This is a genomic window from Limnohabitans sp. MMS-10A-178, from assembly GCF_003063375.1.
In the GTDB taxonomy this organism is placed as follows: Bacteria; Pseudomonadota; Gammaproteobacteria; order Burkholderiales; family Burkholderiaceae_C; genus Limnohabitans_A.
This window is the reverse complement of the sequence record NZ_NERY01000002.1, coordinates 114,192-171,862: the sequence shown is the minus strand read 5'-3', so window position 1 is coordinate 171,862 and position 57,671 is coordinate 114,192. Positions and strand designations below refer to the sequence as shown.

The 57,671-nt window shown below is 51.3% G+C and carries 48 protein-coding genes and 2 tRNA genes (1 of these 50 only partly in view); 32 read left to right on the top strand and 18 right to left on the bottom strand.

What is annotated here, in order from left to right:
• Positions 1 to 129: 129 nt before the first annotated feature.
• From zapE to B9Z32_RS09755, 6 genes are all read right to left on the bottom strand, one after another.
• Positions 130 to 1,227, bottom strand: a complete 1,098-nt coding sequence (gene zapE, locus B9Z32_RS09780; protein WP_108421240.1) for a cell division protein ZapE — start codon at positions 1,225 to 1,227, stop codon at positions 130 to 132.
• Between the two features lie 83 nt (positions 1,228 to 1,310).
• Entirely contained in the window at positions 1,311 to 2,738 is a 1,428-nt protein-coding gene (gene lpdA, locus B9Z32_RS09775; protein ID WP_108421239.1) for a dihydrolipoyl dehydrogenase, read from the bottom strand.
• A 12-nt stretch (positions 2,739 to 2,750) separates the two neighbouring features.
• On the bottom strand, positions 2,751 to 3,998 hold the full coding sequence (gene odhB / locus B9Z32_RS09770) for a 2-oxoglutarate dehydrogenase complex dihydrolipoyllysine-residue succinyltransferase (RefSeq protein WP_108421238.1): 1,248 nt from the start codon (positions 3,996 to 3,998) through the stop codon (positions 2,751 to 2,753).
• A gap of 44 nt (positions 3,999 to 4,042) precedes the next feature.
• Complete coding sequence (locus B9Z32_RS09765; protein WP_108421237.1) at positions 4,043 to 6,913, bottom strand: 2-oxoglutarate dehydrogenase E1 component; 2,871 nt, start codon at positions 6,911 to 6,913, stop codon at positions 4,043 to 4,045.
• Between the two features lie 146 nt (positions 6,914 to 7,059).
• Complete coding sequence (locus tag B9Z32_RS09760; protein ID WP_108421236.1) at positions 7,060 to 8,964, bottom strand: propionate--CoA ligase; 1,905 nt, start codon at positions 8,962 to 8,964, stop codon at positions 7,060 to 7,062.
• A gap of 176 nt (positions 8,965 to 9,140) precedes the next feature.
• The gene (locus B9Z32_RS09755) at positions 9,141 to 9,752 is read right to left on the bottom strand and encodes an isochorismatase family protein (RefSeq protein ID WP_108421235.1); all 612 of its coding nucleotides are present in this window, start codon (positions 9,750 to 9,752) and stop codon (positions 9,141 to 9,143) included.
• A 97-nt stretch (positions 9,753 to 9,849) separates the two neighbouring features.
• Here B9Z32_RS09755 and B9Z32_RS09750 point away from each other — a divergent pair, with 97 nt between their 5' ends.
• Positions 9,850 to 10,440, top strand: a complete 591-nt coding sequence (locus B9Z32_RS09750) for a C40 family peptidase (RefSeq protein WP_108421234.1) — start codon at positions 9,850 to 9,852, stop codon at positions 10,438 to 10,440.
• A gap of 58 nt (positions 10,441 to 10,498) precedes the next feature.
• Here the strand turns inward: B9Z32_RS09750 and lpdA (B9Z32_RS09745) are convergent, their stop codons facing one another.
• Genes lpdA (B9Z32_RS09745) through aceE form a run of 3 tightly spaced genes read right to left on the bottom strand, consistent with a single transcriptional unit; the run spans position 10,499 to position 16,738 of the window.
• Positions 10,499 to 12,346 (bottom strand): dihydrolipoyl dehydrogenase, encoded by a 1,848-nt coding sequence (gene lpdA / locus B9Z32_RS09745; RefSeq protein WP_108421233.1) that lies wholly within the window; start codon positions 12,344 to 12,346, stop codon positions 10,499 to 10,501.
• 11 nt (positions 12,347 to 12,357) lie between these two features.
• Positions 12,358 to 14,019, bottom strand: a complete 1,662-nt coding sequence (gene aceF / locus B9Z32_RS09740; RefSeq protein WP_108421232.1) for a dihydrolipoyllysine-residue acetyltransferase — start codon at positions 14,017 to 14,019, stop codon at positions 12,358 to 12,360.
• A gap of 22 nt (positions 14,020 to 14,041) precedes the next feature.
• On the bottom strand, positions 14,042 to 16,738 hold the full coding sequence (gene aceE / locus B9Z32_RS09735; RefSeq protein ID WP_108421231.1) for a pyruvate dehydrogenase (acetyl-transferring), homodimeric type: 2,697 nt from the start codon (positions 16,736 to 16,738) through the stop codon (positions 14,042 to 14,044).
• Positions 16,739 to 16,872: 134 nt separating this feature from the next.
• Between aceE and B9Z32_RS09730 the strand changes: the two genes are divergently transcribed.
• The 4 genes from B9Z32_RS09730 (at position 16,873) to B9Z32_RS09715 (ending at position 23,109) form a co-directional block, all read left to right on the top strand.
• Positions 16,873 to 19,419, top strand: a complete 2,547-nt coding sequence (locus B9Z32_RS09730) for a PAS domain-containing sensor histidine kinase (RefSeq protein WP_108421230.1) — start codon at positions 16,873 to 16,875, stop codon at positions 19,417 to 19,419.
• A 26-nt stretch (positions 19,420 to 19,445) separates the two neighbouring features.
• Complete coding sequence (locus B9Z32_RS09725) at positions 19,446 to 20,072, top strand: response regulator transcription factor (RefSeq protein ID WP_108421229.1); 627 nt, start codon at positions 19,446 to 19,448, stop codon at positions 20,070 to 20,072.
• Between the two features lie 102 nt (positions 20,073 to 20,174).
• Complete coding sequence (folD, locus tag B9Z32_RS09720; protein ID WP_108421228.1) at positions 20,175 to 21,020, top strand: bifunctional methylenetetrahydrofolate dehydrogenase/methenyltetrahydrofolate cyclohydrolase FolD; 846 nt, start codon at positions 20,175 to 20,177, stop codon at positions 21,018 to 21,020.
• A 40-nt stretch (positions 21,021 to 21,060) separates the two neighbouring features.
• Positions 21,061 to 23,109, top strand: a complete 2,049-nt coding sequence (locus B9Z32_RS09715; protein WP_233248226.1) for a M3 family metallopeptidase — start codon at positions 21,061 to 21,063, stop codon at positions 23,107 to 23,109.
• A 17-nt stretch (positions 23,110 to 23,126) separates the two neighbouring features.
• On the opposite strand, the gene rpiA is transcribed toward B9Z32_RS09715, so the two are convergent.
• Positions 23,127 to 23,798, bottom strand: a complete 672-nt coding sequence (rpiA, locus tag B9Z32_RS09710; RefSeq protein ID WP_108421226.1) for a ribose-5-phosphate isomerase RpiA — start codon at positions 23,796 to 23,798, stop codon at positions 23,127 to 23,129.
• A gap of 43 nt (positions 23,799 to 23,841) precedes the next feature.
• Between rpiA and B9Z32_RS09705 the strand changes: the two genes are divergently transcribed.
• On the top strand, positions 23,842 to 24,888 hold the full coding sequence (locus tag B9Z32_RS09705) for a quinone-dependent dihydroorotate dehydrogenase (RefSeq protein ID WP_108421225.1): 1,047 nt from the start codon (positions 23,842 to 23,844) through the stop codon (positions 24,886 to 24,888).
• A gap of 15 nt (positions 24,889 to 24,903) precedes the next feature.
• Here B9Z32_RS09705 and B9Z32_RS09700 read toward each other — a convergent pair whose 3' ends face one another.
• The gene (locus B9Z32_RS09700; protein WP_108421591.1) at positions 24,904 to 26,031 is read right to left on the bottom strand and encodes an NAD(P)/FAD-dependent oxidoreductase; all 1,128 of its coding nucleotides are present in this window, start codon (positions 26,029 to 26,031) and stop codon (positions 24,904 to 24,906) included.
• Positions 26,032 to 26,162: 131 nt separating this feature from the next.
• On the opposite strand from B9Z32_RS09700, the gene B9Z32_RS09695 reads away from it, so the two are divergent.
• The gene (locus B9Z32_RS09695) at positions 26,163 to 26,924 is read left to right on the top strand and encodes an SDR family NAD(P)-dependent oxidoreductase (RefSeq protein WP_108421224.1); all 762 of its coding nucleotides are present in this window, start codon (positions 26,163 to 26,165) and stop codon (positions 26,922 to 26,924) included.
• 92 nt (positions 26,925 to 27,016) lie between these two features.
• On the opposite strand, the gene B9Z32_RS09690 is transcribed toward B9Z32_RS09695, so the two are convergent.
• Positions 27,017 to 27,598 (bottom strand): superoxide dismutase, encoded by a 582-nt coding sequence (locus tag B9Z32_RS09690; RefSeq protein ID WP_108421223.1) that lies wholly within the window; start codon positions 27,596 to 27,598, stop codon positions 27,017 to 27,019.
• 137 nt (positions 27,599 to 27,735) lie between these two features.
• Positions 27,736 to 29,040, bottom strand: coding sequence for an exodeoxyribonuclease VII large subunit (xseA, locus tag B9Z32_RS09685; protein WP_108421222.1), 1,305 nt, complete (start codon positions 29,038 to 29,040; stop codon positions 27,736 to 27,738).
• A gap of 316 nt (positions 29,041 to 29,356) precedes the next feature.
• On the opposite strand from xseA, the gene B9Z32_RS09680 reads away from it, so the two are divergent.
• The 6 genes from B9Z32_RS09680 (at position 29,357) to adk (ending at position 33,208) form a co-directional block, all read left to right on the top strand.
• A complete protein-coding gene (locus tag B9Z32_RS09680) occupies positions 29,357 to 29,974 on the top strand; it encodes a MotA/TolQ/ExbB proton channel family protein (RefSeq protein WP_108421590.1) in 618 nt (205 codons plus the stop codon).
• A 23-nt stretch (positions 29,975 to 29,997) separates the two neighbouring features.
• Entirely contained in the window at positions 29,998 to 30,420 is a 423-nt protein-coding gene (locus B9Z32_RS09675; RefSeq protein ID WP_108421221.1) for a biopolymer transporter ExbD, read from the top strand.
• 10 nt (positions 30,421 to 30,430) lie between these two features.
• Positions 30,431 to 31,417: a tetraacyldisaccharide 4'-kinase gene (lpxK, locus tag B9Z32_RS09670; protein ID WP_108421220.1), complete on the top strand. Its 987-nt coding sequence runs from the start codon at positions 30,431 to 30,433 to the stop codon at positions 31,415 to 31,417.
• 3 nt (positions 31,418 to 31,420) lie between these two features.
• Positions 31,421 to 31,627: a Trm112 family protein gene (locus tag B9Z32_RS09665; RefSeq protein ID WP_108421219.1), complete on the top strand. Its 207-nt coding sequence runs from the start codon at positions 31,421 to 31,423 to the stop codon at positions 31,625 to 31,627.
• A gap of 52 nt (positions 31,628 to 31,679) precedes the next feature.
• Positions 31,680 to 32,441 (top strand): 3-deoxy-manno-octulosonate cytidylyltransferase, encoded by a 762-nt coding sequence (kdsB, locus tag B9Z32_RS09660; RefSeq protein ID WP_108421218.1) that lies wholly within the window; start codon positions 31,680 to 31,682, stop codon positions 32,439 to 32,441.
• 104 nt (positions 32,442 to 32,545) lie between these two features.
• Positions 32,546 to 33,208, top strand: a complete 663-nt coding sequence (gene adk, locus B9Z32_RS09655) for an adenylate kinase (RefSeq protein ID WP_108421217.1) — start codon at positions 32,546 to 32,548, stop codon at positions 33,206 to 33,208.
• A 37-nt stretch (positions 33,209 to 33,245) separates the two neighbouring features.
• Here the strand turns inward: adk and B9Z32_RS09650 are convergent, their stop codons facing one another.
• Positions 33,246 to 34,226, bottom strand: a complete 981-nt coding sequence (locus B9Z32_RS09650) for an asparaginase (protein ID WP_108421216.1) — start codon at positions 34,224 to 34,226, stop codon at positions 33,246 to 33,248.
• A 107-nt stretch (positions 34,227 to 34,333) separates the two neighbouring features.
• Here B9Z32_RS09650 and lexA point away from each other — a divergent pair, with 107 nt between their 5' ends.
• The 16 genes from lexA to B9Z32_RS09570 all read left to right on the top strand — a co-directional run bounded on the left by lexA (position 34,334) and on the right by B9Z32_RS09570 (position 47,920).
• Positions 34,334 to 35,005, top strand: coding sequence for a transcriptional repressor LexA (gene lexA / locus B9Z32_RS09645; RefSeq protein ID WP_108421215.1), 672 nt, complete (start codon positions 34,334 to 34,336; stop codon positions 35,003 to 35,005).
• A 24-nt stretch (positions 35,006 to 35,029) separates the two neighbouring features.
• Positions 35,030 to 35,326: a hypothetical protein gene (locus B9Z32_RS09640; protein ID WP_108421214.1), complete on the top strand. Its 297-nt coding sequence runs from the start codon at positions 35,030 to 35,032 to the stop codon at positions 35,324 to 35,326.
• Positions 35,327 to 35,414: 88 nt separating this feature from the next.
• Positions 35,415 to 36,422, top strand: a complete 1,008-nt coding sequence (locus B9Z32_RS09635) for a D-2-hydroxyacid dehydrogenase family protein (protein ID WP_108421589.1) — start codon at positions 35,415 to 35,417, stop codon at positions 36,420 to 36,422.
• 2 nt (positions 36,423 to 36,424) lie between these two features.
• The gene (locus B9Z32_RS09630) at positions 36,425 to 37,945 is read left to right on the top strand and encodes a 3-hydroxyacyl-CoA dehydrogenase (RefSeq protein WP_108421213.1); all 1,521 of its coding nucleotides are present in this window, start codon (positions 36,425 to 36,427) and stop codon (positions 37,943 to 37,945) included.
• Positions 37,946 to 37,948: 3 nt separating this feature from the next.
• The gene (locus B9Z32_RS09625) at positions 37,949 to 38,728 is read left to right on the top strand and encodes an oxepin-CoA hydrolase, alternative type (RefSeq protein WP_108421212.1); all 780 of its coding nucleotides are present in this window, start codon (positions 37,949 to 37,951) and stop codon (positions 38,726 to 38,728) included.
• A 54-nt stretch (positions 38,729 to 38,782) separates the two neighbouring features.
• A complete protein-coding gene (locus B9Z32_RS09620; RefSeq protein ID WP_108421211.1) occupies positions 38,783 to 39,502 on the top strand; it encodes a Crp/Fnr family transcriptional regulator in 720 nt (239 codons plus the stop codon).
• 49 nt (positions 39,503 to 39,551) lie between these two features.
• Positions 39,552 to 40,640, top strand: coding sequence for a phosphotransferase (locus B9Z32_RS09615; protein ID WP_108421210.1), 1,089 nt, complete (start codon positions 39,552 to 39,554; stop codon positions 40,638 to 40,640).
• Positions 40,641 to 40,709: 69 nt separating this feature from the next.
• Positions 40,710 to 41,969, top strand: coding sequence for an acyl-CoA dehydrogenase family protein (locus tag B9Z32_RS09610; protein WP_108421209.1), 1,260 nt, complete (start codon positions 40,710 to 40,712; stop codon positions 41,967 to 41,969).
• Between the two features lie 85 nt (positions 41,970 to 42,054).
• Positions 42,055 to 42,131: transfer RNA gene (locus B9Z32_RS09605), tRNA-Pro, on the top strand.
• A gap of 45 nt (positions 42,132 to 42,176) precedes the next feature.
• Positions 42,177 to 42,253, top strand: a tRNA-Arg gene (locus B9Z32_RS09600).
• A 113-nt stretch (positions 42,254 to 42,366) separates the two neighbouring features.
• Positions 42,367 to 43,563, top strand: a complete 1,197-nt coding sequence (locus B9Z32_RS09595) for an ABC transporter substrate-binding protein (RefSeq protein WP_108421208.1) — start codon at positions 42,367 to 42,369, stop codon at positions 43,561 to 43,563.
• A 97-nt stretch (positions 43,564 to 43,660) separates the two neighbouring features.
• Positions 43,661 to 44,524, top strand: a complete 864-nt coding sequence (locus B9Z32_RS09590) for a branched-chain amino acid ABC transporter permease (RefSeq protein WP_108421207.1) — start codon at positions 43,661 to 43,663, stop codon at positions 44,522 to 44,524.
• Positions 44,525 to 44,534: 10 nt separating this feature from the next.
• A complete protein-coding gene (locus B9Z32_RS09585) occupies positions 44,535 to 45,533 on the top strand; it encodes a branched-chain amino acid ABC transporter permease (RefSeq protein ID WP_108421206.1) in 999 nt (332 codons plus the stop codon).
• Positions 45,526 to 46,305 (top strand): ABC transporter ATP-binding protein, encoded by a 780-nt coding sequence (locus B9Z32_RS09580; RefSeq protein ID WP_108421205.1) that lies wholly within the window; start codon positions 45,526 to 45,528, stop codon positions 46,303 to 46,305. The genes B9Z32_RS09585 and B9Z32_RS09580 overlap by 8 nt, the downstream gene beginning before the upstream one ends.
• Position 46,306: 1 nt before the next feature.
• Complete coding sequence (locus tag B9Z32_RS09575) at positions 46,307 to 47,020, top strand: ABC transporter ATP-binding protein (RefSeq protein WP_108421204.1); 714 nt, start codon at positions 46,307 to 46,309, stop codon at positions 47,018 to 47,020.
• A gap of 27 nt (positions 47,021 to 47,047) precedes the next feature.
• On the top strand, positions 47,048 to 47,920 hold the full coding sequence (locus tag B9Z32_RS09570; protein ID WP_108421203.1) for a CoA transferase: 873 nt from the start codon (positions 47,048 to 47,050) through the stop codon (positions 47,918 to 47,920).
• 13 nt (positions 47,921 to 47,933) lie between these two features.
• Here the strand turns inward: B9Z32_RS09570 and hrpA are convergent, their stop codons facing one another.
• The gene (hrpA, locus tag B9Z32_RS09565) at positions 47,934 to 51,740 is read right to left on the bottom strand and encodes an ATP-dependent RNA helicase HrpA (RefSeq protein WP_233248277.1); all 3,807 of its coding nucleotides are present in this window, start codon (positions 51,738 to 51,740) and stop codon (positions 47,934 to 47,936) included.
• Between the two features lie 162 nt (positions 51,741 to 51,902).
• Here hrpA and argA point away from each other — a divergent pair, with 162 nt between their 5' ends.
• On the top strand, positions 51,903 to 53,252 hold the full coding sequence (argA, locus tag B9Z32_RS09560) for an amino-acid N-acetyltransferase (protein WP_108421202.1): 1,350 nt from the start codon (positions 51,903 to 51,905) through the stop codon (positions 53,250 to 53,252).
• Here the strand turns inward: argA and B9Z32_RS09555 are convergent.
• Together B9Z32_RS09555 and B9Z32_RS09550 are read right to left on the bottom strand one after the other, a co-directional pair.
• Positions 53,245 to 53,769 (bottom strand): disulfide bond formation protein B, encoded by a 525-nt coding sequence (locus B9Z32_RS09555; RefSeq protein WP_233248225.1) that lies wholly within the window; start codon positions 53,767 to 53,769, stop codon positions 53,245 to 53,247. The genes argA and B9Z32_RS09555 overlap by 8 nt on opposite strands.
• A gap of 3 nt (positions 53,770 to 53,772) precedes the next feature.
• Positions 53,773 to 54,549, bottom strand: coding sequence for a ferredoxin--NADP reductase (locus B9Z32_RS09550; protein WP_108421200.1), 777 nt, complete (start codon positions 54,547 to 54,549; stop codon positions 53,773 to 53,775).
• A gap of 116 nt (positions 54,550 to 54,665) precedes the next feature.
• Between B9Z32_RS09550 and B9Z32_RS09545 the strand changes: the two genes are divergently transcribed.
• Entirely contained in the window at positions 54,666 to 54,941 is a 276-nt protein-coding gene (locus B9Z32_RS09545; protein ID WP_108421199.1) for an oxidative damage protection protein, read from the top strand.
• A gap of 202 nt (positions 54,942 to 55,143) precedes the next feature.
• Positions 55,144 to 56,628 carry an FAD-dependent 5-carboxymethylaminomethyl-2-thiouridine(34) oxidoreductase MnmC gene (mnmC, locus tag B9Z32_RS09540; RefSeq protein ID WP_233248223.1) on the top strand — a complete coding sequence of 495 codons (1,485 nt, stop codon included), beginning with the start codon at positions 55,144 to 55,146 and terminating at the stop codon, positions 56,626 to 56,628.
• A 2-nt stretch (positions 56,629 to 56,630) separates the two neighbouring features.
• On the opposite strand, the gene B9Z32_RS09535 is transcribed toward mnmC, so the two are convergent.
• A protein-coding gene (locus tag B9Z32_RS09535) for an ABC transporter substrate-binding protein (protein WP_108421198.1) crosses the window boundary here: on the bottom strand, positions 56,631 to 57,671 show its 3' portion. It continues 168 nt past the right edge of the window; the window shows 1,041 of its 1,209 coding nt (coding positions 169-1,209); its start codon lies off the right edge, out of view; the stop codon is at positions 56,631 to 56,633.

The window sequence follows — 57,671 nt, the reverse complement described above, 5'->3', positions numbered from 1 at the left end:
GGGCTTCAATCAAATTTGATTCAGACTGAGAGGGCAAATTTGATGCATCAGCTTGAGCCATGCTGAGCAAGCTGGAACATCCAAAAAACCCCAACAGAAAAACTTTGAACCAAAAAATCATTTTTGAAATTAGGTGATCTGGGTGTCTACCGTACGATGTTCAAGCGCCAAAAATTCAGACGATTGCATTTCATGCAATCTGGATATGGTTCTGGGAAATTCATGTGACAGCGGACCTTCTGTGTAAAGTGCCTCGGGCGCAACTTCAGCTGAAAGAATCAATTTAACACGTCTGTCGTAGAGAACATCGATGAGCCAAGTAAATCGCCTTGCTTCTGATGCCAGCCGAGGAGGCATCATAGGTACATTGCTCAAAAGCACCGTGTGAAACTGTGTGGCAATTTCCAGGTAATCGTTTTGTGACCTAGGGCCACCACAGAGGGATCTGAAGTCGAACCAAACCACGCCGCCAGCTCGCCGTTTGGCTGTAATTTGGCGTGCTTCAATGTTCAAAATAGGATTTTCATCTTGGCCACTGGCCAGCCGATTGAATGCGTCTGTCATTTCAAGGTCAGCAGATTCACCCAATGGACAATGGTAAAGCTTGACCAGTTCAAGGGTGCGACGTCGGTAGTCGGTGCCGTTGTCGACGTTCAATACTTCCATGCGCTGGTTCAGCAACGCAATCGCAGGCAACAAGCGATCGCGGTGCAAGCCATCGGGATACAAATTGTCGGGTTTGAAATTGGACGTGGTGACAAAGCTCACGCCATTTTCAAACAGCGATACCAACAATCGATGCAAGATCATGGCATCGGTAATGTCAGCCACGTGAAATTCATCGAAGCAAATGAGTTGGTAGCGCTTGGCCATGCGTCGCCCCAGTTCATCCAAGGGATTGACTGTGCCTTGCATTAAGGCCAGCTCGCGATGCACTTCGCGCATGAACTCGTGGAAGTGCAAACGTGTTTTATCTTTGACTGGGACCGCGTTGTAAAAGCAGTCCATCAAGAAACTCTTGCCACGACCCACGCCGCCAAACATGTAAACGCCTCGCGGCAGTTCTGGCTTCTTCTTTAAGAATCTGAATGGGCTTTTGATGCTCACTTGATAGCCTGCCCATTCTTGCGCACATCGCTCCAAAGCCTCAACGGCTCGCAATTGAGCGGGGTCAGCCTGATAGCCTCTGTTCAGAAGTTCTTGGTCGTAGGCTGATCGAACGGACATGGGCAAAGCTTAAAAAATGGATCTTTGGAATGAGAAAACCCGGGTCTGGCCCGGGCTTCATAGTGTAACGAGACTTGAAAAACTTAGAAGTTCAAGGTCCGTTTGTCGACAGCCAAAGCAGCTTCTTTGGTTGCTTCGCTCAATGAAGGGTGCGCATGGCAGATTCTGGCAATGTCTTCGGCACTGGCACGGAACTCCATGGCCACCACAGCCTCAGAAATAAGCTCGCTGGCCATGGGACCCACAATGTGGACACCCAAGATTTCGTCGGTTTTGGCATCGGCCAAAAACTTGACCATTCCGGTGGTATCACCCAAGGCACGCGCACGGCCATTGGCCAAGAATGGGAACGTACCCGCTTTATAGGCCACGCCATCGGCCTTGAGTTGCTCCTCGGTGCGGCCCACCCACGCAATTTCGGGGCTGGTGTAAATGACCCAAGGGACGGTGTTGAAGTTGACATGGCCGTGTTGGCCGGCAATGCGCTCGGCCACAGCAACGCCCTCTTCTTCCGCTTTGTGCGCCAACATAGGGCCACGCACCACGTCGCCTACAGCCCATACACCTGGCAAGTTGGTTTTACATTCAGCGTCGACCACAATGGCGCCCCGCTCGTCCAGCTGAAGGCCAACCGATTCAGTGTTCAAACCGATGGTGTTGGGTACACGGCCAATCGACACGATCAATTTATCGGCATCAATGCTTTGGGCTTCACCTTTGGCATTGGTGTAGGCCACTTTGACGCCTTTTTTGCCGCTTTGAATCTCACCGACTTTGACGCCAAGTTCAATTTTCAAACCTTGCTTGTCGAAAGCCTTTTTGGCTTCTTTGGCAATCTGTTGGTCGACCGCACCCAAGAAAGTGGGTAAACCTTCCAAGATAGTGACTTCAGAACCTAAACGGCGCCAAACAGAACCCATTTCTAAACCGATGACGCCAGAACCGATGAGCACCAATTTTTTGGGCACAGCGCCGACCTTCAAGGCGCCGTCGTTGGACAACACATTGACTTCATCAAAGGGCGTGCCTGGCAAAGCACGAGCATTGGAGCCTGTGGCCACAATGATGTTCTTGCCAGTCAAGGTTTCGTTGGCTGCACCCGTGACATTCACTTCATAGCCGCCTTCAACAGCTTTGCTGAATGCAGCGCGTCCGTGGAAGAAGGACACTTTGTTCTTTTTGAACAAGTACAAAACACCGTCGTTGTTTTGCTTCACAACGTTATCTTTGCGGGCAATCATCTTGGCCACATCCATGCTGACACCTTTCATCTCAATGCCATGATCGGCAAAGTGATGATTGGCTTGCTCGAAGTGCTCAGAAGATTGCAGCAATGCTTTGGAAGGAATGCAACCGACGTTGGTGCAGGTGCCGCCCAGAGCGGGACCACCAGAGGCGTTTTTCCACTCATCGACACAGGCGACTTGAAAACCCAATTGGGCTGCGCGAATGGCGGCAATATATCCGCCTGGGCCGCCACCAATGACGACCACATCAAATTGTTTGCTCATGCTAATAGATCCTTAGATGTCAAACAACAAGCGCGATGGATCTTCCAACGCTTCTTTCATGGCCACCAAGCCCAACACAGCTTCACGGCCGTCAATGATGCGGTGATCGTAAGACATGGCGAAATAGTTCATGGGGCGAACCACCACTTGACCGTTTTCAACCATGGCGCGATCTTTGGTAGCGTGCACGCCAAGAATGGCGGACTGAGGTGGGTTAATAATGGGAGTAGACATCATGGAGCCGAAGGTGCCGCCATTGGAGATGGAGAAGGTACCGCCAGTCATGTCTTCAATGCCCAACTTACCGTCTTTGGCTTTGGCGCCAAACTCTGCAATTTTCTTTTCAATGTCGGCAAAGCTCATTTGATCGGCGTTGCGCAAAATAGGCACCACCAAACCGCGGGGTGAACCTACAGCAATACCAATGTCAAAGTAACCGTGGTACACGATGTCGTTGCCATCAACAGAGGCATTGAGCACGGGGTATTTCTTCAAAGCATGCACAGCCGCTTTAACGAAGAAGCTCATGAAGCCCAACTTGATACCGTGTTCTTTTTCGAACTTGTCTTGGAAGCGCTTGCGCATGTCCATGACGGGCGCCATGTTAACTTCGTTGAATGTGGTCAAGATGGCGTTGGTTGATTGCGATTGCAACAAACGCTCGGCTACACGTGCGCGCAAGCGTGTCATGGGCACGCGTTGCTCTGGACGCTCGCCCAAGTTAACAGCAGGTGCTGCAACTTGCGGCAATGATGTTGTAGGCACGCCAGTTGGAATAGACACTTGGGCAACAGGCTTGGCTCCGCCGGCCACGGCAGACAACACATCACCTTTGGTCACACGGCCGTCTTTGCCAGAACCGGATACCGATCCCGCGGCCAAATTGTTGTCGGCCATTAGCTTGGCGGCAGCGGGCATGGCCACGCCAGCCATGCTGGAGTTTTGAGCTGCGGGGGCAGCAGCAGGTGCGCTGGCGGCAGGTGCAACTGCAGTGGCAGGTGCTGCAGCAGCAACTTTGCCGTCTGTATCAATGCGCGCAATGAGTTGCTCAGCAGCCACGGTGCCACCATCGCCCACCAAGATTTCAGACAACACACCTGCTGAAGGCGCAGGCACTTCCAACACCACTTTGTCGGTTTCAATTTCGATCAAGATTTCGTCGGCGGCAACACTGTAGCCCACTTTCTTTTTCCACTGCAACATGGTGGCTTCTGCCACGGACTCAGACAGCTGAGGAACTTTCACTTCTACGATAGCCATTTCAATTCTTTCTAAATAGGTTCAATCGATGTTTGAGTCAGACCTTATTTGGTCAACACAAAGCCTTTAATTTTGCCGAACGCGCCGTCAACCAAGGCTTTTTGTTGCTCTTGGTGGAGGTGTGAGTAACCCACAGCAGGCGATGCAGAAGCGGCACGGCCGGAGTAACCCAAGCGCTGACCTTCTGTCATGTTCTCGTGGATGTAATGCTGAACAAAGAACCATGCGCCTTGGTTTTGTGGCTCGTCTTGCGTCCACACCAATTCGGTTGCATTGGGGTACTTTTTCATTTCGGCAGCAAAGGCCTTGTGAGGGAATGGATACAGTTGCTCAACACGCAAAATAGCGGTGTCGTCGGCACCCAGTTCTTCCCGCTTTTTCACCAAGTCGTAGTAGACCTTGCCTGAACACACCAACACACGTTTGACCTTGTCGGCCTTGAGTGTTTTGTTTTCAGGGATCACCGTTTGGAAGCCACCTTTGGTGAATTCAGACAAAGGTGATGTGGCATCTTTGTTGCGCAGCAAAGACTTCGGTGTGAAGATGATCAATGGCTTGCGCAAATTGCGAACCATTTGACGACGCAACACGTGGAAGATTTGGCTGGCGGTGGTTGGCTGAACAATTTGCATGTTGGTATCGGCCGCCAACTGCATGAAGCGCTCCAAGCGCGCAGAACTGTGCTCTGGGCCCTGTCCTTCGTAGCCGTGTGGCAACATGAGCGTGAGGCCATTCACACGTCCCCACTTCACTTCGCCTGAAGCGATGAACTGATCAATTACCACTTGTGCGCCGTTGGCAAAGTCACCAAATTGAGCTTCCCAAATGACCAAAGTGTTAGGGTCGTTGGAAGCGTAGCCGTATTCAAAACCAAGCACAGCTTCTTCTGACAAAATCGAATCGATCACGACAAAAGGCGCTTGGTTTTCCGCCACATTTTGCAAAGGCACGTAGGTGCCTGTATCCCACTTTTCACGGTTTTGATCGTGAATCACGGCATGACGGTGCGTGAACGTACCGCGACCGCAATCTTCACCCGACAAACGCACTGGGTAGCCACTGGCCACCAAAGAAGCGAAAGCCATGTGTTCGCCCATGCCCCAATCGACTGGCATGTCACCTCGGCCCATGGCCGCACGGTTGTCGTACACGTTTTTAACCAACTGGTGAGGCGTGACAGAGCTAGGCAAAGTCGTGATTTTTTCGGCAATCCGTTTCCACTCCGGCATGGGGATGGCTGTAGATCCAGCATCTGTCCACTTTTGGTTGAGGAAAGGTGCCCAATTGACGGTGAATTGCGTTTTGAAGTTGGTCAAGACCACTTCTTGATCGGTGTGCTTGCCTGCATCCAAGGCGGCGCGGCAAGCCTTGACCATGTCGTCACCCAATGTGTCACCCAGGCCTTGTGATGCCAAGCGATCGGCGTACAACTTACGGGTACCGGGGTGGGCCGCAATTTTCTTGTACATCAAAGGCTGTGTGAGGCTAGGCGTGTCTTGCTCGTTGTGACCCAATTTGCGGAAGCAAATGATGTCAAGCACGACGTCTTTCTTGAACGTCATGCGGTACTCAAGCGCAATTTGCGTGGCCAACACGACGGTCTCTGGATCGTCTGCATTGACGTGCAAAACAGGCGCTTCGACCATCTTCACGATGTCCGTGCAATAGACGGTAGAGCGCATGTCGCGTGGATCGGAGGTGGTGAAACCAATTTGATTGTTGATGATGATGTGCACTGTGCCGCCTGTGGAGTAACCACGGGTTTGAGCCAGAGCCAGTGTTTCTTGGTTGACGCCTTGGCCAGCAAAAGCAGCATCGCCGTGCACCAACACGGGCAACACTTGTTGACCTTGTGGGTCGGCACGGCGGTCCATTCGGGCGCGCACAGAGCCTTCAACCACTGGGTTCACAATTTCAAGGTGTGAAGGGTTAAAAGCCAAAGACAAGTGAACAGGACCGCCACGGGTGCTGATGTCAGAGCTGAAACCTTGGTGATACTTCACATCACCAGCAGGCAAATCTTCGGGGGCGGTGTGATCAAACTCAGCAAACAAATCCTTGGGCAATTTGCCCATGGTGTTGACCAGTACATTCAAACGACCGCGGTGAGCCATGCCAATCACAATTTCTTGGACGCCTTTTTCGCCAGCAGACTGAATGAGTTCATCCATGGCAGCAATGAAAGTCTCGCCGCCTTCCAATGAAAAACGTTTTTGACCTACGTACTTGGTGTGAAGGAAACGCTCCAAGCCTTCGGCTGCTGTTAAGCGGTCGAGAATTTGTTTCTTCTGATCTGAATTGAAGTTGGGTTTGCTGCGAATACTTTCCAGCTTTTGTTGCCACCAGCGCTTTTCAGCTTGCTCGGTGGTGTACATGAATTCAGCGCCCAAAGTGCCGCAATAGGTTGCACGCAATGCATTGAGCAACTCGCGCAATGGCATGGAATTTTTACCAAAGAATGTGTTGCTGGTATCAAACACAGTTTCTTGGTCGGCATCGGTAAAGCCGTAAAAAGCGGGGTCGAGATCTGGAATGTCAGGACGCTCTGTGCGCTTCAATGGGTCGAGATCGGCCCAGCGTTGACCCACGTTGCGATAGGCTGCAATCAGTTGTTGTACAGCGGTGCGCTTACGGCCCATTTCGGCATCGGCACTGGCCATGACGACTTTGGTAACACCTTGTTTGGCACGCTCAGCAAAAGCATTGATGACGGGCAAATGGGGGACATCTTTGGCAGATGAGCCATCGACAGCAGGTACGTGTTGGAGGGCGTCGAAGTATTCGCGCCAACTGTCGGGAACACTGCCAGGGTTGGCCAGATAGTTCTCATACATTTCCTCGACATAAGGCGCATTGCCGCCGAAGAGATACGTGTTGCCTTGGTAGGCGGCGTAGACGGATTTTGTCTCACTCATTTTTCGCTGACCTTCGCTCCCCTTCAGGGAGCATTAGTTGGTTGAAATACCTTCCGCGACACGGCTGAACCGGTTGGCGGATGCGACTGTGGCATGGGAAGGGCCTAGTAACAGGCGAATTATCCCATTGATTTGCTGCGAGCAGCTTATTTATTTGATGCTTTGACCAAATCAGCAATTTGGAGCAACGCGCTGGGATCGTCCATGGTGGTCAGATCTCCAGGGTCTCGGCCCTCACAAACAGCTTGAATGGCGCGGCGCAGCAGCTTCCCGCTGCGAGTTTTGGGCAAAACAGACACAAAGCGAACGCGTGCTGGACGTGCCACAGCCCCCAAAGAGTTGTCGACCACCTTCATGATTTCGCCTTCAAGCTTCAATAAAGCTTGTGGGTCATTCAACAGTGCGCCGTCTTTGAGCACAGCAAAAGCCATGGCCACTTGGCCCTTGAGGTTGTCGGCCACCCCCACCACAGCCACTTCCGCTACCGCAGGATGTCCTGAAATGCTTTCCTCGATTTCACGGGTGCCCAAACGGTGACCGGCCACATTAATGACGTCGTCCGTTCGGCCCAAGATGAAAAAGTAGCCATCTTCGTCTTTGATACCCCAATCAAAGGTGGAATAAACCATCTTCCCTGGTACCGTGGTCCAGTAGGTTTTGACAAACCGATCGTCGTCGCCCCAGACAGTTTGCAAACAACCAGGGGGCAAGGGTCCTTCGATGGCCACCACGCCTTTTTGATGAGGCTGAGTGAGTTCTTCACCCGTTTGATCGTCTAACAATTTGACGTCGTAACCATAAACAGCTTTGCCTGGTGAACCAAACTTGCTCAATGTTTTTTCAATGCCATTGCACACCGTCAAAATGGGCCAACCCGTTTCGGTTTGCCAATAGTTGTCAATGATTGGTTTGCCAAGGCCCTCTGAAATCCACTTGGCGGTTGGTTCGTCCAAGGGTTCGCCTGCCAAAAACAATGCTTTCAGGCTGGATAAATCGTATTTGCTCAGCAACGCAGGATCTTGTTTTTTTAACACCCGGATGGCTGTAGGTGCGCTGAACATGACAGTTACTTTGTACTTCTCAACCAAGCTCCACCAGATGCCGCCATCGGGGCGAGTTGGTAAACCTTCGTAAAGAATGGTGGACATACCGCCTATGAGTGGGCCATAAATGATGTAACTGTGGCCAACCACCCAACCTATGTCGCTGGTGCAGAAGAATGTCTCGCCAGGTTTGCCACAAAAAATATTGGGAATGCTAGAAGCCAAGGCCACCGTGTAACCACCGGTATCACGCTGAACACCTTTTGGTTTACCAGTGGTGCCAGAGGTATACAAGGTGTAGCTTGGATGAGTGGCATCCACCCACTCGCATGGCACCACATCGTGCATGTGTTTTTCACGCAAGCTAGACCAGTACACATCGCGACCTTCGGTGATGGCCATTTTGGCAAGACCCCGATCAACCAACAATACCGAATTTGGTTTATGTGAAGACAAGCGAATGGCTTCGTCCAGCAATGGCTTGTATTCCACGACCTTGCCGCCACGTGAACCTGCATCGGCACTCAAAATGACTTTGGGTGATGCATCTTCAATGCGTGAAGCCAAGGAGCCAGAGGCAAAACCACCAAACACCACAGAGTGAATGGCACCAATTCGAGCACATGCCAGCATGGCAAAGGAAGCCTCTGCAATCATGGGCATGTAAATCAAGACACGATCGCCTTTTTGGACGCCCAATGACAACAAGGACGCGGCCATGCGTTGCACTTCAGCATGCAATTGTTTGTAGGTGTAAGTGCGTTCTTGGTCTGTTTCAGTTGAAACAAAAATGAGCGCTGCTTGATCGCCTCGATCTTTTAAATGGCGATCGATGGCGTTGTGGCACAAATTGGTCTCGCCGCCATTGAACCATTTTGCAAATGGCGGATTGCTGTAGTCGCAAATTTCTTGCGGCGCTTTGTGCCATTCAATTTGTTGGGCTTGTTCTGCCCAGAAAGCATCACGGTCTTGAATAGAACGTTGGTGAAAATCTGAAAATCGACCCATGGTGTCTCCTATCGACGCTGGCAGGGAAATTTATGCAATAAACAGTCTTATTTTGCAATCAATGGCAAGCGAGCCTTGCACTCAACTCGGGTGAATAGATCTCGTCTTCTGAATTTATAATTATTCATGATGGACTTGCTGGAAGCTGACTTTCAATGCAAGAAACCCTATCCCAGTTAAGCCAAGGCCTTGATCCAGGTCTGAACTTGCTTGAAATCTGGATTTTCAGCGGAACGAAGCCATTCAAACAAAACCATTTCAGTGGTTAACAGCTCAGCACCAGCCCCAGCCAACCGATCAAAAGCAGCGTCTCGATCGCGATCAGAACGTGATGCACAAGCATCGGTGACCACCCAAACGTCAAATTCGTCTTCGAGCAAATCCAAAGCAGTCTGAAGCAAGCAAACATGAGCCTCACAACCCGCAATAACCACAGAAGGGCCTGAATCTGGCTCTGGCGGCTTCTGCAAATGACGAGGCAGACTTCTTGCGTTGCCCTTGGGAGCAGCCGGTGCTGGTGGACTTAACCACTCGCCCAAGCCCTCCTCTACAGCACTGAAAGCCATTTTGGCCAGCACCCGTTGGCAATGCTGACGTATCTCTGGAGAAGTTTGGCCCAATCCGGAGGGGTTTTGCTCAGTGGCCCAGACCGGCACATTGAGCAATTTGGCAGTCCGTGCCAGCACCTCTGCACGTTGCCACACAGCCTGGGCATCCTTCATGGCGGGCATGAGCTTCAATTGGTAATCGACCAAAACCAATTGAGAGGATTCAACTTCAAGTAGCATAAAAATAAACCTTGGTACTCAATATTTGTGATTTTCAGGGATATACCCGTCATTTTGGGGTGCCATCTCCGAGAAGTTGGCATTAAACTGCCTTGCTATGCGCTTGATTCTATGTGGACTCGTCTTTTTAACAACGGCAGCCTTGGCCTCGCCCGTTGAGGACGACCTTGAGCGATTGCTTAAGGAGCGTGGTTTGGTCTCCCAAGTGACCGATCAACTCACTCAGCAAATTAGCAACCAACTGAGCGGCCCGCTCCAGTCGGCCCGCAACACCTTTGGCGGTAAAGCCTCCGAGATGGTCATTCAGGCAATGGGCCTTTTGGGCGTGCCTTACAAACTGGGCGGCTCTTCTGAGGAGAAAGGATTTGACTGTAGCGGCTTTGTGCGCCACATGTTTGAAAAATCAGTTGGCTTGGTGTTACCTCGCAGGGCTGAAGAGCAAGCTAGGGTGACTGAGGAGATCAATAAAAGTGAACTCAAGCCCGGCGACTTGGTCTTCTTCAACACCATGAAACGCACGTTTAGCCATGTGGGTATTTATGTTGGAGATGGCAAATTCATTCACGCACCTAGGCCAGGTAAATCTGTGCGTGTTGATGACATGCGAGAAGCCTATTGGCAAAAAAGATTCAACGGTGCAAGAAGAGTCCAGTCGGACAAACTTCATGCTGAGCCCTCGCAAAATTAGGACTTTCATTCGCAAGAAAAAAACCGCCCGAAGGCGGTTTTTTTTCTGAGGAGAAGACTTATTTCTTAGCCGGTGGCAAATCTGTACAGCTGCCATGGGCCACTTCAGCGGCCATGCCAATGCTCTCACCCAGGGTTGGATGGGGATGAATTGTTTTTCCAATGTCTACCGCATCAGCTCCCATTTCGATGGCCAAGGCAATTTCACCAATCATGTCGCCAGCATGTGTACCCACCATGCCGCCGCCCAAGATCTTGCCATGGCCGTGGGCCTCGGGTGAATCATCAAATAACAACTTGGTTACACCTTCATCACGGCCATTGGCAATGGCTCTGCCAGAAGCTGCCCATGGGAACAAGCCCTTCTTAACCTTGATGCCTTGGGCCTTGGCTTGGTCTTCAGTGAGGCCCACCCATGCCACTTCGGGGTCGGTGTAAGCCACACTGGGTATGACCCTCGCATTGAAGGCGCTGGCAGCCAATTCCTTGTTACCTTGAATTTCACCAGCAATCACTTCTGCCGCCACATGTGCTTCGTGCACTGCCTTGTGCGCCAACATGGGCTGACCCACGATGTCGCCAATGGCAAAGATGTGCGGCACGTTGGTGCGCATTTGAATGTCCACCGGAATAAAGCCGCGGTCAGTGACGGCCACACCAGCTTTGTCTGCTGCGATTTTCTTGCCATTGGGCGTGCGACCCACAGCTTGCAAAACCAAGTCATAAACTTGCGGTGCAGGCGCGGCCACACCCTCCTCTGCCGATTCAAATGTGACTTCAATACCAGCCTTGGTCGCCTTGGCGCCAACGGTTTTGGTTTTGAGCATGATTTTGTCAAAACGATGGGCATTCATTTTTTGCCAGATCTTGACCAAATCACGGTCAGCGCCTTGCATCAACCCGTCCATCATTTCCACCACGTCTAGGCGTGCGCCAAGCGTGCTGTAAACGGTACCCATTTCCAAACCAATGATGCCGCCGCCCAAAATGAGCATGCGTTTGGGCACTTCTTTCAAAGCCAATGCGCCAGTGCTGTCTACCACGCGCGGATCGTTTGGCATGAAAGGCAAACGAACTGCTTGACTGCCAGCTGCAATGATGCAGTTCTTGAAAGCCACAACTTTTTTCGTGCCAGTTTTTTCTTGGCCAGTACCCGTGGTTTCCTCAATCACCACATGGTTGGCACTGACAAATTCACCCACGCCGCGCACAGTTGTCACTTTGCGCATCTTGGCCATGGATGCCAAACCGCCCGTTAATTTGCCAATCACTTTTTCTTTGTGCGTACGCAGCTTGGCGATGTCCACTTTGGGGGCACCAAAATCAATACCAAGGTCTGCCATGTGGCTTACTTCATCCATCACAGCAGCCACGTGCAACAGGGCTTTGGAGGGTATGCAACCGACGTTCAAGCAAACGCCGCCCAAGGTGGCATAGCGCTCTGCGATAACCACTTTGAGGCCCAAATCTGCAGCACGGAATGCAGCTGAATAGCCGCCAGGTCCCGCACCCAGTACCAGCAAATCGCACTCAATGTCGACTGTACCGCTGTAGGAAGATGCATTGAAAATGGGGGTGGCAACTGGGTCCTTTGCAGTCTTTGCGGCCGCCTCGACAGCCGGTGCATTGATCGGAGCAGGTACTGATACAGGTGCAGAACTAGCTGCTGCTTCACCATCCAACACGAGCACGACAGACCCTTGTTTAACCTTATCGCCCAACTTCACTTTGAGTTCTTTGACTACGCCAGCTTGTGAGCAAGGAATTTCCATGGAGGCTTTGTCCGACTCCACCGTGATCAAACTCTGCTCAGCCTTCACGGTGTCGCCCACCTTGACCAGCAGTTCAATGACGGCTACTTCGTCGAAGTCGCCAATGTCTGGAACTTTGATATCAACTAATGCCATGCTTCAGCCTCTCAAAGTAGAACACGGCGGAAGTCGCCAAGGATTTGACCCAAATACGCATTGAAGCGTGCCGCAGCGGCACCATCGATCACGCGGTGATCCCATGTCAATGACAAAGGCAACATGAGGCGCGGTACAAATTGTTTGCCATCCCAAACCGGTTCGTGCGTGCTTTTGCAAACACCCAAGATGGCCACTTCAGGTGCGTTGATGATGGGCGTGAAATATTTGCCACCAATACCACCCAAGCTAGAAATAGTGAACGTAGCACCAGTCATCTCTGCAGGGCTCAATTTGCCATCACGGGCCTTCTTGGCCAACTCACCCATTTCTTGGCTGATTTGCAAGATACCTTTTTTGTCGGCGTCTCTAATCACGGGCACCATCAAACCATTGGGTGTGTCAGCTGCAAATCCAATGTGCCAGTAGTTTTTGTAAACCAAGGCATCGCCATCCAGTGAGCTGTTGAACTCTGGATATTTTTTCAGTGCGGCCACGCAAGCTTTGATCAGGAATGCCAACATGGTCACTTTGATGCCAGATTTTTCATTCTCTTTGTTGGTTGAAACACGGAAGGCTTCCAATTCCGTGATGTCGGCATCGTCATGATTGGTCACTGCGGGAATCATGATGGCATTGCGCAACAAATTGGCGCCACTGATTTTTTTGATGCGGCCCATTTCTTTGCGCTCAATGGGACCAAACTTGGCGAAATCAACCTTCGGCCAAGGAATCAAACCAAGTGCGGCACCGTCGCCTCCGGCTGGTGCTTTGGCAGCTTGTGCTTTGGTTTGAGTGGCACCAGCCATGACGGCTTTGGTGAAGGCTTGTACGTCGTCAAAAGAAATACGACCTTTGGGGCCGTTACCCTTAACCTCTTCCAGCGGTACGCCCAATTCACGGGCAAATTTACGAACTGAAGGAGATGCGTGGGGTAATCCCAAAGTGATAGAGCCAGGGTTGTGCGCTGGCGCAGAAATAGAAGCTGTTGCGACGGCAGGGGCAACTGAAGGCGCCGATGCTGCAACTGATGCGGCAGCATTCATAGCTGCAACAGGTGCAGCGGCAGCAACACTGCCTTCCAAAATTGCCAGCAAGTCTCCAATGTTGACCTTGTCGCCAATCTTAACTTTCAGTTCCTTCAAGACACCCGCAGCAGATGATGGAATTTCCATCGCAGCTTTGTCTGATTCCACCGTGATAAGCGACTGCTCTACCTTGATGGCGTCACCCGGCTTCACAAAAATTTCAATGACAGCAACGTCTTTGAAATCTCCAATATCAGGAATGAGAACTTCGACAGGGCCAATGGCCGCAGGCAAGGCAACAACAGTTGCTGCTGCAGTGGCCACAGGGGCAGTTGCAGCTGCAACTTGAACGGCAAGTGCAGCAGTTGGAAGCGCATCAGTTGCACTTGCTAATGAAGCTACGTCGCTGCTGGCCTCCACCATCAACACCACGGAGCCTTGTTTGACTTTATCGCCCAACTTCACGCGGAGTTCTTTCACCACGCCAGCAGTTGAGGAGGGAATTTCCATCGATGCTTTGTCTGATTCAACGGTAATCAAAGACTGCTCGGCCTTCAAGGTGTCACCCACCTTGACCAAAAGCTCTATGACGGCCACTTCATCGAAATCACCGATGTCTGGAACTTTGACTTCTACCAATGCCATGTGTGTCTCCAAATCTTTTTTATCAAGCGTACAAAGGATTGACCTTGTCGGTCTTGATGCCATATTGCTTCAATGCTTCAGCTACTTTGGCAACCGGCACTGCGCCCTCTTCGCTCAAGGCTTTGAGTGCGGCCACAACAATGTAATGGCGATTGATTTCAAAGTGCTCTCGCAATTTGCTGCGGAAGTCGCTGCGACCAAAACCATCGGTACCCAACACTTTGAAGGTGCGACCTTTTGGAATGAAAGAACGAATCTGCTCAGCATAATTTTTCATGTAGTCAGTAGATGCAATGACAGGGCCGCCATGCTTCGCCAACTGCTGTGCCACAAACGGCACACGGGGAGTTTCCAAGGGATGCAACATGTTGAAGCGCTCTGCATCTTGACCATCACGCGTCAATTCGTTGAAGCTTGGGCAGCTCCAAACATCTGCCGCAACACCCCAGTCATTGGCCAGCAACTCTTGCGCTGCCAAGGATTCACGCAGAATAGTGCCCGAGCCCATCAACTGCACGCGTGTTTTGTTTTTGCCGCCTGCTTTGCACAAGTACATGCCCTTGATAATTTGCTCTTCCGTGCCAGCCGTTAGGCCAGGCATGGCGTAGTTCTCATTGAGCAGCGTGAGGTAGTAGAAAACGTTGTCTTGTTTTTCCACCATGCGTTTCAGGCCATGGTGCAAGATCACGCCCACTTCATGTGCGAAGGTGGGGTCGTAGCTGATGCAATTGGGAATGGTGCCTGCCAAAATGTGGCTGTGGCCGTCTTCGTGCTGCAAGCCTTCGCCGTTCAATGTGGTGCGACCTGATGTGCCGCCCAACAAGAACCCGCGCGCCTGCATATCGCCCGCCGCCCAGGCCAAATCGCCAATGCGCTGGAAACCAAACATGGAGTAGTACACATAGAAAGGCACCATGATTCGGTTGCTGGTGGAGTAACTGGTAGCCGCGGCAATCCAGCTCGACATACCGCCCGCTTCGTTAATGCCCTCTTGCAAAATCTGGCCCGCTTTGTCTTCTTTGTAGTACATCACTTGGTCTTTGTCGACCGGCGTGTACTGCTGACCTGCAGGGTTGTAAATGCCAACTTGACGGAACAAACCTTCCATACCGAAAGTACGAGCTTCATCTACCAAGATTGGAACAATGCGCGGTCCCAAGGCTTGGTCACGCAAGAGTTGCGTGAGGAAACGGACGTAAGCTTGTGTGGTCGAAATTTCACGACCATCTGCAGTAGGCTCCATCACAGACTTGAACACATCCAAAGATGGCACCGTGAAGCTTTCGTCTGCCTTGGTACGACGGTGTGGCAAGTAGCCACCCAAGGCTTTTCGACGCTCGTGCAAATATCGCATTTCCGGTGTGTCATCGGCAGGTTTGTAGAAAGGCACATTGGCCAATTCACTGTCGGGCACTGGGATGTTGAAACGGTCGCGCATGTAACGCACGTCTTCGTCCGTCAGTTTTTTGGTTTGGTGAACGTTGTTTTTACCTTCACCTGCTTTGCCCATGCCAAAACCCTTGACGGTTTTAATCAGCAACACTGTAGGTTGGCCTTTGGTATTCACCGCTTGGTGGTAAGCCGCATACACTTTTTGAGGATCGTGACCACCCCGCTTCAAGGACCAAATTTCGTCATCGCTCATGTGCGACACCATCTCTAAAGTGCGAGGGTCGCGACCGAAGAAATGTTTGCGGACGTAAGCGCCATCGTTGGCTTTGAAAGCCTGATAGTCGCCATCCAAGGTGTCCATCATGATCTTGCGAAGAGCACCGTCTTTGTCACGCGCCAACAATTTGTCCCAATCACTGCCCCAGATGAGCTTGATCACGTTCCAGCCAGAACCGCGGAATTCACCTTCCAGTTCCTGAACGATTTTGCCGTTGCCGCGGACGGGACCGTCCAATCGCTGCAAGTTGCAATTGACAACAAAGATCAAGTTGTCCAGGTTTTCGCGGGCAGCCAAGCCAATGGCACCCATCGATTCAACCTCGTCCATTTCACCATCACCACAAAAAACCCAGACTTTGCGGTTTTCTGTATTGGCAATGCCACGCGCATGCAAATACTTCAAAAAGCGCGCTTGGTAAATGGCCATTAAGGGGCCAAGGCCCATGGAAACGGTTGGAAACTGCCAAAACTCAGGCATCAATTTAGGGTGCGGATAGCTAGACAAACCCTTGCCATCCACTTCTTGACGGAAATTCAGCAACTGCTCTTCCGTCAACCGACCTTCAAGGTAAGCGCGTGCATAAACTCCAGGCGATACGTGACCCTGGATATACAAGCAATCGCCACCATGATTTTCACTCTCAGCGTGCCAAAAATGGTTAAAGCCTGCGCCAAACATGTGGGCCAGAGATGCAAAGGAGCCAATGTGGCCGCCAAGGTCACCGCCATCAGCAGGGTTGTGCCGGTTGGCTTTAACCACCATGGCCATAGCGTTCCAGCGCATGTAAGCCCGCAAACGTTCTTCAATTTCGATATTGCCAGGGCAGTGGGCTTCTTGATCAGGTTCAATGGTGTTGACATACCCTGTGTTGGCCGAAAACGGCATATCGATGCTGTTCTGGCGGGCATGTTCTAAAAGCTGCTCCAGCAAAAAGTGGGCGCGCTCGCCACCTTCTTTTTCAATCACGGCGGACAAGGCGTCCATCCACTCGCGAGTTTCAATGGCATCCAAGTCAGAGAGGACGTTATTTGGCTGAACGGCTGACATGTTTGTCTCCTTTGTAGGCCGTGGTTGATCTATTTTTTCAGAATTCTCTCACAAAGTTTGAAAAATTTCAAATGGTGCTTTATTGTTTCATATTGTAAAAATTAACCGAAAGTTTTCCCCTAAACTCTCAACTTATGAAGCCGCAAAACGTATCCAAGGCCATTTTGGCCATCAAGCCTGTGTCTTGGTGGAGACGTTGGTGGAAAAAACAAAATCCAGTTAAACAAGATCGATTTGCCACTTTAGCCCCAATAGCAGCTGTCTTGTTATTTTTTACCGCTATTGCTTTTTCTTTTTGGTATTTGCGAGTCGAAGAAATCGATCGAGAGCAAGAAGCTGTTAAGAGAGACGTTGAATACAGTCAACAGCGCTTAAGGCTCCTTTTACTGGAACGCCAAGAACAAATCATGCGCTTGGCCAGAGACATCTCGAACAAAGATGTCGACCTGAAAGAGTTTTCAAAACGCGCCGAAACGCTGGTCGTTAAAAACCCTGAGTTACAAACATTGGCTTGGGTTGATGAAAGGCGAAAAATTTTGGCCATTCAAACAACGCCGAGTGCTTTGATCAACCAAAAATGGCGTGTGGGTGAAGTCTTAAAGTGGGGCGAGTCTGAAAACAGCTACACACTGGCTCGTGACTTGATGCAGCCCATTTACTCCCAAGAGGATGATGGGAGCCTCTCCATCGGTAACAATTCAATGGGGCAAGAAAATTACGCCAAAAATGTGGTCCTCCAACTTCACACACCCCTGACTAACTCGCAAGGCCGCTTCAATGGCGTGATCATGGCAGAGTACGCGGTAGAAAGCCTTTTGAGATACGGCGTCCCGAGCGAAATTTCTGCGAAGTACGCGGTTTCATTGTTGGACAGTGATGGCAACATCATTGCCGGACAATCGATCCCAAAGCGAATCCGTGTTTGGAGTTTCATGCCAGGGATCTCTGGGCAAAACAATGAATTTGAAGTGCCAGTTTCCCCCGTCGGAAATGGGCTCATTCTGCGAGCACAAGCATGGCGAACGTCACAAGACATAGTGGGAAATGGTTTTTTCTGGATGATTGGCGCACTGAGCTTGCTAACCGCTTGGATGCTCATCGGCAATTGGCGGCACACCCGAAAACGGCAACAAACGCAAAAAGAATTGTTTGCTGAGACCAATTTCAGACGGGCCATGGAAAACTCGATCTTGACCGGGATGCGAGCCTTGGATTTGGAAGGACGCATTACCTATGTGAATTTGGCTTTTTGCCAGATGACGGGATGGCAAGAAAATGAACTGATTGGTGCGGTGGCACCCTACCCCTACTGGCCAGATGAAGACCGCGAATTCTTGATGGCACGCCTAGAAGAGGAACTCAGCGGCAAGCAAACCTCTGGGGGCTTTCAGGTTCGAGTCAAAAGAAAAAACGGCAGCGTTTTTGACGCTCGGCTTTATGTATCACCTCTGATTGATGCCAACGGTCAACAAACTGGTTGGATGACATCCATGACCGACATCACCGAGCCAAACCGTGTGCGTGAGCAGTTGGCGGCCTCTTACGAACGCTTCACCATCGTACTGGAGGCCCTAGACGCGTCTGTGTCTGTGGCACCCCTAGGAAGTGAAGAGCTGTTGTTTGCCAACAAACTTTACCGGCAGTGGTTCAGCAACGACACGCATGGGCATTTGAATTTGGTTGAAAAAGCAGGCATGTTGGACATTCGAACTTCCGAAACGGAAATGGACGACGTAGACGCACTGGCAGGCTTACCCACCGAGAGTCTCACTGTTGCTCCAGCGGAACGGGCTGAAATTTATCTAGAACATTTGGACAAATGGCTCGAAATTCGAACTCGCTACATCAACTGGGCTGACGGCAGACTGGCTCAGCTGGTTATTGCCACAGACATCACCGCTCGCAGACAGGCCGAAGAATTGGCCACGCAGCAAGCCGAACGTGCCCAAAACGCCAGCCGCCTGATTACCATGGGAGAGATGGCCTCTAGCGTGGCCCACGAACTCAACCAACCCTTGACAGCCATTTCAAACTATTGCAACGGCATGCTCTCTCGCATCAAAGGGCAACAGATTGATGAGAAAGACTTGATTTGGGCCTTGGAAAAAACCTCGCATCAAGCGCAAAGAGCTGGCCAAATCATTCACAGAATTCGAACCTTTGTAAAGCGAAGCGAACCAAACCGCACGCCATCAGAGGTGCTGTCCATGGTTAATGAAGCGGTGGAATTGGCAGAAATTGAGCTCCGCAGGCGCAATGTCAGGCTGTCCCACTACGTTGCGGCGCGGCTTCCTCAGCTCAGTGTCGACCCCATCCTGATAGAGCAGGTGCTGATTAACTTGATGAAGAATGCAGCAGAGTCAATTGACAATGCAGAAAGACCTGTCGGAAAACGCCATGTCGAGTTGAGGGTCGTTCCCAAGGTCATCGCCGCCCAAAATACGGTGCATTTTTCAGTGACAGACACTGGAAAAGGCCTACCACCCCAGGTGATGGGAAGACTCTACGAGGCCTTCTTTTCCACCAAAGTGGAGGGCATGGGCATTGGTCTGAACCTCTGCCGAACCATTGTTGAGTCACACCAAGGCAGAATCACTGCCGAGAACCTCTACAATGCCGACGAAGTTGTTGGATGTTGTTTTTCCTTTTGGATACCCGCCACGGCCATTTCGCCACATTGAATTAGCAAATAGAACTGGGAACCCCCATGAGTTTGATACCCAAAAAAGGAACTGTTTACGTTGTGGATGACGACGAGGCCGTTCGCGATTCTCTTCAGTGGCTCCTCGAGGGCAAAGACTACCGTGTCAGATGTTTTGACTCTGCAGAGTCGTTTCTCAGTCGCTACGACCCGCGGGAAGTTGCTTGCTTGATTGTCGACATTCGCATGGGCGGCATGACTGGCCTAGAACTTCAAGACAAGCTGATTGAACGCCGCTCGCCCCTGCCCATCGTGTTTATCACTGGACATGGCGATGTGCCTATGGCCGTCAACACCATGAAAAAAGGTGCGATGGACTTCATTCAAAAGCCCTTCAAAGAAGATGACCTGGTGAGTTTGGTTGAGCGCATGCTCGACAGCGCGCGCGAGTCTTTCTCAGAACATCAAAATGCCGCCAATCGCGACGCACTGTTGGCTAAGCTGACAGGCCGTGAAGCCCAAGTGCTTGAACGAATTGTGGCAGGCCGCTTGAACAAGCAAATAGCTGACGACTTAGGCATCAGCATCAAGACAGTGGAAGCGCATCGCGCCAACATCATGGAAAAGCTCAATGCCAATACTGTGGCAGATTTGCTCAAAATTGCGTTGGGACAGGCTGCGCCCAAGGCCTAGGATCCAATGCCTTTTTAGGCAGATTTTCCCGCCCGTGAACCAACAACTCGCGGGCGTTTTTGTTTAATGACGACTCATTTTGACATTCAAAACCATCACGCCATGACAGCCCAAAAAATTGACGGCAATGCCCTCTCCCAGCAATTGCGCGCAGACGTCACACGCCGCACCATGGCTTTGAAAGTCAAGGGAATCACGCCTGGCTTGGCAGTTATATTGGTTGGTGACAACCCAGCCAGCCAAGTTTATGTGCGCAACAAAGTCAAAGCCTGCCAAGACAGCGGCCTTCATTCTGTTTTAGAAAAGCATCCCGACAGTTTGAGCGAAGCCGCTCTGCTCGAGCGCATTGAAGCGCTGAATGCTGACAAAACCATTCATGGCATTCTGGTTCAGTTGCCATTGCCCTCTCACATCGATGCTCAAAAAGTAATCGAAGCCATTTCTCCAGCCAAGGATGTTGACGGCTTTCACATCGCCAGTGCCGGTGCTCTCATGACCGGGATGCCCGGCTTTTGGCCTTGCACACCTTACGGTTGCATGAAGATGCTGGAAAGCATAGGGTACGACCTCAAAGGAAAACACGCAGTGATCCTTGGCAGAAGCAATATTGTGGGTAAACCCATGGCCCTGATGCTGCTCCAAAAGAACGCCACCGTCACCATCTGCCATAGCGCAACCACCGATTTGAAGGCCATGACTTTGCAAGCAGATGTCATTGTGGCTGCCGTTGGCAAACGCAATGTTTTGACTTCAGACATGGTCAAGCCTGGCGCAGTGGTGATTGATGTGGGCATGAACAGAAACGACGAAGGCAAACTGTGTGGCGATGTCGACTTTGAGGGCGTGTCCCAAGTGGCTGGCTACATCACACCGGTTCCGGGGGGCGTTGGCCCGATGACCATCACCATGCTGCTGGTCAATACCCTTGAAGCTGCTGAGCGCATTTAATTCAACCACCTTTTTACCAGTTGCTTGAAAGTTTTCAACCATGACAATGTCTTCCACCAATCCCCTGCTGCAAACCGCCGAGCTGCCTTTGTTTGACCAAATCAAACCCGAGCATGTCAATGCAGCCGTTGATCAGCTTTTAAGCGCGGCCTCGGACGCTTTAGAGAAAGTCACCCAAGAGGCCTTTCCTGCCGAATGGCAAGCCATAGCCAAGGTGCTTGACGTTTGCACAGAGCGCTTGAGTTCTGCTTGGGGTGCGGTCAGCCACTTGAATAGCGTGGCTGACTCACCCGAATTGCGCGCGGCTTATAACGACGCATTGCCCAAAGTCACCGAATTTTGGACCCGACTAGGCTCTGACGAACGGCTGTATGCCAAGTACAAAGCTGTCAATTCAGCCCAGCTGGACAAGGCGCAACAACAGGCCTTGAAGAACGCACTTCGAAATTTTGTTTTGGGTGGTGCAGAACTTCAAGGGGAAAACAAACAACGGTATGCCGCTATTCAAGAACGCATGGCCGAGCTAAGTCAAAAGTTCAGTGAAAACGCTTTGGATGCCACAGACAGGTTTTCCCTCTTTGTGACCGAAGCAGAGTTGGCAGGCGTACCTGAAGATGTCAAAAACACAGCACGCGCAGCAGCAGAAAAAGAAGGTCAGTCTGGCTACAAGCTCACCTTGAAAATGCCCTGCTACTTGCCAGTGATGCAGTTTGCCGCTAGCAGTGAGTTGCGGCAAAAGCTTTACCAAGCCTACGTCACACGTTCTTCAGATCAAGCTGATGCGCAGTTTGCCGAACTGGACAACGGAAAGCTCATTCAAGAAATTTTGCAACTTCGACAGGAAGAAGCCAAATTGTTGGGCTACCAAAACTTTGCAGAAGTTTCGGTCGCTACCAAGATGGCAGACTCGCCTGCCAAGGTCATCGCTTTTCTTCGAGACCTGTCCATGCGAGCACGGCCTTTTGCAGAAAAAGATTTGCAAGACATGCGGCAATTTGCAGCTGAGCATTTGAATCTACAAAATCCGCAGGCATGGGACTGGCCCTACATTGGTGAGAAACTGAAAGAAGCTCGTTACAGTTTCAGTGAGCAAGAAGTCAAGCAATACTTTACAGCACCCAAAGTTTTGCAGGGCCTGTTCAAAATCATTGAGACCTTGTTTGAAGTCAGCATTCGACCAGACACTGCACCTGTTTGGCATCCTGCAGTGGGCTTTTACCGCATCGAAAGAAACGGTCAATTGGTAGGGCAGTTTTATCTCGACCCACCAGCTCGTGCAGGCAAGCGAGGTGGTGCATGGATGGACGACGTCCGCTCTCGCTGGCTGCGTCCCGACACCGGTCTGCTGCAAACACCCGTTGCGCATTTGGTCTGCAATTTTGCAGAGGGCGTCGATGGAAATCCCCCTTTGCTCACCCACGACGATGTGATCACTCTGTTCCACGAATTTGGTCATGGCCTGCATCACATGCTCACGCAAGTGAATGAGCGGGATGTCTCTGGTATTAGCGGTGTTGAATGGGATGCCGTCGAGTTGCCCAGTCAATTTATGGAAAACTTTTGCTGGGAGTGGCCAGTCATCAAGCACATGACTGCGCATGTCAAAACGGAGCAGTCCTTGCCAAAAGCTTTGTTCGACAAAATGGTGGCCGCGAAAAACTTCCAAAGTGGTTTGCAAACTTTGCGGCAAATTGAGTTTGCCTTGCTCGACATGTTGCTTCACAGCGAACACAATCCACACGACGATTTCATGCCAGTGTTGCACAAAGTGCGCGCAGAAGTGGCGGTCATTCAGCCACCTGAATTCAACCGCATGGCACACACTTTCAGTCACATCTTTGCAGGTGGTTATGCCGCTGGCTACTACAGCTACAAATGGGCAGAAGTTTTGTCGGCAGATGCTTATGAGGCGTTTGAAGAAACTGCTCAGCCTGATGGCTCACCCAACCTAGAAACAGGCCGCCGATATCGACAAGCCATTTTGGAGGCAGGTGGCAGCCGCCCTGCTCTAGATTCTTTCATTGCATTCAGAGGACGCGAGCCCTCTATCAATGCTCTGCTAAAGCATCAGGGCATGTCTGCCAGTTAAATGTGAAATGCTGACGCTTAAAACGTCAGCGTCTTCACGCCTTCAGCGGTTCCAAGCAAACACACTTGGGCTTTTTGGTAGGCAAACACACCCACGGTTACAACCCCTGGCCATTGGCTCACTTGAGCCTCAAACGCCACAGGATCGGTGATCTTCAAGCCCTTCACATCGATGATGTGCTGCCCGTTGTCTGTCACCAAGGCCTTGCCATCCTTCATGCGAACTTGAGCATCACCACCTAGCGCTTCAAACTGCGCCATGATTCGCGTGCTGGACATGGGAATGACTTCGACAGGCAATGGAAATGCACCCAAAACATCCACCAGTTTGGATTCGTCGGCAATGCAAACAAACATTTTGGATTGTGCCGCCACAATTTTTTCGCGCGTGAGAGCAGCGCCGCCCCCCTTGACCATGTGACCCTGTGCATTGATCTCGTCAGCCCCGTCAATGTAAACAGACAACTCAGCCACTTCATTGCTGTCAAAAACTGGAATACCCAGGGCCTTTAACCGTGCCGTTGAAGCTTCTGAACTTGAAACTGCGCCTTTGATTTGGTCTTTGACAGTGGCCAACGCGTCGATGAATTTGTTCACCGTAGAGCCCGTTCCCACGCCCACAATTTGACCGGGCACCACATATTGAAGAGCCGCTTGGCCGACAAGTGCTTTCAGTTCGTCTTGATTCATAGGGTTTATTTGAGACAATGCTTGTATTGAATGAGATTATCCAATGTCCCTGAACCTTTACCCACTGGCCCGCGCATTTTTATTCAAAATGGATCCTGAGGCTGCCCACGACCTCACCTTGAATCAACTGGCCCAAACTCAAAACACCCTCCTCGATATTGCCTACCGTCAACCTTGGGTTGCCGATCCAATTCAGTTGGCAGGCCTCAGTTTCCCCAATCGCGTTGGAATGGCCGCAGGTCTCGACAAAAATGCACGTTGCATCGACGGACTGGGTGCAATGGGCTTTGGTTTTGTCGAGGTGGGTACCGTCACGCCGCTAGCGCAACCAGGCAATGACAAACCTCGCATGTTCAGATTGCCGGAGGCCAAGGCCTTGATCAACAGGCTGGGCTTTAACAACCAAGGGCTTGATGCATTTGTCAGCAATGTCAAGAAGTCTCAGTTTAGAAGCCAAGGCCGCCTTTTGGGTTTGAACATTGGCAAAAATGCAGCCACTCCCATTGAAAGAGCGACGGATGATTACCTCATTGGCTTGAGCGGCGTTTATGAGCATGCCGACTACGTCACGGTCAATATTTCTAGCCCCAACACCAAAAATTTGCGCTCTTTGCAAACCGATGAAGCGCTTGATCAACTCTTGTCAGCCTTGAACGAACGCAAAATGGCCTTGGCAGATAAACATCAAAAGCGTGTCCCCGTATTTCTCAAAATTGCCCCCGATCTTGACGATGATCAAATAGCTGTCATTGCCGCCTCTCTCATCAAACATCAGATGGATGGCGTGATTGCCACCAACACCACACTCTCGCGTGATGCCGTAAAAGGCATGCAGCATGGAGATGAAGCGGGCGGCCTCTCAGGTGCACCCGTGTTAGCGGGTAGCAATCGGGTCATTCGTTTGTTGAGGCAGCACCTCGGAGCCCAATTTCCCATCATTGGCGTGGGCGGAATTCTGAGTGCTTACGATGCTGTGAGCAAAATAGAAGCTGGAGCCGATGTGGTTCAAATTTACACAGGCCTCATTTACAAAGGCCCCGCTTTGGTTCATGAAGTGGCCAAGGCCCTTCGGCAGTTGTCCCAACATTGAAAAGCCAAGAACTTTCTAAGCTTTGTCTTGCAAGGCCTGAGACACTTCGCGGGCAATGGCCAAAGAGCTCGTCAAGCCTGGCGACTCAATGCCAAGCAAATGCACCAGGCCCCTTACACCGTGGTTTGCAGGCCCCATGATGCAAAAGTCAGCTGCCATTTCTTGGGGTGAATTGATTTTGGGACGAATGCCTGAGTAGGAAGGCATCAGCGCTCCGTCCTTCAAGCCTGGCCAATATTTGCGAACCTCTGCATAAAAGGCGTCGCCACGACTTGGGTCAACATCAAGCTTGTCTGGGGAGTCAACCCACTCCACGTCGGGGCCAAACTTGGCTTGACCTGCCATGTCCAAAGTGAGGTGCACACCTAAACCAGCCGCCTCGGGCACAGGGTAGATCAAGCGAGAAAAAGGCGATCTGCCAGCAAGGCTGAAGTAGTTGCCTTTGGCGTAATAAGCACGCGGCAAATTGGCAAGGTCCATGCCTTCAAACTGGCGCGCCGTGTTGGGGGCAGACAAGCCCGTTGAATTGATCACGTTTTGAGCCAAGATTTCAGTGCCATCTTGCGTGCGAACAATGAACTGCGTTGTGCCTGATGAACGCACAATTTGAGCAGACGAAAAAGCAGAGTTCAGTGCCAAGATACCGCCCGCATTTTCAAAATCACCCAAATAACTCAACATGAGCGCATGGCTATCAATAATGCCCGTACCAGGCGACCACAACGCGGCCTCACACTGCAAGTCAGGCTCCATGGATTGCGCTTCTTGAGCTGTCAGTAGCCTTAACTGATCGGCGCCCAGCACGCCATTGGCATTGGCCTTGGCTTGAATGGACGACAGCTGCTCAAGCTGTTGAACAGAAGTAGCCACAATCAATTTACCGCAGGCTTTGTGAGGAATTTGCCGCTCTTTGCAATAAGCGTAGAGCATGTGCCTTCCTTGCACGCAAAGCTTTGCTTTCAAGGAGCCTGCAGGGTAATAAATTCCGGCATGAATGACTTCACTGTTGCGCGAACTCGTGCCGGTGCCAAACGCATCGGCGGCTTCCAGCAAAACGATCTCTTGGCCTTGAAGCGCCAATTCTCGTGCTACGGCCAATCCCACAACGCCCGCGCCCAACACCACTGTCTGAATTTGATCCATGTTCGCCTTTTGCAGCATGCGTGTTCAAAAAATGCTGACCGTATTATTGCTGACACACGCACGACAGCTCAAATCAATGATGACTGGCAAACTTCATTTTTTCTTTTATCTCGGACATCCCAAGGAGACCCATGAAATTATTCAATTTGGAAAACAAAGTGGCCATCGTGACAGGCGCTAGCAGAGGCATCGGCCGATCCATTGCGTTTCAATTGGCACGCGCAGGTGCCAAAGTGGTGATCTCAAGCCGGAAACTCGATGCCTGCGAGGCGGTTGTGAAAGAAATTCAAGCTGAAGGCGGAACGGCCATGGCCATCAGCGCCAGCATTGCCAACAAAGAACAATTGCAGAATTTGGTGCAAAAAACACGCGAAATTTGGGGCCCCATCGACATCTTGGTTTGCAACGCTGCCAGCAATCCTTACTACGGCCCCATGACCGGCATGAGCGATGAAGTCTTCAACAAAGTCATGCACAACAATGTGCTGTCTAGCACTTGGCTCTGCAGCATGGTCTATCCAGACATGAAAGCCAAGAAAGATGGCGCCATTGTGTTGGTGTCATCGGTGGGCGGTTTGCACGGGTCTGCCGTCATTGGCGCCTACAACATCTCCAAAGCCGCCGACATGCAATTGGCGCGCAATTTGGCTGTGGAGTGGGGCCCAGACAATATTCGAGTGAACTGTATTGCGCCAGGCTTGATTCGCACCGATTTTGCAAAAGCCCTAACAGACGATCCTGTGAAGGCTGGCATGGTTGAAAACGAAACGCCTCTGCGCCGCATTGGCGATCCCGATGACATCGGTGGCATTGCGGTGCTTTTGGCCAGTGCAGCAGGCAAATACATCACAGGCCAAACCATTGTGGCGGATGGTGGCATGATGATTCGCTAAATTGAAATGAGAAGCAAAAAAGCCCAGTGCAATGCGCTGGGCTTTTTTATTGGATGGGACTGAAATCAAAGTGATCTCAGTCCTACTGTCAATTAGGCGAAATTGGCTTCTGCAAATGACCAGTTGACCAATTTGTCGAGGAATGTTTCGACAAACTTAGGACGCAAATTGCGGTAATCGATGTAGTAAGCATGCTCCCAAACATCTACTGTGAGCAAAGCTTTGTCGGCAGTGGTGAGGGGTGTACCAGCTGCGCCCATGTTGACGATGTCAACGCTGCCGTCAGCCTTTTTTACCAACCATGTCCAACCTGAACCAAAGTTGCCCACCGCGCTCTTCACGAAGGCTTCTTTGAATGCGGCATAAGAGCCAAACTTGGCGTTGATAGCCGCTGCCAAAGCACCCGTAGGCTCACCACCGCCATTGGGCTTCATGCAATTCCAAAAGAAGGTGTGGTTCCAAATTTGAGCAGAATTGTTGTAGACGCCGCCGCTGGATTTTTTGATGATTTCTTCCAGAGACATTGATTCAAACTCAGTGCCCTTTTGCAAATTGTTCAAGTTCACAACGTAAGCATTGTGGTGCTTACCATGGTGAAATTCCAGAGTTTCTTGGCTGTAGTGCGGTGCCAATGCGTCGATGGCATAAGGCAGTGCTGGCAGGGTGTGTTCCATGTGTTCCTCTATAAAGTGCGGTGAAAATCTAAAAGACTATTGTAAGTTGAACGCGCCTTCTTGTCTGAAAAAATCTCTCTAAAGGCCCAGCCCATTTGGGGTCGTATCTAGCCAACTTGCGTCAATCAGTGGGTTCACTACTTCACTTGCAATTTAACTTGTCCATCGGCCAGTGTGGCCGTCACCGATTGCTGAGACTCAAAGTCCCTGGCATGAGTCATGGCCACGCCGCTTTCGTCGGTCAGCCATGCATATCCTCGCTCCAACACCAAGTGAGGATCTAAAAGACCCAATCGAGTGCTCAAGTTGATGGCTTTTTGCTGATGACATTGGAAGCTTTTCTGAAGCCCGCGAGGAAGGTTTTCGGAATGCCGAGCAAGAGTTTGTCGGCGCACTTGAACTTGTGTTTTTAGCCCAAATTGAAGCGATTGTCCAAGGCGCATCAGGTGTGCCTTTTGATCATTCAAACGGCCCGATGGACGGCCCAGCCGATTGGCAATCCAATCCAAATTTTGGCTCATCCGGTCTAAATGACTGGTGAGCGCTGTTGAAAAAGCTTCTTGAGTGTGCAAAAGCTGGCCCATCAGCAGATCCCGAGCCGTGGCCACCAATTCTGCCGCCGCTGTGGGCGTGGGCGCACGCAGGTCAGCCACAAAATCGGTCAAAGTGAAATCGGTTTCATGGCCCACGCCCGAAACAATGGGAATGGGACAAGACGCAATGGCTCGAACCAGCGCCTCGTCATTGAAGGCCCACAGATCTTCTATCGAGCCACCCCCTCGAACCATCAAAATAACGTCAATTGCCATTTTTTCGGTCTGAGCTTTGTTTGAAGCGCTGACGGCATTTCCCTGCCAAGCCACCAATTTTTGAAGGCTATGCAACATCTCCAAGGGTGCATTAGCGCCCTGTACTGAAGCCGGTGCCAAAATGACTGGAATGTGAGGCACTCGCCTTTGCAACGCAGAAACCACATCGTGCAATGCGGCCGCACCAAGGGAGGTAATGACGCCAATGGCGCGCGGCTGCATGGGAATGTCACGCTTGCGCGAGGGCTCGAAAAGTCCTTCAGCTTCGAGTTTGGCCTTGAGCTTTAGAAACTGCGCAAACAGGTCGCCCTGACCTGCCCTTTGCATAGTTTCAACCACCAATTGTAAATCTCCACGTGCCTCATAAACACCCAACTTTCCCCGAACCTCCACCAGTTCACCGTCTCTGGGCATGAACCCAATGGCGCTGGCAGCTCTTTTGAACATGGCACAGCGAATTTGCCCGCTCTCGTCCTTGAGGTTGAAATAACAATGACCGCTGGCTGCCCTTGAGAAGCCAGAAATCTCACCTTTCACCGCAACAGGATTGAACCTGGCATTTAAAGTATCTGCAATTGCAAGGCAAAGTGCGCCAACTGACCATATGCGTTGCTCAGAATCTATTCTCGCCATAAAAAAACCTTATTTTTTGCGGTGTTCAGACCTATTTTGTTGGCAAAAGCTTGTGTTTTCTTGCTGAATCAGTCCACAGCCTGAATGATGCTGGCACAGCACCGCCATGATGTGGGTTTGGCAAGCATTGATTCATGTAAGCTATTGATTTATTTAATCAATTTCCTGTTTAAAAAAGAAGCACTGTGAAAAAAGCTAGGATTCATGCGGTTTTCCGCGATTCTGACACCCTGTTCTTCACAAAGTTATCCACAGAAAAGCAGAACAATTCGATCAGCCATAATCAAAACTGAATCCAGAAGTAGAAAGTTTGATTTTGATAAGCATCATACAAGCCGCAGGATGGCCCGTTTGGCCCCTCATTGCCTGTTCCATTTTTGCGCTCGCCATCATTTTGGAGCGCTTTTATGCCCTGCGAACCTCCAAGGTCATTCCGGAACTCGCTTTTCAGCGCGCCATTGAAAGCACACAACAAGGGTTTCCCAGCAACGCCGCCATCCAAGAAATTGCGCAGATGGGCGCTGTGGGTCCTATTTTTGCAACTGGCCTTCAAACCTTGGCACTTTCTCCCAATGCCAGCCATCAAGATGTTCGTGAAAGTATGGAAATGGAAGGTCGAATGGCGGCACAAGGCTTAGAGCGCTATCTCACCGCCTTGGCCACACTGGCTTCCGCCTCTCCCTTGTTAGGTTTATTGGGTACCGTGGTGGGCATGATTGAATTGTTTGGACTTCAAACACCAGGCCAACAACAGCCTACAGAATTGGCGCACGGCATTTCTATTGCGCTTTACAACACGGCCTTAGGCCTGATTGTGGCCATACCCTGTTTAATAGCATGGCGCTTTTTCAAGTCCAAGGTTGACCGTTTGGTGTTGCAAATGGAGTGGGCTTCCGAGAAGTTTGCCAGACACCTTGCCGCCATGCGTGAATAATATCAAGCCAAGAGTGAGCCAAATTGAAATTTAGAAAGAACACCAGCATTGAACCGGACATCAATCTGATTCCATTCATTGATGTGCTCTTGGTTGTCCTCATTTTTTTGATGTTGACCACCACCTGGTCCAAGTTCAATGAAATGAATGTCAGCTTGCCCAGTGCTTCGGCTCAAGCCAATACAGAGCCTTCAACAGCTTGGGTGGTGTCGGTGAGTTCACAAGGCAACTACGCTGTCAATGGCGTCAAGCTTGAAGGGAGAAGTTTGATCGACCTGACTAATGCACTTTCTGAGCTGCGCCAGCTAGACGCTTCTTTGCTCATCAAAGCAGATGGCTCTGCCAGCCATCAATCAGTGGTCAATGTATTGGAAGCTGCTCGAATGAATGGGGTTTCAAAAATTGCATTTGCGACTCAAAAACCATCGCAAACTGCCAAACCCTAATTCACCCACCATGTCCAATTACTTTCAGAATCTTCCGAAGTATTGGCGTACCCGCAGTGCCATCACCTATTTGCTGTGGCCCATCGAACTCCTTTACAGCCTGTTAATCAGACTTCGAAAATTGGCATATGCCTTAGGCCTTTTCAAACAGCACCAAGTCAATGCCACGGTTATCGTGGTGGGCAACGTGGTGGCGGGTGGTGGCGGAAAAACCCCCCTCACCATGGCCCTTGCTCTGCGATTAAAAACCCAAGGGCACAAAGTTGGCGTTGTATCTCGTGGCTATGGGCGAACTCTTTCAGATCTGCAAATTGTTCAGCCAGGAAGCTTGGTGAGCGAGGTCGGCGATGAACCGCTCATGATTTTTCAAAAATGCGGTGTACCCGTGGTGGTGGGCTCTAACCGTGTGGAAGCCGCCCAACATTTGCTGCAACATTTTCCCGAGGTCCGTGTGTTGGTTTGTGACGATGGACTTCAACACATCGCGCTGCAACGTGACATTGAAATTTGTGTGATGGACGCCATGGGCTTGGGCAATGGTCACTTGCTACCGGCTGGTCCGTTGCGAGAACCATGGCCACGGCCCATTGATTTGTTGTTGCACAGCCATCAACGCACCTTGCCAGAAGGCTTTGAATCAAACAGAGAACTCAGCCCCTTTGCATTGACTTCTAAAGGCCAACAAATTCCAACAGAAAGCTTGAAATCCCAAAGAGTCGAAGTGGTATCGGGCATTGCCAAACCTGAAGCTTTTTTGGCCATGCTTGAAAACGCTCAATTCCAAATTGCACATTCAAGCGCACTGCCTGATCACGATGATTTTGCCGCTTGGAATCCAGCGCATCCCGAAATGCCACTTTTGTGTACCGAAAAAGATGCCCTCAAATTGTGGGCGCGACATCCGCAAGCACTTGCCATTCCATTGGTTTTTGAAGCCGAGGATGCTTTTTGGAAAGCCTTTGATCAACTTTTTCAAAGCCGTCACAGGTATCATTGAGACATGGACACGAAATTACTTGAACTTTTGGTTTGCCCAGTCACCAAGGGCCCTCTTGATGTGCAGCGCGACTTGCAAGAAATCTGGTCGCGCAGCGCTAGGTTGGCTTACCCAATTCGAAATGGAATTCCCATCCTGCTTGAAAACGAAGCTCGGACACTCAGCGATGAAGAGTTAGAACAACTCAAACCCCGCACCCCCCTTGTTTAGATTTCTCTTGAATCCTTTTTGATTCTTTTTGACTCATTTTTTTAAGTCAGACATGACGCAATCCTTTACTGTCATTGTTCCTGCCCGCTTAGCCTCTACCCGACTGCCCAACAAACCCTTGGCAGATATCCATGGTTTGCCCATGGTGGTTCGGGTCGCGCAAAGGGCAGCTCTTTCGCATGCTGCACAAGTGGTGGTCGCTGCCGACAGCATCGACATTGTTGATGTCTGTCAGGCCCATGGCATTAGGGCTTTACTCACTCGAAATGATCACCCAAGCGGCAGTGACCGCTTGGCTGAAGCCAGCGCGCTGCTGCAACTTGGACCCAACGACCTGGTGGTGAATGTGCAAGGGGACGAACCCCTTATTAACCCGACGCTCATCAACCAAGTCGCTGCCTTGCTTGAACAACGCCCGAGCGCTAGCATGAGCACGGCAGCCCATGAAATTCATGATCTCTCAGAATTCACCAATTCCAATGTGGTGAAAGTGGTTTTAGACAAAGAGCAATTGGCCCTTTATTTCAGCCGAGCCCCCATTCCTTGGTGGCGCGATGGCTTTGCGCAGGGTATCCAAAGTTTGCCCAAACCTGCACCTCTCAGGCACATAGGCATCTATGCTTACCGCGTTGGGTTTTTACAAAGTTTCCCAAGCATGACGCCCGCCCCCATTGAAAAAGGGGAAGCATTAGAGCAATTGCGGGCCATGTGGCACGGCCACAAAATAGCCGTGCACATCACGCCAGATGCACCCGGGCCCGGCGTTGATACCCCCGAAGACTTAGAGAAAGTGCGTGCCTTGCTCAAACCTTGAAAGTGGCAGAAGGTGGAAGTCAGGTAAAAAAAGGTTTCCCGTGATATTCTCCAAAGACAGCCATCCAAGCCATGGCGAAAGATTAACAACTATTCGGGACATTCATGAGACTCATTCTTTTAGGTGCGCCAGGTGCTGGTAAGGGAACCCAAGCCGCATTCATCTGCCAGAAATTTGCCATTCCTCAAATCTCAACTGGCGATATGTTGCGCGCTGCAGTCAAGGCTGGCACCCCGCTTGGCTTGCAAGCCAAGGCCGTGATGGAATCGGGCGGTTTGGTCAGCGACGACCTCATCATCAACCTCGTCAAAGAGCGCATTGCACAAGCAGACTGCTCCAATGGTTTCTTGTTTGACGGTTTTCCACGCACCATTCCCCAAGCCGATGCCATGAAGGTTGCCGGCGTCAAGTTGGACTATGTCCTTGAAATAGATGTGCCATTTGATGCCATTGTCGAACGCATGAGTGGTCGCCGTTCACATCCTGCATCGGGCCGCACCTACCACGTCAAATTCAATCCGCCCAAAGCCGACGGCAAAGACGACGTCACCGGAGAGCCCTTGGTTCAACGCGAAGATGACAAAGAAGAAACCGTGAAAAAACGCTTGGATGTCTACAGCCAGCAAACACGTCCCTTGGTGGCCTACTACTCTGAATGGGCTCAACGCGAAGCTCAGAGTGCCCCTCAATACCGCGCAATCAGTGGCATGGGCTCTGTCGAAGACATTACACAGCGCGCAATGCAGGCCTTGGGCGCAACTCACTAAGCCAATACGCTAATCGCCGTTTTCAGACTAAATGCAATCAGTGGCTTTGAAGCTGCGACATCATGTCCAGCATCAAGGCCACTCTTGTTTTCACTGGGCTTAAACCGCTCGTGGCATCAAAAATATGGCTTTCAGTAGGTATCACAGAGCCCTGATTGCAACGAGTGCTTAAGCGAATCTGTACGCCTGCTTTTTGCGCGAGCACCAAACTCTGCTTGAGTTTGGTGCTCATTGAACCGTTGCCTGTTCCGGCCACAACCAGCCCCTTGACCCCTGCCTGAACCAAGGCCTCAATGTGCAGTGCTGAAGCATTCACGTGGTTCATCACAATTTCAACCCAGGGCCATTTGCTTGCAGGTGGCAATTGAGAGACTCTCAATTTGTCTGTCATCTTGGGTGAATTGAATGACTCCAGCCATTCAACCCGGTCATTGTGAACTCTCCCCGCCATACCTGTTTCACCAGAGTCAAAAGCGTTCAACCGAGTAGGGTGGACTTTTTGAACATATTGACTGTGGTGAATTTCACCTGCAGCCACCAAGCAAACACCCAACTCATGGGTGGTGGCTGCAAGCAACATGGCATCTCTCAAGTTTTGAGGCCCGTCTGCATCCTTGAAGTTGGCGGGGCGCATGGCACACGTCAGCACGATGGGCTTGGCAGTGCTCAACACATGGGACAAAAAGTAAGCTGTTTCTTCAAGCGTATCTGTGCCGTGGGTAATGACAAGACCCGCCACATTGCTTTGCGACAACCAATGCTCACAGCGTTGCGCCAAATGCATCCAAGTCTCAAAGTCCATGTCCTTGCTGTCAAGCTGAGCCACTTGTTCAGAGTCAAATTGGTAATCAGACAAGGCCTCTGGCCAATGCTTTTGATGGCCGAGCGCCACTTCTAACAAATCGTCAATGCCGCGTTGGGCGGCCTTGTAGGCAAGCCCTTCATTCGCAGAGGCAGACACCCCCGCTATGGTGCCACCTGTGCCTAAAACAACAATTTTTTGATTTTTTGCTTGCATTTCTAAAAAGACTGGTTAAAAATACAGTTACTGGATAAGAAAACAGTGAATTGCAGTTGCCAACATAAGTTCATTCTTCCAAACAGACAGCTCACAAGGAGTGCATCATGATCGATCAACCCAAGCTCACGGCGCGGCAGCAAGAAATTTTGGAACTCATCCAAAAAACCATTGCCGAAACGGGAGCCCCCCCTACCCGAGCTGAAATAGCTCAAGTATTGGGCTTCAAATCAGCCAACGCCGCAGAAGAACACCTTCAGGCCTTGGCCCGAAAAGGTGCTATCGATCTGGTCAGTGGCACTTCCCGGGGTATCCGCCTCAAAGGTTCTTCCCGCGACAACCTGCGCAACTCCAGCGACCTTTTCAGCCTCCCCTTGCCTGGTTTTGCCCAACTGGCATTGCCACTCATCGGCCGAGTTGCAGCAGGTTCCCCTATTCTGGCCCAAGAACACGTCGATCGAACCTACCATGTCGAAAGCCACTTGTTTCAAGAGCAACCCGACTATCTGCTCAGAGTGCGAGGCATGTCCATGCGCGACGCAGGCATCATGGACGGCGACCTGCTAGCCGTCAAAGCCACCAAAGAAGTTCGCAATGGCCAAATTGTGGTTGCGCGCCTTGGCGAGGAAGTAACCGTTAAGCGCCTGCGCCGCCAAGCAGACCGTATCGAGCTTTTGCCCGAAAACCCAGATTACCCCATCATTTTGGTCAACCCTGGCGAGCCCTTCGACATCGAAGGTTTGGCCGTTGGCCTCATTCGCAACACGCTCTTGATGTAAGCAAGCCCACATTAAAGGATCAACATGACATTCGCTCTCTTTGGTATTTCCAGCATTTACAACGGCATCCAAAAATTCATGAGTGCCGCAGCCCATCTCGAGCAACATCCCGCTCAGGCAATACACCTTGGAGCCAATTCAGCCCAAGAAAGCAGGCTGTCCAAACAGTTGGCACTGCGCGTTCTTCGAGTGGCTGAGCACGGCGAGGCTCCCAATTGTGCCGGCCGCATGGTCATTTCAGGTCGCATGGCCGATGTCTGCGCCGAGCTCGACCGCTTGGTCGCTCTCGAAGCCCAAAACAAAGCGCCCTTGCATCACTAAACTAAGATCACTAAACTGAGCTCTCATGGGGGCCTAAATTTCACCTTCACCCCCAATGAAAGCCTTTGGGCAAGGCACAATAGTGCCTATGAACATTGTGATCCTTGACGACTACCAAGATGTCGTCCGAAAACTAGACTGCGCCGCCAAACTCGACGCCTACAACGCAAAGGTCTACACCAACACCGTTAAAGGCTTGGGTCAGTTGTCTGTTCGTCTCAAAGATGCAGATATCTTGGTTCTCGTTCGCGAACGAACTCACCTCAACAGGCAGTTGCTCGAAAAGCTACCGCGCCTCAAACTCATCTCCCAAACAGGTGGTGCTGGCTCCCACATCGACTTAGAAGCCTGTTCTGAAAGAGGCATCGCTGTGGCTCAGGGCACTGGCTCCCCCTATGCGCCTGCAGAATTGACTTGGGCATTGGTCATGGCCGCTGCCCGCCGCATACCCCAGTACATTGGCAATCTTAAACACGGCGCTTGGCAACAATCTGGCTTGAAGTCTGCCTCTATGCCAGCCAATTTTGGTCTAGGAACCGTGCTGCGTGGCCGAACATTTGGAATTTGGGGTTACGGCAAAATTGGCCAACTGGTTGCAGGCTATGCCAAAGCATTTGGCATGCAAGTGGTGGTTTGGGGTAGCGAATCTTCACGCGAAAAAGCTGTGAAAGATGGTTTCATTCCAGCAAGCTCACGCGATGCTTTTTTTGAGCAGTGCGACGTCATCTCCCTTCACATCAGACTCAACGACAGCACCCGAGGTATCGTGAAATTAGAAGACTTGATGCGCATGAAAACAAGCGCCATGATTGTCAACACTTCTAGGGCTGAGTTGATAGAACCCGATGCACTCATTAGCGCATTGAATCGCGGCAGACCCGGCTTGGCAGCCATCGATGTATTTGAACATGAGCCCATCTTGCAAGGCCATGCCTTGCTGCGTCTAGAAAACTGCATTTGCACACCCCACATTGGGTATGTCGAGAAAGACAGCTACGAGCTGTATTTTGGTGCTGCCTTCGACAACGTGGTCAATTTCATCAAGGGAACCCCCACCAACATTGTCAATCCGGGTGCATTGCAAGTAAGGCGCTAAAAATGAACATTGCATTTCAAAAAGTTGCTGTCATTGGTGCAGGGGCCATGGGCCGAGGCATCGCTCAAATTGCAGCTCAAGCAGGTAGCCAAGTATTTCTTTACGACACCCAAGCAGAAGCTAGCCAAAAAGCTTTGGCTGCAGTCCACCAAGTTTGGGATTCATTGCTCGCCAAAGGCCGCTTGGATACTGAAACAGTTGGTAAATACAAAGCCCAACTGCATACCGCCAATCAATTGCAAGATCTCCAAAAATGCAATTTGATTGTGGAAGCCATTGTCGAGCGACTCGATATCAAGAAAAGTTTGTTCATTGAGCTAGAAAACTTGGTTGAAGAAACCACTGTGCTGGTGACCAACACATCTTCACTCTCCGTCACAGCCATCGCTGCAGCTTTAAAGCGCCCTTCACAATTTGCGGGCTACCACTTCTTCAACCCCGTGCCACTCATGAAGGTGGTTGAAGTCATTGCTGGTCTTAAAACCAGCCCCGATGTTTGTGTGCGGCTTACCGAATTTGCCAAGCAAATGGGCCATACGCCTGTGCAAGCCAACGATACACCAGGCTTTATCGTCAACCATGCAGGCCGTGGCTATGGCACAGAAGCCTTGCGCATCGTCTCTGAAGGTGTTGCCGACTTCGCCACCATCGACCGAATATTGAAAGACCAGGTTGGTTTCAAACTCGGCCCTTTCGAGTTGTTCGACCTCACTGCCTTAGATGTGTCGCACCCTGTCATGGAGTCCATCTACAACCAGTACTACCAAGAACCCCGATATCGTCCCAGCGTCATTACGGCTCAACGCTTGGCAGGCGGTGTGGTGGGTAAAAAAGTAGGAGAAGGCTTCTACCAATATCTGGATGGCAAAGCCATTGTGGCGCCAGACCAAGCTGTGCCCGATGTCAAAGAGTTTCCGCCGGTTTGGGTATCGCCGCGGGCATCAAGACGTTTGGAGCTTTTACAACTGCTCAAGGATTTGGGTGCCACCATCGAAACTGGTGCTTCACCCTCACCCCATGCACTCACGCTGGTAGCGCCCTTGGGCTTTGATGTCACAACAGTTGCTGTTGTAGAGCGTCTTGATCCTGCTCGCACCATTGGAATCGATATGTTGTTTGACGATGCAGCAACCAAACGACGAGTCTTGGCCACCAACCCTGCTACACGCTCCGACATGCGAGATGCGGCACACGCCCTCTTTGCCAAGGATGGCAAAGCTGTGAGCGTGGTACGTGACAGTGGTGGCTTCATTACCCAACGCGTGGTGGCCAACATCGTGAACATTGCATCAGACATGTGCCAACAAGGCGTTTGTTCACCCAAAGATCTCGACGTGGCTGTCACTTTGGGCCTAGGTTACCCGGTGGGCCCTCTCGCCCTGGGCGACAAATTGGGCCCGACCAACGTGCTTGAAGTGCTGTTCAATTTGCAAACCGTTTACGGCGATCCACGCTATCGCCCTAGCCCGTGGCTGCGTCGACGTGGCGCCATCGGTTTGTCCCTATTGCACACTGAGGACTAAAGCATGTCAGCCCAACTGCTCAGTACCAGCGAAGGCGCCACGCTCATTCTCACTTTGAGCAACCCTGAACACAGAAACGCACTTGGCCCCGAAATGTATGCTGCAGGTGTAGAAGCACTGAGCGTGGCCGAGAGCAGCACCGACATCAAAAGCGTGGTCATCACAGGGCAAGGTGGCATCTTCAGTGCCGGCGGCAATTTGCAACGTTTGAACCAAAACCGTCAATTGCCCCCCGAGCACCAAGCCCAAAGCATCGAAGGCCTGCACAATTTGATCGAAGCCATTCGCACCTTTCCAAAGCCAGTGATTGCAGCCGTCGAGGGCCCAGCAGCAGGCGCAGGTTTTTCCTTGGCCTTGGCTTGCGATTTGATTGTGGCTGCGCGCAACAGCATTTTTGTCATGGCCTACAGCAACATTGCCTTGTCACCTGATGGCGGTGGAACATGGAGTTTGTCACGCTGTGTTCCTCGCCAGTTGGCCACAGAGTTGTTGATGTTTGGAGAGCGCATTGGCGCCGAACGACTCCACCAATTGGGCGTTGTCAACCTACTGTGTGAGCCTGGTCAAGCCTTGGGTACCGCTTTAAGCAGAGCCAGTTTGTTGAACAACAAAGCGCCCAATGCCCTTGCCAGCATCAAAGAACTTCTCAATGACGCAGACGCAAGCAGTTTGAACCACCAACTGGCGCAGGAGCGAGATCATTTTGTGAAGAACTTGCACCATGTCAATGCTGGCATCGGAATTTCGGCCTTTTTGAACAAAGAAACACCGCGCTACGAATAAGACCGGGTCACTCAAGCGACTTTTTTTACAACCCAGTCACTCAAAAGACAGACTATGGACGAACCCATTCTTACGATGGAGGAAAGAGAGTCCATCAACGCAGGTCGTTGGTTCTCTACCCTCTCCCCATCCCTTCGACACGACATTCTGAGATGCGCATACGTCAAACGACACAAAGACGGCGAACTGATTGCAGCCCGCGGCGAGCCGCCGGAGCAGTGGATTGCGTGCGCCAAAGGGGCTGTGCGCGTCAGTTCCACCTCGGTCTCGGGCAAATTGATCACCCTCACCTACGTCGAGCCTGGCATCTGGTTTGGCGACGTATCGATATTCGACGGCGACAGGCGCACGCACGATGCGTATGCGCACGGCGAGACCACCACGCTCAACGTGGCCAAAGCCGATTTCAAGAAAATTTTGGCGTCCCATGTCGAGTTGTACGACGCCATGTTGCGCTTGCACGCAAGACGTATTCGCCAGCTTTTTGGCTTGGTGGAAGACTTGAACACTTTGCCCCTCAGGGCACGATTGGCCAAACAGCTCAATCACTTGCTGCGCAGCTATGGCGTTCCAAGCCTGTCAGATGCCAGAGCCATTCGCATCAGCCTGCAACTGGCGCAAGAGGAATTGGCGCAGTTGTTGGGCGCATCCAGACAACGCGTCAACCAAGAGCTCAAGCAAATGGAACGCGAGCAAGTTATCAAAATCGAGCCTGGTGGCCTTACCGTTCTCGACAGAGAAGCGCTTCTGAAAATTGTCAATTCAGACAACTGAGCCACTCAGCGCACAATCTCATTACTTTCTTAGATGGCGGTATATCCACATGAGCCAGTTTGATCATTTCGTGGGCACCCGCCCAGTTACAGGTACACACACCTTTGATGTTTCTGCGCTAGAGAGTTGGCTGCTTGCCAACATGACAGGCTTTGAAGGCCCGCTCAGCGTTGAGATGTTCAAAGGAGGCCAATCCAACCCCACCTACAAACTCATCACACCCAAGTGCGCCTATGTCATGCGGGCCAAGCCTGGCCCTGTGGCCAAATTGTTGCCTTCCGCACATGCCATTGAACGTGAATTTACTGTCATGAAAGGCTTGTCCGGTACGGCTGTGCCCGTGGCCCAGATGCATGTTCTGTGCGAAGACGAAGCCATCATCGGTCGTGCTTTTTATGTCATGGAGTTTGTGGCAGGACGTGTCTTGTGGGATCAGTCCTTGCCTGGCATGACCAACACACAACGCGGCGAAATTTACGATGAAATGAATCGCGTCATTGCTGCACTTCACAGCGTGAAGTTTGCCGAGCAAGGTCTGGCCAACTACGGCAAACCAGGAAGCTACATCGAGCGGCAAATTGGCCGTTGGAGCAAACAATATGCTGCCTCACAAACGCAAGTCATCCCAGAGATGGACAGCTTGATCGCTTGGCTGCCAGCCAATATTCCCAGCAGTGCCAAAGATGAAAGCTTGGTCAGCATCGTTCATGGCGATTACCGCTTAGACAACCTCATGTTTCACCCTACCGAGCCCAAAATATTGGCCGTGCTCGACTGGGAACTTTCCACCTTGGGTCATCCGCTGGCTGACTTTAGTTACCACTGCATGGCTTGGCATATCAAGCCTGGCTCGTTTCGGGGCATTGGTGGTTTGGATCACCATGCGCTGGGCATACCCGATGAAGCTGAATACATCAAGCGCTACTGTGAGAGAACAGGCTTTACTACCCCAGAAAAGTTGGCGCTTGATTGGAATTTCTATATGGCCTACAACTTGTTTCGCATTGCCGCCATTTTGCAAGGCATCGCCAAGCGCGTCGTAGACGGAACCGCTTCTAGCGAGCAAGCCAAATCATCAGGCGCTGGCGCCAAACCCATGGCTGAATTGGCGTGGCACTTTGCCAGTCAAGTTCGCTGACCGCCAACACTTCACTGCCCTGCCCTTCACTGCCCTTCAGAATTTTCAAGATCCAACGGGAGAACCTCAATGCAATTCGAATACTCAGACAAAGTCAAAGCAATGCAAGCACGCTTGCTGGACTTCATGGACGAACACATTTACCCCAACGAGGCTCGCTTCTTTCAAGAAATTGCAGACAACCGCGCCAAAGGCAACGCTTGGATTCCTACCAAAATTGTGGAAGAACTCAAGCCAAAAGCAAGGGCTGCAGGCCTTTGGAATTTATTTCTGCCTAAGTCGCCCCGTGCACCCCAAGGCTTGTCCAATTTGGAATATGCACCCTTGTGCGAAATCATGGGGCGCGTTCCTTTTGCGGCTGAAATTTTCAATTGCTCAGCGCCCGACACAGGCAACATGGAAACCTTTGAGCGGTATGCCAGTGAAGAACTCAAAGACCAATGGCTTGAGCCTTTGCTCAGAGGCGAAATTCGTTCCGCATTTTTAATGACTGAGCCCGACGTAGCCTCCTCCGATGCCACCAACATCCAATGCCAAATTGAACGCGATGGCAACGACTACGTCATCAACGGCCGCAAGTGGTGGTCTTCTGGTGCCGGCGATCCACGCTGCGCGGTTTACATCGTGATGGGAAAGACCAATCCAGATGCTGGTCGCCATGAGCAACAGTCCATGATCATTGTGCCGTCCAATACACCTGGCATCAAAGTGGTTCGGGCTTTGTCTGTATTTGGTTATGACGATGCACCACACGGGCACATGGAAGTGGTGTTGAAGAATGTGCGCGTGCCTGCAAGCAATATGCTTTTGGGAGAAGGTCGTGGTTTTGAAATTGCACAAGGCCGCTTAGGCCCAGGACGCATTCACCATTGCATGCGCACCATTGGGGTGGCAGAGCGCGCTCTCGAACTCATGTGCAAACGCCTCAATACACGTGTGGCCTTTGGCCGCGAAGTGGCGCGTCAAACCGTGTGGCAAGAACGCATTGCAGAATCACGCTGCATGATTGAACAAGCCCGCTTGCTCACGCTCAAAGCCGCATACATGATGGACACCGTGGGCAACAAAGTGGCCAAAGCAGAAATTGCAATGATCAAAATTGTGGCGCCTCAAATGGCTTGCCAAATCATTGACTGGGCCATTCAAGCCCATGGCGGCGGCGGTGTATCGCAAGACTTCCCATTGGCCTTCGCCTACGCACACCAGCGCACTTTGCGATTGGCCGACGGGCCCGATGAAGTTCACCGCAATTCCTTGGCAAAACTCGAATTGGCAAAGCATCTGCTCATGCCTGGCGAAGTTGAAATGCCCATCACACGAGGTAGCTGAGTCTGAACTTTTGCTGAACTTTTGCAGAACTTTTTAAGCAATTTTCAAGAATTAGCCCTATCCCGCATTAGAATATGAGGCTTGTCGGAGCGTAGCGCAGTCTGGTAGCGCATCTGGTTTGGGACCAGAGGGTCGAAGGTTCGAATCCTTTCGCTCCGACCATTTTTCTCGAAGGCCCTGCCGTTTTGGTTCTAGGGCCTTTTTTATCTGCCCGTAGCTCAACTGGATAGAGCAACGGCCTTCTAAGCCGTAGGTCGGGGGTTCGAGTCCCTCCGGGCAGGCCACTTAAAAAGTGGACTTTTCTGCAACATTTCACTTAAATTTGCAAAATAAGGGTTTTGCCTAGCTTTTTCGCCTATTGATATGCAACATAATGCATCTCACAAGGAGATTACTCATGACCACTTCAACTTCACGGCGCAAGGTTTTAACAAGCAGTGCTGCACTGGTAGGTGCTGCCAGTTCCACTCTGTTGATACCCGCACAGTCACAAGCACAAACGGGCAAAATTCGCGTTGGCCTCATGTTGCCCTACTCAGGTGCTTTTGCGCCCTTGGGTGTCGCCATTGAAAATGGTGTGCGCATGGCCATCAACGAACAAGGCGGCAAGCTGGGCGGCCGCGAAATTGAATGGTTCAAAGTTGACGATGAATCAGATCCATCTAAAGGCATTGAAAATGCCAACAAACTGGTTCAACGTGACAAAGTAGATGTCCTCATTGGGACCGTACACTCAGGTGTTCAAATGGGCATTCAAAGAGTGGCCCGCGACTCAGGCGTGTTGTCTCTCATTCCCAATGCAGGCGTACATGCAGCCACACGCTCCCTCTGCGCACCCAATGTTTTCCGCACCAGCTTCTCCAATAGCCAACCTACATTGGCCTTGGGTCAAACCATGGTCAATAAAGGCCACAAAAAAGCGGTTTGGATTACTTGGAAATATGCAGCTGGCGACGAAGCCTTTGAGGGTTTCAAAGAAAGCTACACCAAGGCTGGCGGCACCATCATCAAAGAACTGGGCCTGCCCTTCCCTAACGTTGAATTCCAAGCACTGCTTACCGAAATTGCAGCGCTCAAGCCCGATGCAGTAGCCTGCTTCTTTGCGGGTCCTTCAGGTGCCAAGTTCATGAAAGACTTTGCTGCAGCCGGCCTCAAAGGCAAAATTGCTCTCTACGGTTCTGGCTTCCTCACTGAAGGTGTTTTGCAAGCTGCCGGCCCAGCCGCTGATGGCGTCATGACCACACTGCATTACAGCGATTCACTTGACACACCGCGCAACAAAAAATTCCGTTTGGAATACGCCAAGACATTCAAAATGCAACCCGATGTTTATGCTGTTCAAGGGTACGACACTGGCTTGCTGTTAATTCAAGGCGCCAATGCCGTCAAGGGTGATTTGTCCAAGAAACCCGATTTGTACAAAGCCATGCAAGGTGCTGTGATTGACAGCCCACGTGGCAAGTGGACCATGAGCAAAACCCACAACCCTATCCAAGACATGTACTTGCGCGTAGTAGAAAACGGTGAAAACAAAGTCATTGGTGTGGCTGCCAAAGCCTTGGCCGACCCAGGCACTGGCTGCAAAATGGGCTAAGCACCCACCTCCTGCCAAAGCGGCGGATTTTTCCGCCGCTTTTTTTCTGCCTACAAGTTTGCAACAGGCGAGCGAATTGGTTTTTATTCTTTAATCTATGGATTTCGTCAACTTCCTAATCCAGCTTCTGAACAGTGTTCAGTATGGCTTGTTGCTTTTCATGTTGGCTGCTGGCCTCACCTTGATTTTTGGCATCATGGGCGTGGTCAATTTGGCGCACGGTAGTTTTTACATGCTGGGGGCCTACTTGGCTTGGTCTTTGGCTGCACTCACAAACAGCTTCACACTCGCCATCATTTTGGGCACGGTGCTCTCAGTCTTGTTTGGCTTGCTGCTCGAATGGTTGTTGTTCAGGCATTTTTACAAACGCGATCACCTCGATCAAGTGCTACTCACGTTTGGTCTGATCTATATCTTTGAAGAAACACGCTCCATTTTGTGGGGTGACGATGTGCAGGGCGTTACCATTCCAGCGGCATTGAGTGCCTCTATTCCCCTCACAGAAACTCTCTCTTACCCCGTTTATCGCTTGTTCATGTCGGGGGTGTGCTTGCTCTTGGCTTTGGGTCTTTATTTGCTCATCTCCAAAACCCGCTTGGGCATGAAAATTCGCGCAGGCGCTTTCAATCATGAAATGACTGAGGCCTTGGGTGTCAACATCAAACTCATTCACGCATTGGTATTTGCCATGGGCGTAGGCTTGGCCACCATTGCAGGCATGGTGGCGGCACCCGTCTCCAGTGTCTATCCCAACATGGGCTCACAGGTGCTCATCATGTGTTTTGTGGTGGTGGTCATTGGCGGCATTGGCTCGGTCAAAGGCGCGCTCATTGCAGCCATCCTGGTGGGCTTGGTCGACACCTTTGGCAAAGTGTTGTTGCCCCAATTGGCAGGCATGCTGGTTTATGTGTTGATGGCCATTGTTTTACTTTACAAGCCTGAAGGCTTGTTCAAGAACTGAGGGGCAATAAATGAGCGACGCACATGCCCCACTTGAAACGCTGCCGCGCAGTTTGAAAATTTTGCTAGGAACGGCACTCCTTGCATTGGCTGCATTTCCTTTTGTAGGTACCGACTACTACTTGCAAATGGTCACGCGCATGATGATCTTGGCCATCTTTGCCATGAGTCTTGATTTGCTGCAAGGTGTGACGGGCTTGGTCTCTTTGGGTCATGCCGCTTACTTTGGTGTGGCGGGTTATGCATTGGCATTTTTAACACCGCCAGGCGAACCGGTTTCTTTGTGGTGGACATTGCCAGCGGCTGTAGGCATGTCTGCTTTTTTGGCCCTCATCATTGGTTTCTTGGTAGTTCGAACCCATGGCATTTATTTCATCATGGTAACCATGGCATTTGCCCAAATGGTGTTCTATGTTTTCTTTGACAACAAGGCATTGGGCGGTTCAGACGGCATCTACATCAACTTCAAACCCGAAGCAGTATTGTTTGATTTAGAAAACAAAAAAGTTTTTTACTTCTTCACCTTGGCCCTCATGGTGTTGGTTTACGTATTTTTAAGACGTTTGCTATGGAGCCCATTTGGAAGGGCTTTAGCTGGCATCAGAGTGAACGAGCATCGGATGCGTGCTTTGGGATATAGCACCTTCAGCCACAAACTCGCGGCCTTCACCTTGGCAGGCGCGCTAGCGGGTTTGGCTGGCTTTTTGTGGGGTGCGCAATCGGGCTATGTAAACCCAGAACTCATGGGTTTCCACATGAGTGCTCACGTCATCATGATGGTAATTTTGGGCGGCATGGGCAACTTTGCTGGCGCCATCATCGGGGCTTTCTCGTTCGAATATTTACTGCACGTATTCAAAGACTTGCCTTCGATCGGCGCCTTCAATTTGGGCAAACATTGGCAACTTTGGATGGGTCTTTTCATCGTGGCACTCGTGATACTGGCGCCTCGCGGTATTTTGGGCTTATTGGCCAAGTTGCTTACAGGCAAGGAGAAGGGCCATGACTAAAGCCGCATCTTCATCACAAGTACTGTTGCGTGCCAACAAAATCACTAAAAACTTTGGTGGGCTCACGGCTGTCAGTGAAGTTTCTGTCGATTTGTGCAAAGGCCAAATTCATGCGGTCATTGGCCCCAATGGCGCAGGCAAATCAACACTGGCCAATTTGCTCTCCGGAGATTTGCCGCCCACCTCGGGTCATGTCTCTTTGAATGGCCAAGACATTACCGGCTGGACACCCGAAAAAATTTCTCGAAACGGACTGGGTAGAAGTTATCAAAAGACCAACATCTTTAGAAGCTTCAGCGTGTGGGACAACGTCCGCTTGTCTGCCCAATCGCGCAGCCAACCAGGCCCCTTCAACCCAATGGCTTGGCTCACGCAAGCAGGTCTCATGAACGATGTGAATGCTCGTGCAGAGCGCGCCATTGAATTGGCCGGTTTGGAAAATCGACGTCATGCCATGGCAGGTGCTGCCAGCCATGGCGAGCAACGCCAGCTTGAAATAGCCATGACCTTGGCCACCGAGCCACAGGTGCTGCTGCTAGACGAACCCTTGGCGGGCATGGGCCAGGCAGAGGCCGAAAGCATGGTGCAGTTGCTGCTGCGCTTAAAAGTTTCACACGCCATGATGCTGGTCGAGCATGACATGGATGCGGTGTTTGCTTTGGCCGATCAGCTTACCGTGATGTTCAACGGTCAAGTGATTGCAAGCGGTCTGCCTGCAGCAGTGAGAGCCGACGCAAGCGTTCAAGCAGCCTACTTGGGTGAGGATCATTGAGATGAGTGACACATTGATTCAAGTGAAGGACCTCAACAGCTTTTACGGGGCCAGTCACATTCTTCGCAATGTCAATTTTGATGTGAAGCGTGGTGAAACCATCGGCCTCATGGGTCGCAATGGTATGGGCAAAAGTACATTGCTTAAATCCATCATGGGCATCGTGACACCCAGATCTGGCGAAGTGCACATCAAAGGTCAGCGCATGAACAATCGTGCCATCTTTGAAGTAGCACAACAAGGCATCGCCTATGTGCCAGAAGGCCGCGGTATTTTTGCCAATTTGAGTGTGGTTGAAAACCTCAAGATGGCTGCACGCCCAGGCACCCAGGGCCAAAACGATTGGACCTACGACAGAGTGCTCGATACTTTTCCGCGCTTGAAAGAGCGCTTGGGTCATGGCGGCCAACAACTGTCGGGGGGTGAGCAACAAATGCTAACCATTGGCCGCGCCCTGATGACCAACCCGGATGTGTTGATTTTGGATGAAGCCACCGAAGGTTTGGCGCCACTCATTGCCCGAGAAATTTGGCGGATCTGCAGCGTCATCAAAGAAAGCGGCATCAGCAGCGTCATTGTCGACAAGAACTGGAAGCATGTGACAAAAATTACCGATCGCAATGTGATTTTGGTCAAAGGTGAAGTGGTCTTTGAAGGCTCTTCCGACTTGCTTCAATCTCAGCCAGAAATCATGGCCCAGCATCTGGGTGTTTAAACCATCGCTTTGACATTCAACGCCCTTATGTCCAATGACTCCACTTTGCGCGGCGTGCGCGTTGTCAGCTTGGCACTGAATTTACCCGGCCCTGCTGCAATCATGCGTTTGGCACAAATGGGCGCCACCTGCACCAAGGTCAATCCGCCACAAGGCGATCCCATGGCTCACTACACGCCCGAGGGTTACGAAACCCTCCACAAGGGCGTGAAACAAATTTCATGTGATTTGAAAGATCTGAAAGGCCAAAAGGCCCTTCATCGGCTACTCGAAAAAACGGATGTTTTACTCACATCGTTCAGACCCTCTGCCTTGAACAAATTGGGCTTGAGCTGGAAGACCCTGCACCTTCAGTTCCCACAACTCAGCTGCGTGAGCGTAGTGGGCGCGCCAGGGTCACTGGCAGAAATTCCAGGTCACGACTTAACGTATCAAGCAGAAGTTGATTTGGTACCTGGCATGAATTTACCTACCAGCCTGTTTGCAGATATGGGCGGTGCCATGATGGCCAGTGAAGCTGTTTTAAAGGCCACTCTAATTCAACGCAGCTCTGGCAAGGGCAGCTTTCATGAAGTGGCCCTCAGTGATGCTGCTGCGTGGCTGGCCTTACCAAGACAATGGGGCATGACTTTGCCCAAGGGCGCTGTGGGTGGTGCACACGCAGGCTACCAAATTTATGCTTGCAAAAACGGCCGCGTGGCTGTGGCGGCCCTTGAGCCGCACTTTGCCAAGTCATTGTGTGATGCCGCAGGCATTAAGGTGTCAGACCCCAAGTCTTTGTTTGCCAAATCAACTCACGTGGCCATTGCCAGCTTTTTAGCCAGCAAGACACGGCAACAGTTAGACAAGTTGGCGGCAGAGAAAGACATCCCCTTGATGACCTTGCCCAAAGCCAGCTAAATTCACTGAACGATCAGTGGTTGAGCTGCGCCCATGCTTTGTCAAGACGCTTCACACTGACGGGTTGTGGCGTTCGCAGTTCTTGCGCAAAGAAACTCACACGCAGCTCTTCCAATAACCACCGAAACTCCAACATCCTTTCGTCCACGGCACCTTTGCGTTCAGCTACAAGGCGCCAATAGCGTTGATCTTGAGGTTTTAGCTCCAACAACTTAGCTGCATCTCTTGCAGGATCGGCACGCCACTTGTCTAGGCGCAAGACAATGGCCTTCAAGTAGCGTGAGAAATGTTGCAATTGACCCCAAGGAGTGAGTGCCAAGAATCGTTTGGGAACTAGGCGCTGCAACTGCTGTGCACAATCTGCAACAGCTTCGGGCGCATTTTTGGTGTCCTTGATCTTGCGAATAGCCAATGCATACTCGATCAGAATGACGCCGGCCAAACGGGCTACTTCATTGGCAATGAGCGTCAGCCGCCCGCGTCCCTCGTCAATGCGTTTCTTAAAGCTCAATTCATCAGCAGGCAGCGGGTCCATCAAAAAGGCACGGTCTAGGGCCACTTCGATGATTTGCTGGCGCAACTCGTCGGCAGTTCCCAGGGGCATGTAGGCCACAGCCATCTTCTGCAAATCAGGAATGTTCTTTTCCAAATACTTCAAGGCGTCCTTGATCTGCAAAGCGAACAAACGACGCAAACCCTCACGATGCTTTTGCGCAGCCACTTCAGGTTCGTCAAACACTTCAATTTGGACTGCATCGACAAGGTCTACCAAGGCTGGAAAACCAATCAAACTTTGGCCACCCTTCTTGATCTCCATGAGTTCCGGTAAATCTCCAAAGCTCCAAGCTGTGTAACGTTGTTGAGCAACAGAGGAGACTTGGCTTGATTTGGAATTCGCTAAAGCCTGATCTGGCTTGGCATTGACATTAGCATTCACAACAATTGTCTTGGGAGCATCGTGATTAGCGCCGGTCGTCGCTTGAACCTTGAGTTGTGCCAAAGCTTGAAAAGCACCTCGCGCTTGCGAACCCCATTCGGCTTTCAGGGCGCCCAAATTGCGCCCCATCCCCAGTTGTCTGCCATGCTCATCGACCACTCGCAGGTTCATGAACAAGTGCGCGCTCAGCATGTCCAACTTGAAGTCGGCCCGTTTCACATCGAGGCTGGAGATGTCGCGCACTTTTTTCAAAAGCACATCGGTCAATGAACCAGACCCAAAAATTTCAGCTTGGCCCAAGGCCTCTGCCAACTTGCCCGCCGAATCAGGCAAGGGTACAAACCTTGAACGCGGCTTTTGCGGCAAGCTTTTTAGTAGCGCATGAATTTTGTCCTTGAGCAAGCCAGGCACCAGCCACTCACAACGCTCTTCATTCACCTGGTTCAACACAAACAAGGGAACAGTTACCGTCACACCGTCGCGAGCATCGCCTGGCTCATGCAAATATGTGGCTGTGCAATCGGTACCCCCCAAACGAATGGTTTTGGGAAATGCCTGCGTCGTAATGCCCGCCGCTTCGTGGCGCATCAGCTCTTCACGTGTTAGCAAAAGCAGTTGGGGCTGGCGCTGATACTCTTTGCGATACCAGGCTTCTAACAATCGACCAGAGCAGACATCAGCAGGAATTTGTTGATCGTAAAAAGCAAAAATAAGTTCATCGTCAACCAACACATCTTGCCTGCGCGACTTGTGTTCAAGCTCCTCCACTTTGGCAATCATCTTGTGATTGGCCGCCAAGAAGGGCAAATTGGTTTCCCATTGGCCATGAACCAAGGCTTCACGAATAAAAATTTCACGAGCAGATTGCGGGTCGACCTTGCCAAAAGGCACTCGCCTGCCACTGTAAATGACCAAGCCATAAAGTGTGGCTCGCTCAAGCGCAATGACTTCAGCCGATTTCTTTTCCCAATGCGGATCTAAAAGTTGCTTGCGAAGCAAATGGGCACCCACTTGCTCTAGCCAGGAAGCCTCAATATTGGCAATGCCACGGCCAAACAAACGCGTGGTTTCGACCAGCTCAGAGACCACCGTCCAGCGGCCAGGTTTTTTCGACAAATGGGCACCTGGATGGCGATAAAACTTAATGCCACGAGCACCTAAGTAAACCTCCTCATCATCTTGCTTGCAACCTACGTTGCCCAGCAAACCCGCCAACATCGACATGTGAATTTGCTCGTAGCTGGCTGGCTTGGTATTCAACTGCCAACGATGCTCTGCCACCGTGGTGTGAAGTTGAGTGTGGGTATCGCGCCACTCTCTCACACGACGAATGTTGACAAAGTTTTGCCGAAGCAATTGTTCATACTGCCGATTACTGAGCTTGTGCTCTGCCCCAGCAGGTGTTTTACCGCCGCGTGCTTCGCCCAACCACTGCCAGAGTTTCAAGTAGCCGGTGAACTCACTTTTCTCATCGTCAAATTTGACATGCGCCTGATCGGCTTGCGCCTGCGCCTCAAGTGGCCTGTCTCGAACGTCTTGCACTGACAAAGCGCTGGCAATCACCAACACTTCGTCTAAAGCCTGTCTGTCGCGAGCTTCCAAAATCATTCGGCCTACGCGGGGGTCCAAAGGCAACCTGGCCAACTCAACACCAATTCGAGTGAGGTCATTGGCATCGTCAACAGCACCCAACTCAGCCAACAACTGATACCCATCTGTGATGGCACGTTTAGAGGGCGCCTCAATGAATGGGAAATCGTCAACCACACCCAAATGCAAAGACTTCATGCGCAGAATCACACCAGCCAATGAAGAACGCAAGATTTCTGGATCGGTAAAACTTGGACGACCATTGAAATCTTTTTCTTCATACAAGCGGATGCAAATGCCGTTGGCGACGCGGCCGCATCGACCCGCACGCTGGTTGGCCGCAGCTTGGCTAATGGGCTCTACCATCAATTGCTCTACCTTGCTTCGCAAGCTATAACGCTTAACACGTGCAGTGCCCACATCGATCACATACCGAATGCCAGGCACCGTGAGTGACGTTTCAGCCACGTTGGTGGCCAGCACAATGCGTCGGCCTGAGTGTGAATCAAACACCCGCTCTTGGTCTGCCTGCGACAAGCGAGAGAACAGCGGCAGTACTTCAGCGCCTCTTGTGACGGCGCTGTGCGAAAGATGCTTGCGCAAATGGTCTGCTGCTTCTCGAATTTCACGCTCACCTGGCAAGAACACCAGAATATCGCCGGCCGCGTTACCAGACCACAGCTCGTCTACGGCCTCAGCAATGGCATCGTTCAAATCGTGGTCACGCGTTTCTTCAAAGGGACGCCAACGCATTTCAACGGGAAAAGTGCGGCCCGATACCATGATGACGGGAGCTGGCCCTTTGCTTGAAGCAAAGTGCTGAGCAAACCGATCGGCGTCAATGGTGGCAGAAGTGACCACCACTTTGAGGTCGGGTCGGCGGGGCAAAATTTGGCGCAAATAGCCCAGCAAGAAATCAATGTTCAAACTGCGCTCGTGCGCTTCGTCAATGATGAGGGTGTCGTAAGCTTCTAAAAGGGGGTCGTTTTGAGTTTCAGCCAGCAAGATACCGTCTGTCATGAGCTTGACCGATGCGTCTCTAGACAGCCGATCTTGAAATCGCACTTTGTAGCCCACCACGTCGCCCAGTGGCGTTTTGAGCTCTTCGGCAATTCTTTTGGCCACACTGCTGGCCGCAATACGCCTGGGTTGCGTATGACCAATCCACTTGCCTCTTTGGCCTGGCGGCGCATTCAGTCGACCGCGGCCCAAAGTCAGGGCAATTTTGGGCAGCTGTGTGGTTTTGCCCGATCCGGTCTCACCGCAGACAATGATGACCTGATGTTCCGCCATGGCTTTAGCGATTTCGTCGCGCTTTGCCGACACCGGCAAAGACTCTGGGAACTCGATTTTCAAAGGGGTGGCAGACAAAGGCAAAACTTCTGTAAAAATCAGGGATGGCGTAAGGCCTGAATTATCCGCTGTCTTGGCCCTTTTCTAGAGATTCACAAGTTCATGTCCACTGTCTTTAACTTCACCTTCGTACCTTGGTTTCGCTCGGTGGCGCCGTATATTCACATGCACCGCGGCAAAACCTTTGTGGTGGGCATTGCAGGTGAAGCCATTGCGGCGGGCAAACTTCAGCACTTGGCCCAAGATTTGGCCTTAATTCAGAGCATGGGCGTGAAAATTGTGCTGGTTCACGGCTTCAGGCCTCAAGTGAACGAGCAGCTGTTGGCCAAAGGGCATGTGCCCAAATACTCTCAAGGCATCAGAATTACAGACGAAGTGGCACTCGACTGCGCCCAAGAAGCAGCCGGTCAACTGCGCTATGAAATCGAAGCAGCATTCAGTCAAGGCTTGCCCAACACGCCCATGGCTGGCTCAACGGTGCGGGTCATCAGCGGCAACTTCCTCACAGCCAGGCCCGTTGGCATTGTCGATGGCGTCGATTTTCAGCACTCAGGCTTGGTTCGCAAAGTAGATGTGGCCGGCATCACCCAAACACTCAACATGGGTGCCATGGTGTTGCTGTCTCCTTTTGGTTTTTCGCCAACAGGGGAAGCCTTTAACTTGTCGATGGAAGAGGTGGCCACCAGCGTGGCCATTGAACTTCAAGCTGACAAACTGATTTTCTTAACCGAGATTCCTGGTTTGCGCATCAAGCCTGAAGAACCCGAGTCTGAAGACAATCCCATCGACACAGAACTGCCGTTGGCTGCAGCAGAAAGTTTATTGAAGAAACTGCCGCCAGCACTTTTGCCAACAGACATCGCTTTTTACTTGCAACATTGCGTGAAAGCTTGCAAAGAAGGTGTTGAGCGAAGCCATATTTTGCCGTTTGCAGTTGATGGTGCATTGCTTTTAGAGATCTACGTGCACGATGGCATTGGCACCATGGTGATCGATGAAAAACTCGAAGAGTTGCGCGAAGCAACGTCAGATGACGTGGGCGGCATTTTGCAGCTCATTGAGCCCTTTGAAAACGACGGTACTTTGGTCAAGCGCAATCGCACAGAAATTGAGCGTGATGTCGATCACTACACCATCATTGAACACGACGGCGTGATCTTTGCCTGTGCTGCCCTCTACCCCTACGCTGAAGCTCAAACTGCGGAAATGGCAGCGCTCACTGTGTTGCCTCAATCTCAAGGTCAAGGGGATGGTGAAAAAATATTGAAGCGCATCGAACAACGCGCGCGGGCCATGGGTTTGAAAAGTATTTTTGTACTCACCACCCGCACCATGCATTGGTTTATCAAGCGTGGCTTTGTACAAATGGACCCCGACTGGCTGCCAGATGGACGCAAACGCAAATACAACTGGGACAGGCGCAGCCAAGTGCTGGTTAAAAAGCTCAGCTAATTTGCTCAGATGGTGGCGTTGCTCTAAACAAGCCATCGCGCCAACGAAGCAGAAGGATCAGCACAAAGATGCCTGCGAAGGCAACAAAAGACCAGTTGGCAATGGAGCCTCCCAGAAAGCTCCAATCGATCTTGCTGCAATCGCCACTGCCCTTAAAAATCATAGGCACGGCGCGTTGCAGGGGAAAGTTTTCAATCATGCCGTAAAAATCACGACCACATGAAACCACCTCAGGGGGATACCACTGAAGCCATGTTTGTCGCGCAGCCACGAAAGCCCCAAAGCCCGCTGTGAGCAAGGCCATCCACGACATGATTAAAGTGCGCCTAGGCGAATTGGCACCGGCACCCAGCACACACCACACCAAGACGCCAATGAGTGCATAACGCTGAACAATGCACATGGGGCAAGGCTCTAGGCCCAAATGATTTTGCAAATACAAAATACCGAAAGCCAGCATACCTAGACAAGCAAGCGCAACCAAGGCGAGCCAACGGTGAGTGGGGAGGTAGATCAAGAATTAGCTTTCAACAAAAGCTCGTTCTATCACGAACTGACCAGGGATACTGGTATTGCCTTCGACAAAGCCAAGTTTTTCACACAACGCTTTGAGGTCGCGCAACATTTCGGGACTGCCGCAGATCATGACGCGATCTTCTGCAGGATTCAAAGTTGGTATTCCTAGGTCTGAACCGATGGTGCCGTTTTCTAACAACTCCGTCACTCGGCCTTGATGCTCAAACGCCTCCCGAGTGACTGTGGGATAGTACAAAAGTTGCTTGCTAACCATCTCCCCCAAAAACTCATTTTGCGGAAGCTCTTGGGTAATGTAGTCGTGGTAGGCCAGTTCTTTGACTTCGCGCACCCCATGCAACAACACCACTTGCTCAAACCGTTCATAGGTTTCAGGGTCGCGGATGATGCTCATGAAAGGGGCCAGACCGGTGCCCGTGCCAATGAGGTAGAGACGCTTGGCGGGTGTGAGGTAATCAATGAGAAGTGTGCCCGTGGGTTTGCGACCCACCACAATGGTGTCGCCCACTTGGATGTGTTGCAGTTTCGATGTGAGCGGGCCATCTGGCACTTTGATGCTCAAAAACTCGAGGTGTTCTTCATAATTGGCACTGGCAATGCTATAGGCTCTAAGCAAGGGTTTGCCGTTGTCACCTCGAAGGCCAATCATGGTGAAATGACCATTAGAAAAACGCAAAGCCTGATCGCGTGTGGTGGTGAAGCTAAACAAACGGTCCGTCCAGTGATGAACACTGAGAACTTTTTCTTCTAAAAATGCACTCATAAAGCCTAGGGGATTTAAACAAAACAAGCCATTTTCAGACTTATCTGCTGGTATTGGAAATACAATAATTTTATATCCCTATACCTCACTCATCGTAAGAATAATCAAGGAACATCATGGCACGTACAGTCAAATGCATCAAATTAGAAGCAGAAGCCGAGGGTCTGGACTTTCCACCCTATCCCGGTGAATTGGGCAAACGCATTTGGGAAAATGTCAGCAAAGAAGCATGGGCCGCATGGCTCAAGCACCAAACCATGTTGGTCAATGAAAACCGCTTGAACTTGGCAGATGCCCGAGCACGCCAATACTTGGCACGCCAAATGGAAAACCATTTCTTTGGCGCCGGCGCCGACGCAGCCCAAGGTTATGTCCCCCCTCCCAGCGCCTAATTTTCACGCAAGCCATTGGCAAAATAGAGCACCTGAGCAAAGCAATTGGCATGCTTTAGACACTGAATTTGGTGGGGGAGAATCGTTTCTACACACCCTGGATGCGTGGTGCCAAGATCCTAATTCACCCACTCATCTTTTTTACACGGCATTCAGCACTCAGGTCCCACAAAATCTTGACCCTAGGCTGAGGTCTGCCTGCGTGGGTTTACTGCCAGGTGTTCATCGATTTGTCTTTGAACAGGGCCAAATTCAATTGACACTTTGTATTGGGGATACACCCCAAATAGCCAAAGAAATTGACATTGCAAGTCACAGCATCTGCGTTGACCATATCGACACTTGGGGTGTGAAAACCTTAGCAAGACTGTGCAAGCCTGGCACACATCTGCAATGGCACAACGCTTCTTCAGATTGCATGGCCGAGCTCCAGAGCGCTGGTTTTCAAATCGACTCATCCAAACAAAACGCCTGCTACCAACCGCCTTGGCAAGTCAAGTCGGCCATGCGTCAACCCCCAGAGTTGTTCAAGAATGCAATTGTCGTTGGGGCGGGCTTAGCTGGCTCGGCTGTGGCGCACAGCCTTGCTACCCGGGGTTGGAAAGTACAAGTTCTAGATCAAGGTGAGACGTTGGGTGCAGGCGCTTCTGGCTTACCGGCGGGTATTTTGGCAACCCATGTTTCACCCGACAACAATGTGCTGTCTCGCATCACGCGGGATGGTGTGCGAGCAACCATTCAAAGGGCACAAGCGCTACTTGACCATGGCCTAGATTGGAGTTTGTCGAGTTTGCTTGAGCATCGCTATGCCGGCAAACGCGAGTTGCCAAAGGGCCATCGCTGGCCTGAGGCAGGTCACGAATGGAGCACACAAGCCACCACGCCACAAAAACTGGCAGCAGGTCTGACGGAGCAGACCGCAGCGCTATGGCACAACTTGGCTGGTTGGCTTCAGCCCCAAAGCTTGGTGAAAGCCCAGTTAAAGCACCACAACATTGAATTACTCACTGAGCAAAAAGTAGCCCAGCTCCATGCACACAATCAGCAGTGGCAATGCTCAGACGCTCAAGGCAAGCTCATTGCGCAAGCTCCACTGTTGGTATTGGCAAATGCCTATGATGCTCAAGCACTGATCGACAGCATCAAGCCTTCAACGCAAGTTGCGCCCCTCCCTCACCTGCCCGCCACTGCTTTGCGTGGACAAGTGAGCATCGGGCCAATGCGCTTGTTGCCCCCAAACATGCAACAGTCATTGCCGCATTTTCCTGTGAATGGTCATGGGAGTTTGATCTGCCATCAGCAATGTCAAGAACCGTATTGGGTTGTTGGATCTAGCTTTCAGCGCAACGACTTTGATTTGCAAACACGCCATGAAGATCAAGTCTCAAATATGCAGCAATGGGCTGAACTCATGCCTGCTTGGAAAGATGAGATCTTGAATCAAATTGATTTGGAGCAAACTACAGCCTGGGCAGCCATCCGCATGGCACTGCCTGACAGGCTTCCAGCGGTTGGCGCTTTCTCTCACCCCGAACTCAAGGGGCTGACTGTTTGCACTGGGCTCGGGGCCAGAGGCATCAGTTGGTCTGTTTTGTGTGGAGAGCTATTGGCTGCACAAGTCAACCATGAGCCCTTGCCCATGGCTGCCTCTTTGGCCAAACTGATGGCTGCTAACCGATTTGGCTGACCTTATTGCTGTGCTGCTGCTGGGCGGCGCGCTTTGACATAAGCATCGGTAGGCTGATAATTTTTGCCATCGGCATAACGCCACTGCGTCATGGTGCCCTGATTGCCACGCAAATCCAACTTGCCCACATACGCACCCATGGTCGACTGTTGATCAATGGCGCGGAACTCGGCAGGGCCAAAGGGTGTGCTGAACTTCAGACCCCGCATGGCCACAATCAATTTTTCATTGTCAGTGCTGCCCGCTTTTTTGATGCCCGCAAAAATAGCTTGCATGGTGGCATAGCCCACCACCGAACCCAGCTTGGGATTCTCTTTGAATTTCTTGTAATAGTTGGCTGCAAAAGAACCATGCTCCTTGGTGTCAATTTGATCCCATGGGTAGCCTGTCACGATCCAACCCTTGGGCGTTTCATCCTTCAGCACCTCTAGGTATTCGGGTTCACCAGACAACATCGACACCACGGGTACTTTTGGGAAAATACCGCGCTGGTTGCCTTCTCGAACCAATTTGGCCAAGTCAGCGCCAAAGGTCACATTGAAAATGGCATCGGGCTTGCTTTGCATGAGTGCGCTCAAGCTGCTACCCGCATCAATTTTTCCAAGTGCGGGCCATTGCTCTCCAACAAATTCCACGTCAGGCCTTTTGGCCTTCAGAAGTTCTTTGAAACTGGCCACGGCACTTTGACCGTACTCATAATTGGGTGCCAAGGTGGCCCAGCGCTTGGCCGGCAATTTGGCAGCCTCTTCTACCAACATGGCGGCTTGCATGTAGGTGCTGGCGCGCAATCTGAAGGTATAGCGATTGCCTTTGTCCCAAACGATGGCATCTGTGAGGGGTTCGCTGGCTACAAATAGGCGCTTGGTTCGCAATGCATGATCGGCCAAGGCCAAACCCACGTTGGACAAGAAACCACCTGCCAAAACATCTACCTTTTCTTGGCTGGTCAACTCAATGGCATGTCGCAATGCGTCTTCTGGCTTACCGGCGTCATCTCGCGCAATCACTTCAACTTTGCGACCCAGCAATCCACCGGAAGCATT

Bases quoted from the DNA above. Each gene is read 5' to 3' on its own strand.
- zapE (WP_108421240.1), bottom strand. From the start codon at position 1,227: ATGTCCGTTCGATCAGCCTACGACCAAGAACTTCTGAACAGAGGCTAT.
- B9Z32_RS09750 (WP_108421234.1), top strand. From the start codon at position 9,850: ATGCGCTTGATTCTATGTGGACTCGTCTTTTTAACAACGGCAGCCTTG.
- B9Z32_RS09705 (WP_108421225.1), top strand. From the start codon at position 23,842: ATGTCCCTGAACCTTTACCCACTGGCCCGCGCATTTTTATTCAAAATG.
- argA (WP_108421202.1), top strand. From the start codon at position 51,903: ATGTCCACTGTCTTTAACTTCACCTTCGTACCTTGGTTTCGCTCGGTG.
- B9Z32_RS09595 (WP_108421208.1), top strand. From the start codon at position 42,367: ATGACCACTTCAACTTCACGGCGCAAGGTTTTAACAAGCAGTGCTGCA.
- lexA (WP_108421215.1), top strand. From the start codon at position 34,334: ATGATCGATCAACCCAAGCTCACGGCGCGGCAGCAAGAAATTTTGGAA.
- B9Z32_RS09615 (WP_108421210.1), top strand. From the start codon at position 39,552: ATGAGCCAGTTTGATCATTTCGTGGGCACCCGCCCAGTTACAGGTACA.
- B9Z32_RS09580 (WP_108421205.1), top strand. From the start codon at position 45,526: ATGACTAAAGCCGCATCTTCATCACAAGTACTGTTGCGTGCCAACAAA.
- B9Z32_RS09700 (WP_108421591.1), bottom strand. From the start codon at position 26,031: ATGGATCAAATTCAGACAGTGGTGTTGGGCGCGGGCGTTGTGGGATTG.
- B9Z32_RS09625 (WP_108421212.1), top strand. From the start codon at position 37,949: ATGTCAGCCCAACTGCTCAGTACCAGCGAAGGCGCCACGCTCATTCTC.
- aceE (WP_108421231.1), bottom strand. From the start codon at position 16,738: ATGTCAGCCGTTCAGCCAAATAACGTCCTCTCTGACTTGGATGCCATT.
- B9Z32_RS09585 (WP_108421206.1), top strand. From the start codon at position 44,535: ATGAGCGACGCACATGCCCCACTTGAAACGCTGCCGCGCAGTTTGAAA.
- B9Z32_RS09690 (WP_108421223.1), bottom strand. From the start codon at position 27,598: ATGGAACACACCCTGCCAGCACTGCCTTATGCCATCGACGCATTGGCA.
- B9Z32_RS09730 (WP_108421230.1), top strand. From the start codon at position 16,873: ATGAAGCCGCAAAACGTATCCAAGGCCATTTTGGCCATCAAGCCTGTG.
- B9Z32_RS09570 (WP_108421203.1), top strand. From the start codon at position 47,048: ATGTCCAATGACTCCACTTTGCGCGGCGTGCGCGTTGTCAGCTTGGCA.
- B9Z32_RS09620 (WP_108421211.1), top strand. From the start codon at position 38,783: ATGGACGAACCCATTCTTACGATGGAGGAAAGAGAGTCCATCAACGCA.
- hrpA (WP_233248277.1), bottom strand. From the start codon at position 51,740: ATGGCGGAACATCAGGTCATCATTGTCTGCGGTGAGACCGGATCGGGC.
- B9Z32_RS09545 (WP_108421199.1), top strand. From the start codon at position 54,666: ATGGCACGTACAGTCAAATGCATCAAATTAGAAGCAGAAGCCGAGGGT.
- B9Z32_RS09610 (WP_108421209.1), top strand. From the start codon at position 40,710: ATGCAATTCGAATACTCAGACAAAGTCAAAGCAATGCAAGCACGCTTG.
- aceF (WP_108421232.1), bottom strand. From the start codon at position 14,019: ATGGCATTGGTAGAAGTCAAAGTTCCAGACATCGGTGATTTCGATGAA.
- B9Z32_RS09590 (WP_108421207.1), top strand. From the start codon at position 43,661: ATGGATTTCGTCAACTTCCTAATCCAGCTTCTGAACAGTGTTCAGTAT.
- B9Z32_RS09575 (WP_108421204.1), top strand. From the start codon at position 46,307: ATGAGTGACACATTGATTCAAGTGAAGGACCTCAACAGCTTTTACGGG.
- lpdA (WP_108421233.1), bottom strand. From the start codon at position 12,346: ATGGCATTAGTTGATATCAAAGTTCCAGACATTGGCGACTTCGACGAA.
- B9Z32_RS09635 (WP_108421589.1), top strand. From the start codon at position 35,415: ATGAACATTGTGATCCTTGACGACTACCAAGATGTCGTCCGAAAACTA.
- folD (WP_108421228.1), top strand. From the start codon at position 20,175: ATGACAGCCCAAAAAATTGACGGCAATGCCCTCTCCCAGCAATTGCGC.
- B9Z32_RS09755 (WP_108421235.1), bottom strand. From the start codon at position 9,752: ATGCTACTTGAAGTTGAATCCTCTCAATTGGTTTTGGTCGATTACCAA.
- B9Z32_RS09725 (WP_108421229.1), top strand. From the start codon at position 19,446: ATGAGTTTGATACCCAAAAAAGGAACTGTTTACGTTGTGGATGACGAC.
- B9Z32_RS09760 (WP_108421236.1), bottom strand. From the start codon at position 8,964: ATGGGTCGATTTTCAGATTTTCACCAACGTTCTATTCAAGACCGTGAT.
- B9Z32_RS09715 (WP_233248226.1), top strand. From the start codon at position 21,061: ATGACAATGTCTTCCACCAATCCCCTGCTGCAAACCGCCGAGCTGCCT.
- B9Z32_RS09765 (WP_108421237.1), bottom strand. From the start codon at position 6,913: ATGAGTGAGACAAAATCCGTCTACGCCGCCTACCAAGGCAACACGTAT.
- B9Z32_RS09630 (WP_108421213.1), top strand. From the start codon at position 36,425: ATGAACATTGCATTTCAAAAAGTTGCTGTCATTGGTGCAGGGGCCATG.
- kdsB (WP_108421218.1), top strand. From the start codon at position 31,680: ATGACGCAATCCTTTACTGTCATTGTTCCTGCCCGCTTAGCCTCTACC.
- lpxK (WP_108421220.1), top strand. From the start codon at position 30,431: ATGTCCAATTACTTTCAGAATCTTCCGAAGTATTGGCGTACCCGCAGT.
- odhB (WP_108421238.1), bottom strand. From the start codon at position 3,998: ATGGCTATCGTAGAAGTGAAAGTTCCTCAGCTGTCTGAGTCCGTGGCA.
- B9Z32_RS09665 (WP_108421219.1), top strand. From the start codon at position 31,421: ATGGACACGAAATTACTTGAACTTTTGGTTTGCCCAGTCACCAAGGGC.
- B9Z32_RS09550 (WP_108421200.1), bottom strand. From the start codon at position 54,549: ATGAGTGCATTTTTAGAAGAAAAAGTTCTCAGTGTTCATCACTGGACG.
- rpiA (WP_108421226.1), bottom strand. From the start codon at position 23,798: ATGAATCAAGACGAACTGAAAGCACTTGTCGGCCAAGCGGCTCTTCAA.
- B9Z32_RS09650 (WP_108421216.1), bottom strand. From the start codon at position 34,226: ATGCAAGCAAAAAATCAAAAAATTGTTGTTTTAGGCACAGGTGGCACC.
- B9Z32_RS09695 (WP_108421224.1), top strand. From the start codon at position 26,163: ATGAAATTATTCAATTTGGAAAACAAAGTGGCCATCGTGACAGGCGCT.
- xseA (WP_108421222.1), bottom strand. From the start codon at position 29,040: ATGGCGAGAATAGATTCTGAGCAACGCATATGGTCAGTTGGCGCACTT.
- lpdA (WP_108421239.1), bottom strand. From the start codon at position 2,738: ATGAGCAAACAATTTGATGTGGTCGTCATTGGTGGCGGCCCAGGCGGA.
- B9Z32_RS09640 (WP_108421214.1), top strand. From the start codon at position 35,030: ATGACATTCGCTCTCTTTGGTATTTCCAGCATTTACAACGGCATCCAA.
- adk (WP_108421217.1), top strand. From the start codon at position 32,546: ATGAGACTCATTCTTTTAGGTGCGCCAGGTGCTGGTAAGGGAACCCAA.